The following is a 57,671-nucleotide window of genomic DNA, read 5'->3' on the forward strand; positions in this document are numbered from 1 at the left end:
TATGCAGTCGAATTAATACGGAAGAAATAAATGAAGAGATATGTTTGTTTGATATTGCTCTTCCTGCTGGGAGCAGAGGGGGTATTTTCTCAGAAACGGCCGATGAAACTGGATGACTGTAAGTTGTGGCGTTCGGTAGATCAGATACAATTATCGGAAAATGGAAAATGGGTAGTTTACAACTATCGTGCTTTGTACCGTCAGGATCTTGATACAACTTATATATATAATGTGCAGACAGGAGAAACGATCTGTAAAGCCGGTCTTTCCAATTTTTCGTTTATGGCTAACGGCAAGTTGCTGAAATATGAAAAGAAGGAGGAAGGAGATGATTCGGGACGTCCATCTGTCTATACATTAAATTTGCTTACACAGCAAGAGAAACAATGGGCTAAGAATATCTTTTTAGTTCCTATAAAAGGAACCGACATGGCTTATTATGTACAATATAAGCCAACCGGAAAGGCAGACTTTACTTTTGTAAATTTGCTGACGGGAGAGGAACAGTGCATTGAGGATATAAATACCTTCGGGCAGGTAGAGGCAGGTCGGTTGCTTTATAGTGTGGCGGACAGTTTGAAGTCGACTTTGTATCTGTGGGAGAAAGGAAGAAAAACCCAAGTAGGGGAAGTTCCCGGTTATATTGCAAGTATCGCTAATCCGGATGCCAAAGGATGTGGAACTTTATCATGTGCTTCTACTTATGATACTCGTTTTGATGTAACCTCTATCTATACATATGATTTGAATAAATGTATTTGTTCGAAACTGTTGTCCTATCAAGATATAACTGGTCTGCCTGAGGGGACGAAAGTTTCTTCTATGTCTCGATTGATAAACAGTAAGACTCAGTTGCTGATTGATTTGGAACCGTTAGCTTATCCGCAGGTGGAAAGGGAAACGGATCAGGTAAATCTGGAATTGTGGATATGGGACGAGAACATTTCTCCCCGCCGATCTTTCAAACGCTCAGGTTTTGATGCATCTAAGTATGACAAGTATGTCTATGATATTGCTACAGGGGAGTGTTTTACTTTGCCTACAAAAGGTCTGTCTTCTTTGGCTTTTCCGCAGGGAGAGGATGTAAAAGGATGTATTGCCTTCGACGCTACTCCCTGGTATAAGGAATCTGACTGGACGATGTCTCCCAATGACGATGTTTATTATATCGGAATGAATGGCGAGAAGAAGAAGCTGGCAAGTCATGGAAAGTATGGTTTAAGTTGGAGTCCCGATGGAACCAAAGTTTTATTGTACGATCCTGCCCTGAAAGCATGGCGGCTGATTGATATGGCTACGGGGAGCGACCGGGACTTGACAACAGGGAAATTGCCTTATCCGGTATATGAAGAAGAGCATGACTATTCTTTTGATGCTGCACCTTATGGAGTGGCACATTGGAATCCGGACAATCACACTGTGGTCATATACGACCGATATGACTTGTGGAGTCTGGATGTGAAAGGCGAGAAAGCTCCTGTCTGTCTGACACAAGGGAAGGGCAGAAAAGAGCTGATAACATTCCGCAAGGCTGAGCATCCGGTTTCTTCAAGAGATAAATTGTATCTCGAAGGATTTGATGAAAAAAGTAAAACGAAAGGATTGTACCTGCTGGCGGGTAAGAACCTGCGTGATATGGCTGTTGATTCTCAATCGAATCTGGTCGTAAAAGCTAACACGGACAATGGTAAAGTAGTACTTTGGACGAAGGAAGATTATGGAGAAAGAGATTTTTGGGTTTCTGATCTGACTCTGCGAAATCCGAAGCGGGTGACGGACTCCAATCCTCAGGTGAAAGATATTAACTGGGGAACTACCCGGCTTTATACTTGGACAAATTTGGAAGGCAAGAAAAATGAAGGAATTTTGTTTCTGCCGGAGAATTACCGGGAAGGTCAAAGTTATCCTGTCATCGTACTATTCTATGAGAAGATGTCACAGGAGCTTAATAGTTATCGTTTGCCGGAGTATAGTAGTGCGACGATTGATATTCCCTGGTTTGTAAGTAATGGATATATCATTTTCTGTCCGGATATCAGCTATCGTATCGGTGCTCCTTACGAAAGTTGTTATAATGCGGTGATAAGTGGTGTGGAACAACTTGTTAAAGATGGAATTGCCGATAAGGAACGCATTGGAATCAACGGTCATAGTTGGGGCGGTTCGCAGACTGCCTGGTTGGTGACACGTACTAATATATTCAAATGCGCTTCTCCCTGTTCTGCGGTTACGGATCAGGTGGCAGATTATCTGATGCTTCGCGGAACGGGTCAGCCTAATATGTATTTTGAAGAGGATGCACAAGGCCGTTTGGGTAAAACACTTTGGGAAGATCGGGAACTTTATCTTGAGAACTCTCCGGTTATGCATGCCGATAAGATTCATACTCCTTTGTTGATATTCCATGGTGAGAAAGACACAAGTGTACGCATATATCAAGGCATGGCTCTCTATTTTGCGATGCGTCGGTTGGGACGTCCGGCCTGGTTGCTGAATTATCGGGATGTAGGACATCAGATGGGCGGAGATGCTGAGTGTCGTGATTTTATGCAACGGTTAATCGGCTTTTTTGATTACTATCTGAAAGATGCGCCTATGCCGGAATGGATGAAAGGGGATAATAATAAGTGATAATAAAGTATGAGAGCAATATTGTTTGGGATACTGTTGGGGGTAGTTTACTGTGACCTGAAGGCGCAATCTACTCCGGAGGAGAAATTAATGCAGACGTTGTATGCGATTACCCATCTTTATGTGGATTCTGTTCCAAAAGAGGCGTATATAAACCATACTATTGCGGAAATGGTGGGAAAACTGGATCCCTTTTCTGAGTACTTGCCTCCTGTGGAGCTAAAAAGTAACGACCAGGCATTAGGTGGTATGGCAGCTTTTGCAGGAGTCGGAATGGAAGGGACTTGGAAAGACGGGCATTTTTACGTGTCTTTTGTAGAAAAGACGGGCAGTGCTTGGCTACAAGGTATCCGTGCCGGAGATGAAGTTCTGTCAGTGGATGGGAAAACAGTGGAACAATTGCAGGACGGACAGATTTTCCGCTTATTGAATGGCGAAGAGGGGAGTGTGGTCACTTTGCAAATCAAGCGTGGAAAAAAGACTCCTTTTGAACGGAAGATAGTTCGTACTTATATACTATCCTCCGGTGTGAGGTCTGCTTATATGATAGACAGTGAAACTGGCTATCTTTCAATCTCTGTCTTTTCGAAGAATGTAGCGGAAGATTTTCGTAAACAGCTTCAGAACTTACTTCGGCGAGGAATGAAAAAACTGATTCTGGATATCCGGAAGAACGAAGGGGGGCTGTTTGATGAGGCGATAGCGATAGCAGACGAGTTATTGGACGGTAACAAACCGGTAGTTTATGCGGATGGCATCCACATGGAAAGGATGACGTTTCAGGCATCTGTCAAAGGACTGTTTGAACAAGGTCGTTTGGTGGTATTGGTAAACGGGCAGACAAAGTCGGCTGCGGAGATTTTGGCGGGTGCGTTGCAAGATTGGGACCGCGGTGTGCTGGTAGGAGGCTCTACCTTTGGAAAGGGAATGATTCAGGACACCTTTCCTTTTGAAGACGGCTCGGCGCTTAGGCTGACGGTGGCGCGTTATTTCACACCAAGCGGACGGTCTATTCAAAAGCCTTATGGGGGTGGGCAGTTGTCTGCTCAATCCGGCAAGACCTATGAATCTTTACGTACTCACCGTGTTTTGAGGAGCGAGGGAGGGATTGTGCCGGATGTTTTTGTATCTGCCGATACAGTACATTTTACAAGATGGTATAATATGTTGGTGTATAGTGGTGTTCAAAAGCAGGTAACACGCGACTATGTTGTAGGTTGCCGACCGGAGTTACTGAAAAAGTATAAAACATTCGAAGCTTTTCAGAAAAACTTTGATGGCGGTGCACTATTGCAGGAAATATGCCGGGTAGCGGAAGAAGCGAATATTGTTTTTTCTGAAGAAGAATATGAAAGGTCGGAAAACTTTTTGCGGGTACAAGTGAAAGCGTTGGTTGCGCGCGAATTGTTCAATGAAAATGAATATTACTATCGCATACTGAATTCTGCGGACCCGTTTGTACAAAAAGCATGTGAAATAATGAATACTTCAGAAGAATATCGGAGGATTTTAAAAGAGAATAATTGATATGAAATGTATAGTAATGAATATCCTTATGGTATGTGCTTGTCTGTCCTCGTGCGGACATTCTCCGATTTTTAAATTGGAGGCGGATGTGCATACGGATGAGTATGACGGGTTGTATATTTATCTCACTCATACAGGTGTCGTTTCGAGAGAGGATGATTTGAAAGTGGATAGTGCGTTGATACGAAATGGTCATTTTAGCTTTGAATATCGCGTTACCGGTGAACCATTTGTGGCAACATTGGCACTTCCACCCAAGGATGATCATTTTGTGTATGGTTTGCCGGATTGTTATTGTATTGTGGAGGAAGGGAATGTGACGTTGGACTATACTCCTTTGGGAACACAATTGAAGGGGGGAGTCCTGAATCAGCAATATGATAACCAGATATTGGCCAAGACTCGGGAAATCAAGAAAAGAAGTAATAGCATTGTGGCCGAAAGAGATTCTTTGGGCAAACTACGTACTTTGAGTATAGAGGAAATGGAGGCTTTTAATCAACGTATCGGTGCGTTGTATAAAGAGTTGCAACCGGCTCATATCTGTTTTGTTTCTGATTATATTGGGACTGAAGTGGGAGCTTTCTTTTTCTTTTATTATCCGGAGAGTTATTACCCTGAGGGGATATATGCGAAACTATTAGCATCGGTAGATGAGGAGTATCGTCACAAATCGGAATTGAAGAAAGAAAAGGAAAAAGAGGCTGCCGCACATTGGAATGAATCTGTGAAAATAACAGAGGTCGGTTATCCTTATCGCGACTTTACCTGCATGGACATAGAGGGGAAGGAGGTGAATCTCTCGGATTATATTCATTCTGGTCGTGTCACTTTGGTTGATTTTTGGGCATCCTGGTGTGTGCCATGTGTACAGGAACTTCCTTTCCTGAAATCTCTGTACCAAACTTATCATGAAGAGGGATTGGATATTGTGAGTGTTTCTTTGGATACCAAGAAAAGTGCATGGGAAGCTGCTGTGAAAAAACATCAGATTCCTTGGCCGCAAATCTCCGACTTAAAAGGCTGGAAGGGTACGATTACCAAAGATTATGCTATAAGTGCGATTCCTTTTATCCTTGTTATTGACCGGAAAGGTAAGATTGCAGTCCGTAATTTGCATGATTATAAGTTGGAGGAAGCTATAAAAGAGATATTGTCCACAAAGAATTAGCTTGAATTTATGTATTTATAAATAGAAAACTAGATTTTGTAATCGATTATTCCGGTATGAGTGGAACAGGATTCCATTGATACCGGATTTATTTTAGGACATTGTCTGTTCTTCTTGTACGATTTCTTTTTCTTCTTTTGAGAGCCTGTTTAAATTTTCCTGAGATTATGTTAGATAGGCTTTACCGACCTGTTTTTTATTCGTCACATAGTCTCCGTCATGCTGCTGCTCACAACAACAGAAAATATACTCGAAAGCAACTCTCAAAACTGTGTCGGGCAAAACTCGGAGCAGGCTCTTAATAACCCACTTTTCATTCATTAATAGAAAAGTTCTCTTTCATTAATTATAAACTTCTTATTATCAGTATGTAAACTTATTTTTCATTAACCGTAATCTATAAACGCAAGCTTCGTTTATAAAAACAAAGGCTTTGATTATAAAAACGAAGCTTGCAATTATATAATCAAAGCTTGCGTTTATAGTTTGCATCGAATGAAAAGAAAGTTTCCTTCCTGTCCGAAGGAACTTTATACTTAATGGGCGGGAAGTTTTTTATTAATAGCCAAGAGCGCAACTGTTAATACCTCTTCCGCCAACTACAGACGGACGCGACAAGAAGAGCCGGGGTAAGTTAAAATATCAGCTATAAAATTATGACTGAAGAGAATTTAAACAGGATCTGAGATTTCATGTTCTTCTTCCTCTTCCTCGTCCGCAAAAGGTTCCGGTCGCTGAGGCCCGTGGTTCACGAATGCAAATGCACAGAGCACTCCCATGATTCCACCGCTGAGATGTCCTTCCCATGACATATTGGCGGGGGAGAAATAAGGAAATATATGCCAGATAATCCCCCCATATAGAAAGGTGACAAGTAGGGAAATTGCAATCAGTGGGACGTATTTGCGGAGAATACCGCTGAAAAAGAGAAAGAAGGCAAGTCCGTAGATGAGTCCGCTGGCACCGATGTGCCATCCCGGTTTGCCTATAATAAAGGTAAGCAGTCCCGCACCAAGCCAGATTAGGACAAAAACCTTGCCGGCTATCTCTCGGTAAAAATAAAAAAGACACCAGGAAAGGAAGAATAAAGGAATAGTATTTGCCAATAAATGGCTGAATCCGCTGTGTATCAGCGGATGAGCCAAAATGCCTGTTACACCTCGCTTTTCCATGGGATATATCCCCAAGTGAGAGAAGTCCCAGTCCATCCCGATTTCCAGAAACTTGAGTATATATAAGATGAAAATTAAGAACAAGGGCTTTGCGGCAGCCACCGTGATACGCTGAATATCTTGCTTCATGACATTCTTTTCTTTAGATATTTTACGCAATACTACGAATATTTGCACAAAATCTGAAAATAAAAAGGCTTTTTATTTTTGTTTTTATCTATAATTTGTACATTTGGGCGTTATACCTATTGTATATGTTGCTACAGCTAATATATTATGGTCTGTGACAAAAAAATAGATATACGATATGATGACCAATAATTAACCTTTAATAATGCACAACTATGAGTTATTTACGATTTGACAAGACCCTCATGACGAATCTGGAAGAATCTCTTCAGAGAGAAATTCTCCGGACGAACAAAGCAGGAGCTTATCATTGTACGACGATTGTTGATTGTAACACACGCAAATATCACGGCCTATTGGTAATTCCAGTTCCCAATCTCGACGATGAAAATCATGTGCTGCTATCTTCTCTTGATGAAACGGTAATTCAACATGGTGCGGAGTTTAACTTGGGATTGCACAAATATCAGGGAAACAACTTTAGTCCTAATGGACACAAGTATATCCGTGAGTTTGACTGTGAGCATATCCCAGCAACTACTTACCGTGTCGGAGGTGTAGTCCTCCGCAAAGAAAAAATCTTTGTACATCATGAAAATAGAATCCTGATTCGTTATACTTTACTTGATGCGCATTCGGCTACAACTCTGCGCTTCCGGCCGTTCCTTGCTTTCAGAAGTGTACGTGAGTACACTCACGAAAACCCGCAGGCAAGCCGTGAGTATCAATTGGTGGAAAATGGTATTAAAACCTGTATGTATCCCGGTTATCCGGAACTTTATATGCAGTTGAACAAAAAGTGCGAATTCCATTTCCAGCCCGATTGGTATCGCGGCATTGAATATCCGAAAGAGCAGGAACGCGGGTACGACTTCAATGAGGACCTGTACGTTCCGGGATATTTCGAGGTGGATATCAAGAAAGGAGAGAGTATTGTATTCTCTGCCGGAATTTCAGAAACAACTCCGCGTAAACTGAAACAGACCTTTGAGGCGGAAGTGGCTGATCGTACCCCACGTGATAGCTTTTACCATTGTCTGAAAAATTCTGCCCATCAATTCCATAACAAACAGGAAGGTGAGCATTACATTCTTGCCGGTTATCCGTGGTTTAAATGCCGTGCTCGTGATATGTTTATCGCCTTGCCTGGACTGACGCTTGCACTTGATGAGATCGACCAGTTTGAGGATGTGATGAAAACGGCGGAAAAGGCGATCCGTAACTTTATCAATGAAGAACCTGTAGGATACAAGATTTATGAAATGGAGCATCCTGACGTTTTGCTTTGGGCTGTCTGGGCTATGCAACAATATGCTAAAGAGACTTCCCGCGAACAATGCCGTCAGAAATATGGAGAGCTTCTGAAAGATATTATGGAGTTTATCCGTCAGCGGAAACATGAAAATCTTTTCTTGCATGACAACGGATTACTTTTTGCTAATGGTACGGATAAAGCGATTACATGGATGAATTCTACTGTGAACGGGCATCCGGTGATTTCTCGTACTGGATATATTGTTGAATTTAATGCGTTATGGTATAATGCACTGCGTTTTATCGCTGATTTGGTGCGTGAAGGTGGTGACGTGTACTTGGCAGATGAACTTGATGCGCAGGCAGAAGTGACAGGAAAATCTTTTGTCGAGGTATTCCGTAATGAATATGGTTATTTGCTTGATTACGTAGACGGTAATATGATGGACTGGAGTGTACGTCCTAATATGATATTTACCGTAGCGTTTGATTATTCTCCTTTGGATCGTGCGCAAAAGAAACAGGTGCTCGATATTGTGACCAAAGAGCTGCTCACTCCGAAAGGAATTCGTTCGTTGAGTCCGAAGAGCGGTGGATATAATCCAAACTATGTAGGTCCGCAGATACAACGGGATTATGCTTATCATCAAGGAACCGCTTGGCCTTGGTTGATGGGATTCTATCTGGAAGCTTATCTTCGAATTTATAAGATGAGCGGGTTGTCATTCGTTGAACGTCAGCTGATTGGTTATGATGATGAGATGACAAGTCATTGTATTGGTTCCATTCCCGAATTGTTTGATGGGAACCCGCCTTTCAAGGGACGTGGTGCGGTATCGTTTGCGATGAATGTGGCAGAAATATTGCGTGTTTTAAAGCTACTGTCTAAGTATTATTAAAAAAGGAGGAACGAAGATGAAAGTTTTAATGTTTGGATGGGAATTCCCTCCCAAAATATATGGTGGTCTTGCAGTTGCTTCTTATGGAATAACTAAAGGCTTGAGTCTGCAAGGTGATGTGGAGACGGTTTTCTGTATGCCTAAACCTAGCGGCGAAGAAGAAAAGTTCTTGAAAATAATCGGTATGAATCAAGTGCCCATTGTGTGGCGTGATGTTCACTATGACTACTTGAAATCCCGCTTGTTGGAAATGACACCGGAAGAATATTACTCTTTCCGCGACCATATCTATGCTGATTTTTCTTATATGCATGTGAATGATTTGGGATGTATGGAATTTGCAGGTGGTTATCCCGGGAACTTGCACGAGGAAATTAATAATTTCTCGATCATTGCCGGAGTAGTAGCCCGTCAGCAGGAATTTGACATTATCCATGCACACGATTGGCTGACTTATCCTGCCGGTGTACATGCCAAAATGGTTAGTGGAAAGCCGCTTTGCATTCATGTGCATGCTACTGATTTTGACCGTTCTCGTGGCAAAGTCAATCCTACTGTTTATTCGATTGAGAAGAATGGTATGGATCATGCCGATTGTATCATGTGCGTATCCGAGCTTACTCGCCGCACTGTTATTAACGAGTATCATCAAGATCCCAGAAAGGTATTTGCAATGCATAATGCTGTTTATCCATTGTCGCAGGAACTGCTGGATATTCCGCGTCCCGATCACTCAAAAGAAAAGGTGGTCACCTTCCTCGGACGTATTACTATGCAGAAGGGACCGGAATATTTTGTAGAAGCTGCTGCACTTGTATTGAAGCGTACTCGTAATATTCGTTTTGTAATGGCGGGGTCGGGTGATATGTTGAACGCCATGATTAACTTGGTTGCCGAACGTGGTATTGCCGATCGATTCCACTTCCCGGGCTTCATGAAGGGCAGACAGGTATATGAGGTTTATAAGAACAGTGATGTATTTGTCATGCCGTCTGTCTCTGAACCTTTCGGTATCGCTCCGCTGGAAGCTATGCAGTGTGGAACACCTTCCATCATTTCTAAGCAGTCTGGATGTGGCGAGATTCTTGATAAGGTGATAAAAACGGACTATTGGGATATTCATGCGATGGCTGACGTTATCCATTCTCTGTGTACCAATCCGTCTCTTTTCGAATATCTCAAAGAAGAGGGAAAGAAGGAAGTAGATGGGATTACTTGGGAAAAAGTCGGCTTGAGAATCCGTGCTCTTTATGAGGCTGTGTTAAGAAACTATGGTAAATAACAAAACAATGAATAAAAATGAGAACTATCTGTCTTTATTTTGAAATACATCAAATTATCCATTTGAAACGTTATCGTTTCTTTGATATTGGTAATGACCATTACTATTATGATGATTATGCCAACGAAACAGGGATGAATGAGGTTGCCGAACGTTCATATATTCCTGCTCTCAATACATTGATTGAGATGGCGAAAAACTCGGGTGGTGCTTTTAAAGTAGCGCTTTCTATCTCGGGAGTAGCCTTGGAACAATTGGAAATTCATGCTCCGGCAGTCATTGATTTATTGCACCAGCTGAATGAAACAGGCTGTTGTGAGTTCTTATGTGAACCTTATTCGCATGGTTTGTCTTCACTGGCCAACGAGGATTGTTTCCGTGAAGAAGTGCTTCGTCAACGTGATAAGATGAAGCAGATGTTTGGTAAAGAACCCAAAGTATTCCGTAACTCTAGTCTTATTTATTCTGATGAAATTGGTGGATTGGTAGCTTCTATGGGCTTCAAGGGGATGTTGACGGAAGGTGCTAAACATGCGTTGGGATGGAAGAGCCCGCATTATGTTTATCACTGTAATCAAGCTCCAAGTCTTAAGCTCTTGTTGCGGGATTTCAAACTTTCTGACGATATCAGTTTGCGCTTTTCTAATTCGGAATGGGCGGAATATCCTTTGTTTGCCGATAAGTATATTAATTGGATCGATGCGTTGCCCCAAGAAGAACAAGTCATCAATATCTTTATGGAATTGAGTGCACTTGGTATGGCTCAACCTTTATCTTCTAATATTCTTGAATTCATGAAGGCACTGCCTGAATGTGCAAAAGCTAAAGGAATCACATTCTCTACGCCGACGGAAATCGTGACGAAGTTGAAATCAGTATCACAGCTTGATGTTGCCTATCCGATGTCATGGGTGGATGAAGAAAGAGATACTAGTTGTTGGCTGGGTAATGTTATGCAACGTGAGGCTTTCAATAAACTGTATAGTGTAGCCGAACGTGTTCATTTATGTGATGACCGTCGTATTAAGCAGGATTGGGATTACTTGCAGGCCAGCAATAACTTCCGTTTTATGACAACGAAGAACAATGGGATGTGGTTGAACCGTGGTATCTATGATTCTCCTTATGATGCTTTCACCAACTATATGAATATTTTGGGTGACTTTATCAAACGGGTAGATGCACTGTATCCTGTTGATGTAGACAGTGAAGAACTAAATTCTTTGTTGACTACCATTAAGAATCAGGGGGATGAGATTACTGAATTGGAAAAGGTATTGGCTAAATTACAGGCAAAAGTAGAAGCGGCAAAGAAAACGGCTGCAAAAAAAACTACAACTGCTAAAGAATCGGTAGTGAAAGAGGAACCTGCTGCTAAGTCAAAACCTGCTGCAAAGAAAGCTGAAGTGAAGAAAGCAACAACCGAGCCGAAGAAGAAGGCCACGGGAAAAGCTAAGAAGGTTACAGCTAAATAAGAAGTATAAGAGTTTATTATATGAAACCGTGAGTGAGATAAAATCACACTCGCGGTTTTTTTGATATTTGCGCAAGTATTATAGAGAGTCCTATTTAGGGAGTTGTTTCTCCATATCTAGGAAAAAGGAATATTTATTGAATATCTCAGATTATTATACTACACTGTTTCACAACTTGATTAGTGGATGATTATGATTTCGGACTGACCTATGATTTCGTCTCATTTCTGTTTAATTCGAGCGATGAGGCTGTCTAAAAAGTCGGTTTTATCCTAATTCTCCTCCTTCCTGAAGGAGGGGAGTTAGAGTTACTAACGACTTTTTAGACAGCCTCTTTGAGTTTAGGACTTAACTTTTATATTTAGTCTTTAGTTGCCGCTTTTGGTAAAACTGGTATAAACAACTTCTAAATTCAGTGTTCCGCCAAGTTCTCCTCCTTTTAATTTTACATATCCAGGTCTCAAATCATGTTGAATACCAATGATATTGTTGGAGGTACCATAGTAATTATCGCTGCTAGAAGAGTCGTAAGTTACCAGAACCGGAATTAATACTACCTTATTCCATTCTGTATCGTTTTCCCATATAGTGATATCCTTAGTTGATTTAACCTCATCAATTCCAGTTTCTGTATTATACACTGTATATTCAACCTCCCCTTTTTCCTTTATATCTTTATCGGCAGCTTTTTTGTCATTGATACATGCGTTGATAAGTCTGGTTATATTACTGAAAGTGTATTGGTTGGTGCTGGTAGAATGAGAAGTGCGGAAAGAAGAAACTTCATCAATCAACAGATTTTTTGCAAAGAATCTGTCTTTATCTTTTTTCCGTATCAGCATTACATCAGATGGTGCAGACATTCCAAAATTACTACTACTATTTGATTGATTGTAATTGGAGAATGTCAATTTTACTGCATTGAGTGTATCTCCTGATAATTCTTTATTAATTTGGGTGATAGGAAGAGTTGCTTCTGTGAAAATTCCGGCAGGAGTTTTCAAGTATGTACAAGTCTTATCATTCTTAATTAGTTCCTTAATTTTTTCATCATTATTGAGTTGATTAGCTTGAATAACTTCACGTGTAGAGTTAAAGACACGATAAGCATAATAGGTAGAATCTTTTCCATCGTGTGTCGTAAGTGGCGTTCCTTTTATGCTATCAACAGCATAACACTTATACACAACATTCATTTGAACCTGATTGACATATAATACTGTTCCGTCTCCAAAATCGCTCTTTACATATAATCCCTTGAAGGCTTTAAAAAATTCTTTATTATCAAATTTAGCACCTTTTTCTTGTGCTTCTCTGAATTTTCTTAATATGTTTCCTCCTACTCTTGCTGCGATAGGCTTCTCAAAAGTAAGATGTACACTTGGAACATAGGAGTCTAAGTTACGAATAGAGTCTTTAACAGAAAGATCAACGGCTGTATATGCTTTACTTCCTAAAATGCCGTTCTTTTCATAAAACTCATCGGGTTTTATGTCTGTATAATAATAATCTTTCTTGTCCGCCTTTTCCAATTCTTTGTTTAATTCATAAACACTTAGACGGCAAGCAGTCAATGAATCTCCAAAGTAGTTATCATACCATAAATAAAGTTCGACAGTGTGGATATTGCCTATAACTTCGCTGCTTTCATCATTGGGGTCCTTATGAATTAACGCGATATCATCAGATGCTTTGTCCACCATTGTATTGGTAATCTTCTTATTATTATCGAAAGCAGTATTGTTATACTTTCCAGGAAAAGTCAATCCTTCCGGACAATTCAGCGTAGATAGGAATCCTGCCTGATAAGTACCGAATTGATCATCTGTGAATTTACCGACATATCCGATATTTGTTTTAGCATAAATTCTTCCGGCAGCCACAGAGATTGTTGTTACGGGATATGTTTTTAATTGTCCGTTGATATCCCGGTCGCTTCCCGGAAACATTCCCAATCCCAGTCCGGCAGTGTTGTCATCACAGCCCCAAAAGGCGATTGCCAGTAAAGCTATTAAGGCGTATTTTGCTTTCATGATCGTCGTATCTTGATTTTTTATTCTTCTTTTTCGTTTGCAGTAGCATCCCATACCTGATCGTAGAACTCGTTGCAGGCATCTGCATAGTTTTCCGGGTTCTGGTAGTCAAGTACCAATTTGCCAGATTGGCGGGCGTATTCAATAATAGACTCGTCTACTTTTTCGCTGTTTTGTATGACTCCGTCCGAATAATCAACGGCGAGTTTGCAAAGAGCAGCGTAATCTACGGGTTCTTTCAAATCACCTAAATCTTTTTTGGAGATACCTTTCAGCATCAATTTGGTTGCGAAATCATCGCTAAGTGTACTCTTGAAATCATCTTCATAAACAGAGAATACCACTTTGGCATCGCGGAAAGAAGGTTCGTCTTTATAGGCTTTCTTAATATAAAGAGGAGCTAAAGCTGTCATCCAGCCATGGCAATGAATAACATCAGGACACCAGCGAAGTTTTTTCACTGTTTCCAATACACCACGTGCGTAGAAAATAGCACGACTGTCATTATCCTCATATTCTATACCATTTTCATCCGCTGTCTGCATGCGATTCTGGAAATAATCATCATTGTCGATGAAATACACCTGCATGCGTGCAGATTGGATAGAAGCAACTTTTATAATCAAGGGGTGGTCAGTATCGTCAATGATCAGGTTCATACCGGAGAGGCGGATCACTTCGTGCAGCTGGTTTCTGCGTTCGTTGATGTTTCCCCATTTGGGCATAAAGGTTCTGATTTCACGGCCTTTTTCTTGTATCGCCTGTGGAAGGTTTCTACCTATATTGGCCATTTCGGATTCTGAAACGTAAGGTGTAATCTCTTGAGTAATAAATAAAACTTTATTCGCCTTTGTCATAATAACAATAGTTCACTATAATATTCTGCAAAGATACGAAAAAAAAGACACATTAAATAAGATATTCTTTCTTTATGTGGCAAATATTAGTTTATTTTGCAGAGTTTTTGCAAACGAGTAAAACATAAACCAATTGACGAAAATGAAAGTAGTGCACACTATCAAGGACTTACAGGCAGAATTGACTGTCTTGAGAGCCCAAGGTAAAAAGGTGGGACTGGTTCCTACAATGGGTGCTTTACATGCGGGACATGCATCTCTGGTAAAGCGCAGCGTAAGTGAGAATGGTGTAACTGTTGTGAGTGTTTTTGTGAATCCCACACAGTTTAACGATAAAAATGACTTAGAGAAGTATCCGCGTACATTAGATGCAGATTGCCGTTTGTTGGAAGAATGCGGAGCGGATTTCGCTTTTGCTCCTTCGGTAAGCGAAATGTATCCGGAACCGGACACTCGTCAATTTAGCTATGCACCATTAGATACGGTGATGGAAGGTGCTTTCCGTCCGGGACATTTTAACGGTGTTTGCCAGATTGTCAGCAAACTGTTTGATGCCGTACTGCCGGACCGCGCATATTTCGGGGAGAAGGATTTTCAGCAGTTAGCAATTATTCGTGAGATGGTTCGACAATTGAAATATAACCTTGAAATTGTGGGTTGTTCAATTGTGCGTGAGGAAGATGGGCTGGCATTGAGTAGCCGTAATACACGTTTATCGGCAGAAGAACGTGAAAATGCTTTAAATATTTCTCAGACCTTATTTAAAAGTCGTAACTTTGCAGCCACTCACACAGTGAGCGAGACGCAAAAGATGGTGGAAGATGCAATTGAAGCTGCTCCGGGTTTGCGCATGGAGTATTTTGAGATTGTAGACGGAAACACATTGCAGAAAATTAGTAATTGGGAAGATACTTCCTATGCCGTTGGATGCATCACAGTATTCTGTGGAGAAGTCCGGCTGATTGATAATATTAAATATAAAGAATAATTAAAAAGACGAAACCTTATGATGATTGAAGTGTTGAAGTCGAAAATTCATTGTGCACGTGTCACGGAGGCAAATCTGAACTACATGGGTAGTATCACGATTGATGAAGACCTGCTGGATGCTGCAAACATGATTCCGGGAGAGAAAGTGTATATCGCTGATAATAACAATGGTGAACGCTTTGAAACCTATATTATCAAAGGTGAACGCGGTTCGGGTAAAATTTGCCTGAACGGTGCTGCTGCCCGCAAGGTGCAACCGGATGATATCGTTATAATCATGTCCTATGCATTGATGGATTTTGAGGAAGCCAAGTCGTTTAAACCGACTGTAATCTTCCCCGATCCTGCGACGAACAAAGTGGTAAAGTAGAAAGTATCTTTGATATTTGAAATAAGAAAAGCCCCGTTTACATTTTGTAGACGGGGCTTTTCTTATTTTAGTTGTGGGACGAGCAATATTCCGCCCATATGTGAGTTGGCTTTAGCCCACGTGTCGGTAAACTTCCGCCCACGTGTTAGAACAGGTTATCCCACGTTTTGGGGAAGTTTATCTCAGGGGCTAAAAACCGCAATTAGTTACCAGCGTTTGCCTTCAATTGTTCATTCATGGCGGCAGCGGCTTTACGGCCATCGCCCATTGCCAGAATAACAGTAGCTCCACCGCGAACGATATCGCCTCCTGCATAAATCATAGGGATGGAAGATTCCATGTTGTCATCTACAGTGATGGTTCCTTTTCGTCCTAGTTCCAGTCCTTTGATGGAGCTTGGAACAATTGGGTTAGGAGATACCCCGACGCTGACAATTGCCAGGTCGATATCAATTGTTTCTGTTGCTCCCGGGATGGCTACAGGACTACGACGTCCGGAAGCATCCGGTTCACCTAATTCCATCTTTTGCAAAACAACCTGTTTTACGCAACCTTGTTCATCAGCAATATATTCGATCGGATTATGTAGTGTTAGGAATTCAACTCCTTCTTCTTTAGCATGTTTTACTTCCTCGATACGTGCAGGCATTTCCTCTTCCGAACGGCGATAGATAATGATAGCGCGCTCTGCACCAAGACGTTTGGCGGTACGAACAGAGTCCATCGCTGTATTACCACCACCGATTACTGCTACGTTTTTACCGAAAGCTACTGGAGTGTCCGAATCTTCACTGGCAGCGTCCATCAGATTAACGCGAGTGAGGTATTCGTTGGACGACATGATGTTGATGGAATTCTCTCCCGGGATATTCATAAAGTTAGGCAGTCCGGCACCGGAAGCTACAAATATTCCTTTGAAACCTTCAGTTTTCAAATCCTCTACGCTGATTGTTTTTCCTACGATACAGTCTTTGATGAAGTTAACACCCATCTTGCTAAGGTTATCGATTTCTACGTCTACAATCTTGTTTGGCAAACGGAATTCTGGAATACCATATTTCAACACACCACCAATCTCATGCAATGCTTCGAATACAGTTACATCATACCCATATTTAGCCATATCTCCGGCAAATGCCAACCCGGCAGGTCCCGAACCGATCACAGCTATTTTGATGCCGTTCTTCTCTGCAATGACAGGTACGGAGATTTGCCCGCTTTCACGTTCGTAATCAGCTGCGAAACGTTCCAGATAACCGATAGCGACGGGCTTTTCATTCATTTTTAAATGAATACATTTTGATTCGCACTGTTTTTCCTGTGGACACACACGACCGCAAACCGCCGGAAGCGCACTTGTTTCTTTCAATGTTTTAGCAGCTTCAAGAAATTCTCCACGTTCGATATTCTTAATGAAGCGAGGAATATCAATACCTACCGGACAGCCTTCCGTACATCCCGGATTAGCACAATCGAGGCAGCGCTTAGCTTCTGTAACGGCCTGTTCTGCTGTTAATCCTTGATTTACTTCCTCTTTACGGCTGTGTGAACGATATTCAGCGTCAAGCTCGTTCATTTCTACACGGGGAATGGCTGTACGTTCTTTCGGTTTCATTGATTTGCGCAATTCCTGTCTCCAGGCTGCATTACGGCTTTTTTCGTCGATTTCTTTGGTTGCTTCACATTCCGGTTGCAGTTTATGCATTTCTTCGCGCTCGATATTTTTGAACGCGCCCATACGTTTCAGCATTTCATCAAAATTCACTTGGTGACCGTCGAATTCAGGACCGTCTACACAAACGAATTTAGTCTTTCCTCCTACAGTGATACGGCAAGCACCACACATACCTGTTCCATCCACCATGATGGTGTTCAATGAAACATCAGTCGGAATTTCATATTTCTTAGTCAGCAAGCAAACGAACTTCATCATGATGGCAGGACCGATAGCGAAACATTTGTCTATTTTCTCGCGTTTGATCACTTCTTCTACGCCTTCCGTCACCAAACCTTTACGACCGTAAGAGCCATCATCAGTCATGATAATTACTTCGTCAGAGCTTTCGCGCATTTCTTTTTCTAAAATAATCAGGTCTTTGTTGCGTCCGGCCAATACAGTGATAACACGGTTGCCGGCTGCTTTCAAAGCTTGTACGATAGGAAGCATCGGAGCTACGCCTACACCACCACCAGCGCAGACCACTGTTCCGAATTTCTCAATGTGGGTAGCTTGTCCGAGCGGGCCTACTACATCGGTGATGTAATCGCCTTCATTCAGTTCACAGAGACGGGTAGAAGAAAGCCCGACTTCTTGCACTACCAAAGTAATGGTACCTTTTTTGAGGTCAGAACCTGCGATAGTCAAAGGCATACGTTCTCCTTTTTCACCTACACGCACGATGACAAAGTGTCCTGCCTTACGGGATTTAGCAATTAAAGGAGCTTCAATTTCAAATTTGAATACTTTCTCGGAAAAGCGTTCCTTGCTAATGATTTTGTTCATTATCTAATTGATTTGTTGTTTTTATTACGTAACTGCTATCAGAATGATATAAATTTTGGCAAAGATACAGCTAATTTGCGAAATATAAAAGAAAAGCCACTCTTTTGGTGAGTGGCTTTCTGTATATGGCTACTTTTATTAGTCTGTCATGTCAAGTATTAGTCTATCATGTCAAAGCCGCAATACGGAACCAATGCTTTCGGAATTCTGATACCTTCCGGAGTCTGGTTGTTTTCGAGTAGGGCAGCAACGATGCGTGGTAGTGCTAATGCTGAACCGTTCAGCGTGTGGCAGAGTTCGGTTTTCTTTTCTGCATTACGGTAACGGCATTTTAGGCGGTTGGCTTGGTAAGTGTCAAAATTAGATACAGAACTTACTTCTAACCAACGTTTCTGTGCTTCTGAATATACTTCGAAGTCGAAGCAAAGAGCAGCAGTGAAACTCATATCTCCACCGCAAAGACGGAGAATGCGATAGGGGAGTTCCAGTTTTTGCAACAATCCTTCTACATGGTTCAACATTTCCTGGTGAGATTGTTTGGAATGTTCGGGCTTGTCGATGCGAACCAATTCTACTTTGGAGAACTCGTGCAGGCGATTCAGGCCACGTACATCTTTACCATAAGAACCTGCTTCGCGACGGAAACATTGTGTATACGCACAATTCATTATAGGTAATTGTTTCTCTTCCAGAATTACATCGCGGTAGATGTTAGTCACGGGAACTTCTGCTGTCGGGATCAGGTATAAATCATCTACTTCACAATGATACATCTGTCCTTCTTTGTCCGGAAGCTGTCCTGTGCCATAGCCGGAAGCGGCGTTGACTACTGTCGGCGGCATGATTTCGGTATATCCGGATTTGCGTGCTTCATCCAGGAAGAAGTTGATAAGAGCGCGTTGAAGTTGTGCTCCTTTACCTTTGTATACAGGGAAACCCGCACCTGTGATTTTTACACCCAAGTCGAAGTCTATTAAATCATATTTCTTTGCCAGTTCCCAGTGGGGGAGTGCATCTTTGGGAAGTTCGGTTTCCATACCTCCCATTTTTTCTACAACGTTATCTTCAGCACCTACGCCTTCGGGTACTTCGTCATAAGGAATGTTGGGGATGGTATAAAGTACATTCTGCATGTCCGTTGCAGCTTGTGTCATGGCAGCATCCAGTTCTTTGTTGCCTTCTTTCAGTTCGGCAACGCGGGCACGTGCAGTTTCAGCTTCCTCTTTTTTTCCTTCCTTCATCAGTTGGCCGATAGTGCGCGAAAGTGAGTTAACCTCTGCTAGGTTTTTATCTAATTCATTTTGTGTGCTACGTCTCTTGTTGTTAAGAGCGATCACTTGATCGATCGTTTCCTTTGCATTCTTGAAATGCTTCTTTTCCAGTCCGCGGAGTACCGCCTCTGTGTTCTCTGTAATTTGTTTAATGGTAAGCATATCTATACTTTTTATGAACTTTCGTTTAATGGATGCAAAGATAAAGAAAAAACGAACAACCAAGCAATGAAAACATACATAAAAAAGAAAGGAGATACAATCTTGTGGATTGCATCTCCTTGTCTTAAATATTTTCAGTCCGGATAATTATGCTTCAGTTGCAGGAACTACAGAAACATATCTTCTGTCTTCTCTACCAACTTTGAAACTAACTGTTCCGTCTACTAAAGCGAAAAGAGTGTGGTCTTTACCCATTCCGATGTTTTCACCCGGGTGGAATTCAGTACCTCTTTGACGAACGATGATGTTACCTGCTTTGCAAGCTTCGCCACCAAATATCTTAACGCCTAATCTCTTGCTCTGTGATTCGCGGCCGTTCTTAGAACTACCGACACCTTTCTTATGTGCCATTTCTTCTTACTTTTTAATTGATTAAGCTACTACTTCTGTAATTGTTAATTCAGTGAACTGTTGACGGTGACCGTTTAATTTTCTGTATCCTTTTCTTCTTTTCTTGTGAAAAACAAGAACTTTGTCGCCTTTAACCAAGTTTGAAACAACCTGGCAAACAACTTTAGCACCTTCTACGGTAGGAGCACCTACTGTAACGTTTCCGTCTTTGTCTACCAAAAGAACTTTTTCAAATTCTACTGTTGAACCGTTTTCTGCACCTTCGATGTGGTGAACGAACAACTTTTGACCAGCTTCTGCTTTAAACTGCTGACCGTTAATTTCTACAATTGCGTACATCTTATATATAATGTATAAGTTAGCTCCGGCGGGTGGTCTTTAATCACTTAAAGAGCTCTTCATCGAACCCGTTGCGGAATAATCGGGCACAAAATTACTATTTTATTCGTTCCCGACAAATATTTCTTTTATTTTTTTGCAAGAGATAAAATGATTGCAACAAATAAATGAGCATTTTAACTCTCATAGCAGCCTATTAGACCAACTCTCCCAAATTCTGCATAATGATTTTGTGTGGATAGCTACGGAGCTCTTTGGCTGTTGTCATTCTAATTAATGTATCCTGCCTCCGCTTATCCAGTGTTTGGTATAATAACTCTCGTTCAAGTTGCTGACGATCACTCCTTTACTGGTGCTGGAATGAATAAATTTTCCGTTTTTCAGATAAATACCCACATGAGCTACTTTCTTTTTTGAACGGCTACTGGTGAAGAATACCAAGTCTCCTTCCCGAAGGTTTCGCTTAGCGACCTTATTACTTTCTTTTTTCAAGTCCTCCGTATTGCGTGGCACTTGGGTGCGGTATACTTTTCGATACACTTGATAAACCAGTCCCGAACAATCTGTTCCTCGTTTAGAATCACCTCCACCACGATAAGGAGCCCCTATCCAGTCGGCTGCTTCGAGATAGAGCTTATGGTTATCTTCCAGATTGATATCTACACCTAATAAAATAGAAGCTCGTGCCAATGCTTGATAGTCGAGCCGGGGAGCGGAAGTGCGACAGGAACTAAATATAGCGGCCAGCCCAACTAATAGATAGATAAATCTTAATTTTGCCTTCATCAACTGTATTTCAATCATAAATTATCAACCCCATCAATCATAACTCATAATTCGTAACTCATCAATCATAACTCATAAAATCCCCTCACTCTTCTTCTACATTAAAATAATCTTCCAGCTCTTTTTCAGCGGAATTATCTTCGTTGATAATATCCCGGATGATAACCCCATGTTCCAGTAAAGCGATCCGTGGACATACATCTACGGTATGATTGAGGTTATGGCTGGATATGATAACCGTAGCCTGATGCTCCTCGTTGTATTTCCTAAGCAGATGTTTGATGATTGACTGGGAACTTGGATCGAGGAAATTGAACGGTTCATCCAAGATTAATAATTGCGGATAATGAAGCATAGCGGAGATAATTCCGATCTTTTGCTTGTTACCGGCAGAGTAGTTGCGAATTAATTTTTTATGTCCTATCACTTCTCCGTTCATAAAACGTTCGAAAGGGACAAGACGTTCGTCTACTTCTTCTTTCTTGAGTCCGTACATTTTCCCGATAAAATAGAAATATTCTTCCGGAGTGAGATAATCGATCAGGAAGCCATCATCAATGAAAGCACCGGTAATGCTTTTCCAGTCTTCACTTTGGCTGACATCAATATCATTTACAATCACTTTTCCATCGTCTGCCTTCAGTAGATCCAACATCAATCGGAAAAGAGTTGTTTTACCAGCACCGTTGTTACCCACCAATCCGAGCATGTCGCCTTGATTGATTTCGTAATGTTCTATGTCTACGGCAACCTTTTCACCGAAATTCTTTTTAAGTTTATCAATGGTAATCATGATCTTCCATGTTTATATAGTTAATGATTCATGAACGTCTATTGGCGGCTGTCTCTGAAGCCTTCCATATTTTCGTACCGCCGTTTCATGAAGCGATGATATACATTTTTAATCCATAAAGGAGAGGTCAGGGTAAATCCGATACCAATCACTAACAGGATTGTGTAAGTAATTGTTTCTCCCCAAAGTGCATTTAACAGGCTGTATAAGATAAGCGGTACGCCGAAAGCACCGAAATTGACCAGCATCTGTATGGCGCTATTGTTTTGTCGGCTTGTTACTTTTTCGTTCAGAGGTACTGTCTGTTTGTTGTAAACAGCCAGTTGGAAGAAGCAGAAATAGATAAAGCCAATGGTATAGAAAAACCAGGCAAAAGCACCCAGTAAGGTAAGTTTGTTCATGATGATAGCAGGGATCATCAATATGAAAGGTATAATCTCACCAATACTGTATGTGTAATATTTAGCTTTCAGCAAACTCATAATCGATTCTTTGCGAGACATCAGACCATCAATGTAGTTGCCCTCGAACGACATAATCTGTGAAAGGATAATCATTCCGAATACGGCAAAATTGTATACACAAATAAAAGAGGTCATGAGATTACCGTCATAGATACTGGAAAAGCTAAGTGCAGCAGAGAAAGCTACAATTACGATAGAAATATTGCGTAGTGCACCTTTGCAGCGGCGGTTGCGTAAGAGCATTTTCAGTTCCAGTCTCATGTATTCGCCGACTTCTCCGTAGCGTTCGAAGAATTTGTATTCGGAGACATGTTGTATTTGGGTATCATCTACTTTGGCTAGCTCTGCATAAATAAGCCCGGACATGATCTTGCGGTTAATCAGCCATAAAAGCATAATTACAAGTATGGTGCCGAGAAAATAGAAAATGTTTCCCTGTATATATCCGTCTCCCAGATCCATGAAGAAATAGAAGAGGGGGCTATCTTCGGGGATAAAAAGAAGGCAGCCTATTCCACCGTAGAAAGCGATAGGTAATAGAAGCCACCAAATACGTTCGTTGATAAGAGTGCGGCAAAGCAAATACCAGTAATTGTTGGCAATAATTAATAGTAAGATACCGATAAGATAGGTGATAACACCGGAGATACCGAAAAACTTGGTAATAGTGATGAAGGAAAAAGGGACAAACAGGAACAACCAGAACAGGTTGAACAGACTTAGTCCCGAGCGGATTAGTAAAAAGTCGATGACACGAATTCGTTTAACCGGCAACAGGAGGTAAGGTTTTACCTCCTGTGTCGGTGTTTTTTGTAACGGAACACGCAACAGGAAGTCCAGTGCCAGGATAAAGATCAGAACCACTGCGTTCATTACATGATATGGTTCCCGGTTGGGAACCATATCTGAAAATCCGAACGCGAACGTCGTACCGAAGAATATCAGGTAACCGGCCCAAAATGCGCCCATGACATAACCGAGTATTTTAGCGACTTTGTTCTTTTCATACATCGGATGCCGTTTGGCGGCGAGCCTTCCATGTTTACGTAGTTCGTTGAGTATCATCATTCTGTTGATATGCTAGAGAATATTATTTGCTTTCTTCCGGCATAGTCATAACGACTTGGATTTCGTTGTTCTGTTTCAGCAGCTTGGCAAGGAAATTCTGGACTTCTTTTGCTGTGATGCTGTTGACCAACTTTTCATAGTCTTTTGTATTGTCGATGCCGGTGTAGAAGAATTCGTCCAGATTATTGAGCCAGTAGCCGTTTTCTTTCTGAGCATCCTTGTACTTCTTCAACATATATTCCTTAATCTTCTGCATGTGTTCGGCAGACGGGCCTTCTTTAGCCATCTTGTTCAACTGTTCTACAACAACGGCAGACAGTTTTTCTGTTTTGGCAGGGTCGGTCTGGAATACAATCTGAAGAACTAGTTCCTCTTTCGGATATTTGCTAAGACTTCCGTTACAGTTCACGCCGTATGTACCGCCTTCTTTTTCACGGATTTCTGCTGTGTAAACCATATCCAAAGCCTGGTCGAGGAAGCTGAGCAGGATGTTGTTGCGCAAGTCATATTTGCAAGTGCCGCTGTAAAGGAACATGATGGTAGCCATCGGAGTTTCCTGTTTCTTGGCAAATTCATTCTTGTATTGTCCCTTGCGGATATCCATCTTGTTATCCTTGAAAGTCTCTTTGCGGTTGATAGACGGCAGAGCGCCCAAGTATTTGGCAATCATCGGTTTCATCTGTTCCAGATTTACGTTTCCTACCAGATAGAAGGTAAAGTCGCTTGCATCTTTGAAACGGTCTTTGTACATTTCAATGATACGGTCATAGTCGATTTGGTCTACCATGCTTTCTCTCATCTTGACAGCACGTGGGTGGTTGCCGTATAAAGCACGTGTCACTGTATCGCTGAACGCAGTCATCGGGTTGGCATCTGCATTTTGAAGTTGCGCTTTCAGGCGGTTCTTATAAGATTCGAATGCTTCATTGTCCTTACGCGGAGAAGTGAATGTCAGGTAAGTAAGTTGCATCATTGTCTCGAAATCTTTCGGAGAACAGCTACCGGAAATAGTTTCGGTAGCATTGCTGATGCCTGAACCTACTGACGCACGTTTGCCGGCAAGAGCCTTGCCCAAGTCTACTTTGCTGAAATTGCCGATTCCACCTACCAGGGCTACACCGTTCAACTGGGAGATATTGATGATTTCTTCGTTCGGGAATACGCTTGTACCACCGAAGCTTACACCTTTCATGATAATCTGGTCGGCTTTGAAATCTGTCGGCTTCACATATACCTTCACACCATTGGAAAGTACCAGTTTCGTACTGCCATAGACATCTCCTGCTTTTTCGGATACAATCTTTCCGCCTTTGATGTCTTCGGAGATAAGCGGTTCGTTAGAAACTTTGTCTTCATACGGTTTCAGGTCGGATGACTTCATCTCTCTCAGCAGGGCAGCGATTTCTTCCTTGCTGGGATATTTCACACCTTCTTTTTCGGGACCGGCAAGCAGGACCACTTGGTTGTTGTCGGTGATAAGCCGTTGCATAAACTTGTTGATTGCATCTACCGGAATGTTCGGTGCCATCTGATTGACAAGCATATATTCGAATTCGATGCCCGGAATCGGCTCTTTGTCAAGGAAGTTGTTCACGTATTCGTTAACGTATGCGCCGCTCTTTGTCTTTTCACGTTCGTTGTAAGCGGATTCTACGGCTTGCATATAGTTGGCGCGTGCACGTTCATATTCTGTAGCCGTGAATCCGAAGCGGCGTGCGCGTTCAGCTTCTTCCAGTACAGTCTTCATTGCCAGGTCGATACCGTCTATTTTGCTGCTTGCGCTTAGGCTGAATGCTTCTTTCGTTTTGGCAAGGAAGAATTCGCCGTATCCTGCTCCTGCGCTGGTGAAAGGCGGGTTGGCTGTCTGGGCAAGTTCATTCAAACGGTTGTTCAGCATATTCATAGCCATGCTGACCATGTAGTTCGTAGCGTAATAAGCGATGGTGTTTTTCAAAGAATCCGGGGTGGCATCTTGTTTGAAGAAGATGTTGACAGACGGATTCTTCACTTCCTTGTCGGTACCGATGTAGATAAGCGGTTCCTGATTGTCCGCTACCGGATAGTAGATACGTTCGGCAGGATTTACAGGAGCTTTCACGTCGGCGAAAACCTTTTTCAGTTTCGCTTCTATCTCGTCTACGTTGATGTCGCCGACGATGATAATTCCCTGTAAGTCTGTGCGGTACCATTTCGCGTAGTAGTCGCGGATATCCTGATAAGGGAAGTTGTTGATAACGTCGATGCTTCCGATAGGCATACAGTCAGCGTATTTGGAATCGGGGTACAGGGTGGGCTGCGCATCTGTCATGATACGGAGCATACCGCTGTTGCGGCTTCTCCATTCTTCACGGATGACGCCACGTTCTTTGTCGATTTCTTTGTCGGCAAGGTTGATGGCATTTGACCAGTCGTGAAGGATAAGCAGGCAGGAGTCTATGACATTGATGTTCTCTGTCGGCACGTTGCTGATATTATAGACAGTTTGTTCGACACCGGTATACGCATTCAGGTTCGTACCGAACTTGATACCTTTGGTTTCGCACCAGGGCACGATGCCCAGTCCGGTTTCATCACCTGGGAAGTGTTTGGTCCCGTTGAAAGCCATGTGCTCCAGGAAGTGAGCCAGACCGCGTTGCTGCGGTTCTTCGAGAATAGAACCTACTTTCTGGGCAATGTAGAATTCTGCACGCTTCTCAGGGAGTGCGTTGTGCCGAATGTAATAAGTAAGTCCGTTGTCCAACTTGCCGATACGGACATTCTTGTCCACAGGCAGTTGTTGCATGGGTTGTGCAAGTACGGGCTGAAAATTGCAGCATATGATAAGAACTGCAATGGATAATCCACGTAATAAATGTTTCATGTTCTATTTAATTTAAATAAATGTTTCTGAGTAATTTGTCGTTGTATTTAGCCGCAAATCACAAATAGACAGGGAAAAAACGTCATTTTATAGCTTCGCGTATGCGGACTAACTTAGTTAACAGCCCTTCCAACAGGTCTAATTTGAGCATATTGGCACCGTCACTTTTGGCTACAGCAGGATTTTCGTGCGTTTCGATAAAGATGCCGTCAACGCCTACGGAAATGCCTGCTTTGGCTATGGTTTCTATCAGTTGCGGCATTCCACCGGTCACTCCGCTGGTTTGGTTGGGCTGTTGCAATGAATGGGTGACATCCAGGATGACAGGATAACCGAATGTCTGCATTTCGGGGATACCGCGATAGTCAACGACCAAATCCTGATAACCGAAAGTTGTTCCGCGTTCGGTCAGCATCACATTCTTGTTTCCGGTTTCCACTACTTTGTCGGCAGCAAACTGCATAGCCAAAGGTGAGAGGAACTGTCCTTTCTTGATGTTAATCGTCTTTCCGGTCTTGGCGGCTGCTACCAACAGGTCTGTCTGGCGACAAAGGAAAGCAGGAATCTGAAGAATATCCACATATTCGGCTGCCATTTCTGCTTCTTCGGCACTATGGATATCTGTTACGGTAGGAACTCCGAACGTATCGCGTACCTTTTGCAGCACTTTCAGCGCTTTCTCATCGCCGATACCTGTAAACGAATCCAGGCGTGAGCGGTTTGCCTTGCGGTAAGACCCTTTGAATACATAAGGAATCTGCAATGCTTCGGTGATTTTAACCACTCGTTCGGCAATACGCATTGCCATCTCTTCGCCTTCTATCACACAAGGACCGGCAAGTAGGAAGAAATTGCCGGCAGGATTGTTTTTAAGTTCTATCATTTTTATACTATTGTTAGTTGATTTCTTAAGCACGGATTACGCGGGATGATTACACAGTTTGTGCAGATTATGATTTACTGGAAACCGTGTAATCTGTGCCTGATTTTATTAGTTCGGAATAATAAGTGTTGTCTTTTCAGGAAGTATGCCCACTTCCAAAGGAAAATGCTTAGGCAATAAACGTCCGTCCAAATCCACAGACGCGTTTTGTGCCCGGAGTACTTTCACTTTCTTTGTCCGGTAGCTTTTCACTACTTTGTGATTCAGTATTCTTCCCTGAATAAGCATCCATAAGCCGGAGATGATTTGCAGGAATTCCGGGCGGTAGATGACGGATACGTCCAGCCATCCGTTGTAAGGAACGGCACTCGGAGTCTGTCCCCATCCCCATGCGCTGCCTACGCATACCGTCATGATGCGTCCGCGGATGTGCTCGTCATTGATGCGTAGATGCATTCTGTATAGTTTCCGTTCGAATATCAACGAGAACAGGGCGGCAACATACGAAAGGAATTTCACTCCCCAGAAACGTTTGGTCTGGTCGGTGATTTTTACGATTCGTGCACCCAGTCCGATATTGACGGCATTGAGGAAGTAGCGGCGATGATGTTCTTTGCCGTCATAGAAGTTGCAGTATCCTACGTCTATCTTTTTCAGGCGGTGGTTGATGATACAGTCTACGGCAGGTTTATACTCGGTGCTGAGGCCCCAATATCTGGCGAAGTCGTTTCCGATACCGTTCGGTATAAAACCGAGGGCTATATTCTCTTTGTCTTCGGCATCGGATAGCATAATGCCGTTAATGGCATCGTTCAAAGCGCCATCACCACCCACAACGACAATCGTGCGATAACCGTTGTTTGCTAAAATCTTAGCGAGACGTTCTACTGAGCCGAAACCTTCGGATTGCACATAGTCATAGTCGACACCTTTGCTGTCCATGTATTCCTTGATTTCTTTCCAGCGTTTTTTTACCTTTCGGGTGCCGGCTTTCGGGTTATAAATCACTCCCCATTTCTTCGGTTCTACACTCATATCCGTATTTCTATCCTACTGTATTTAAAATCTCACTATAAATAACTGCCAAATATACTAAATCCCTTCCAGTTTTTCTTTGACAAAGGCTATCTTTTCTTCCATCGGCAGCTTCGCGCTCATCCAATGGATGGTAAATCCTCTTCTTTCCATGCCCCGGAACCAGGTCATCTGCCGTTTGGCAAATTGGTGAATGGCTATTTCCAGACCATTGAACATTTCTTCATAAGTCAATTCGCCTATGACGTACAAGGTCAGGTACTTGTATTCCAGTCCGTAGTATATCAAATCATCCGGTGCGATACCTTGTTCAATTAAATGTCGCACTTCGTCGACCATGCCTTCGTCCAACCGTTGTTTCAGTCTCCGGCTAATCTTTTCGCGACGCAGTTCCCGATCGATATCCACACCAATGATAAGGCTGTTCAATTTCGGAAATTCCCGTTCGGGGACGGGATTGGCAGCATAATACTCTTCAATCTCTATTGCACGGATAGCACGTTTCACGGTATCTACGTCGGTGGAGTTGTGTAATGTTTTGTACCGACCTAATATTTCCGTCAGTTCTTCCAGAGAATGATTAGCCAGGCGGGCACGTAATTCAGGGTTTTCCGGCACGGGCATCAGTTTATATCCTTTCAATACGGATTCCAGATACATGCCTGTCCCTCCACATAAAACGGGGAGACAACCTTTTTGTTTGATGGCTTCGTAAGAAATCAGGAAATCGCGTTGATATTCGAATACATTATATTTATATCCAGGGTCGGCAATGTCAATCAAGTGATAGGGGATAGCACGTCCGTTTACCGTATAGTCGGCAAGGTCTTTTCCCGTACCGAGATCCATCCCACGATATATCTGTCGGGAATCGGCACTGATAATTTCTGTGTTAAGTTCATAGGCCAAGGCAGCGGCAAAGGGAGTTTTACCCGAGGCTGTAGGTCCGAGTATGGCGATTAAATCATAGTCCGGCATAGCTTCATTCTTTTATATCTGCAAAATTACGAAATAATTTTAACCTGTTTGATATTCAATCACTTTTTTATTTCGTTTTCCTTTTCTATCTGATATCTATTGTATAGATAGATGTATATCTTTGTGTTATTCTGCCGGAGTCTTTATGCTTTTTAATCAAACGTGTGGATTCTTTATGTTTTTAGATAAAATAGTGGCTTTTTGCTTGAAGATGCCCATTAGTTCCAATTGTCCCATATATTGTGGGAAAACTTTCCCTCATATTAAGGGAAAACTTTCCCGAGCAGTTGGGAATCTTTTCCCGAGCAGTTGGGAATCTTTTCCCAAGCAGTTGGGAATCTTTTCCCACAATATGTGGGACTAAAACACTGTATATGGAAACATACAAAAGGAATACATAGTTTTGTTTATTGCAACACTAGTTTCCGGCACACGACACTATGAGAAATACCTTGAAACACTATGAGAATATGGTCTGTTTTAAGCTAAAATACGGGTAAACTTATGAGAAATACCGTTTTTTAAAAGTATTTCTCATAAGATATCTGTTTGATTATCTTTTGTTTATCTGAAAATTATGAGAATATGAGAAACGAAAATGAAAAATCGTTCGCAGGGAGTACGGAATAGACTCAGTTTCATTTATGATTTATGCATCCAGATAGAAAGTACCTTTCTCTTTACTGCCAGTATGTTGATTACTGATACGACTATGAATAGAAGAATGCCCATGCCGATAGCCGCCCACAGTGATCCGGTTTCCAATTGTGGAAACAACAATCGGATGCTATCTATGTAATAACTGCGTAGCCAGGAAACTAATCCGATGGATAATACAAGTACGATAACATTCAGTCCTACCGTGAGTAACTGATAAGGCAAGGCTACTTTGTTGGGACTGTATCCGATTAATAACAGACTTTCCAGCTTAGTCGTATTTTTCTGCAAGAGCAAGAAAATGCTCAACATCAGGATATAGAATGAAAGAATACTGATAAATAAACCTACTCCCAATACAATGCCTACGATAAGACGGAGGAAATAAGTCGTTTTTCCGGCGTCCAGTTTGCCGTCTTCCGTTTCATATCCTTTCTTTTGAAAATAGCTGGCGATGGCGGAATCTGCTGGGTTGTTCACTTCAATAATCAATCGCGCCGGCTGAGCTTCTGCATTCGGTGCGAAATTCTCATTCGCCCATTTCATAAAAGACTGGGGAACAAGAATCGTATTCAGACGATTGGAGAAGCCGACAATGTTTCCTTTGTACTGTTCCACCCGTCCGTTTCCACGCATCATGATATCCATTTGAATCAGCCCCATCAATCCTTCCGAGAGTTTGGGAAGACTGCGGCTTTGTGCAAAACCGAAGTTATAAAGGTTCAGATAGTTGCGGGGAATGATAATAGGTATAGTATGCGTGCTTTCATCGAAGTGCCACTTGTCGAGTTTGATGTCGACAAACTCATCAGGAACAGACTCAAAAAACATATCCGTGGAAAGATGAATACCAGCTTCCTGCATGCCCAATCCTGCCGATACTTTGAATTGAGAAGGAGTGAAAGCCCCTATTGTTTTGGTAAACGGTTGTTTCTTCAAATCCGCAATATCTTCGGCAGAGAACGTATTACTCTTTCCGGCAAAAGAACCAAGTGTGCTGATTTTCTTGGTAGCTATGATGAAATCCTTTTTCATAAAGCTGTCTCCCTCGGTAAATACCGGAATGACGTCTTTATAAAACTGCACACTAAGCAATACAATCATCATGCCGAATAGATTGGCTAAAAAGAAACCGGCCAATTGACCGATACTGATATGTTGGCGGAGGAGCTTCCAGACAAGAGTTGGCATTTTATTTATGATTTTACGATTTACGATTTGAAATGTTGCAGTGGAGGGAGACGGCTGATTTTCTCACTTACTATTTTTCACTCATTTTTTGTTATTTATTACTCGTTACAGTTGAAGTATATGGTTGTAAGGCAACTCGATATGCTTACCGATGGAGGTTGCGATTACACCGGCTCCTTGTGTCTTTGCCTCGGCAATGATAAGTTCACCCATGATGCGGCTGTTATCATCATCCAGATGGCTGATCGGTTCATCCAGAAATAAAAAGTCGAACGGCTGGCAGAGTGCCCGGATAAAGGCGACACGTTGCTGCTGTCCGAAAGATAGTTTGCCGGCTTTCACATTTATTTTATCTGCGATACCCAGTTGCTCGAAGAATGATAGGATTTCTTTTTTCTTTTTGTATCCGGTAAGGTTATTCTTCAATTGCACATTTTCAAGAGCGGTCAGTTCGGTGAAGATGCGTAAATCTTGAAAAAGCATACTTAGTGAATGCTTTCTTAGGTCGACCCATTGCTTCACGGAGTATGCTTTGATATTGGTTTCATCGAAATTAATAATCCCCTGATAGTCGTTGCGATAACCATAGATATAGCTACACAACGAAGATTTTCCGGTGCCGGAAGCTGCTTCAATCAGATACATTTCTTCTTTCCGGAAGATAAGATCCTGGTGCCATACATCCGAAGTCACCGAATTACGGTCAGCAAACACTTGGGGAAGTGTTTGCTGCAGGTGAATACTATTCATACCGTTTGTTTACAAATTAATTACATGCCGGCAAATTGCTTGGCAAAGTCTACGATTTGTTTGAGAGCGTTGACGTCTTTGTCTTTCAGGCAAAGGTCGATCTCGCTGATTTCTCCTTCTGAACTCATTGACAGATAAGAAACCTTATTGGCTAACTCAATATATGTTTTAACTTCCTGTCCTCCGAAACCTGCTACCATTTTAACAACAGGCAAGTCCAGTATTGCGTCAGCGTTGATTGCTACAAAGATGTTTTTTCCCTTCATATCCGATGCGTATGGAGCATCTTTTATTGATTTGTCGGCAGCTTTGCCCACGTTCTTGTAGAGTAATTCATCATTGGTAGCATACATTTGTTTATCCTTCATACCGAAAAATATATTCATGCCTTTTGTTTTGTAGACATATTCATCCTTGCCAAGTTGAATGATATCTTCCCCTCTTTTCATTCCCAATGATTGCTTGTTCTTATAAATTGTTTCGAGGGCATTACCGTTTTTAACATCCGCATACATCATGAAAGTAGGAGCACTGTTCATCGTTACGTTGATTAATCCCGCAGAAATATCACCATTGAACGAGCCGAACAACTCTTTTACTTCGTCTGCTTTAGCAATAGATACTGTATGGCGGAATTCCTTATTCTCGCTCAACAGATTGTAAAGCCCTTCTCCTTTCACACCTACATTGAAGAACATCAGTGTGGAAGACGGGAAGTATTTAACGAAAGTGTTGTTTGCTTTTCCAAATGACTCCATTTGTTTTTTGATAAGCGCTTTCACGGCTTCGTTTTCAGTATAATTTTCTGTTTTGAGGGCAATCTTGCCTTTCTCAAAATTCAGTCCTCCTACAAGAGTGATATCCTCTGTTTTCACCTCGGTTGGTAAACCCATGCTTATCTGGTTGCGATAGGTTGCAGGGATAGCTTCCATAGAAGCAAGGAAGTTAATATCGCTTTTCTGCTTTTCCATTTTTTGGAAAGCTCCTGATTTTACGATACTGTTATCTGCTGTTTGTTTCAACAAATTAGTGATGGCTTCTTTGGCTTTTTCGGTTTGAGTGGTTCCGCTTACATTGACTATCAATACAGTAGAACTGTTGAAAGCGAGCAGGCTGCCAGTCATTGTTGTAAAACTGTAGCCGTCAGCTTCGCTTATCGGCTGGCAGATTTGTTCTTTAGCCATCACGTCGAGTGAAGCATGAAGGTTGTCCTCATTGCTTACTTTACCTACAACAGTAGGGTAAGGGAAAGAAGAGGAAGAGAATACATAGAATGGAGATGCTACATCGATTCCCGATTCACCCGGATTCTTCATCACCTTTTCCAATTGTTGGAAGGTGGCGGCATTCATTCCGCTTTTCAGTGCTTCCAGTACTTTTTGTTTCGCAGCTTCATTCTCTTTATCATCCAATCCCGCTTTACTTGCAAGGGATTTGAGGTTGATAGAGGCAACTACCGAAGCGTCAGCCGGTATCACATGGGTATATTCCGATGTTTTGGAACATGCTGCCAGAAAAACAATCAGTACTGCCAGTACCGAGAGTCGTGAAATCGTTTTCTTTGCCATACTTATGTTATTTAAAAGTTGTATAATTATTGATTCAGGCGTTTCTTTTCATTATTGATTTTGTAGATTCAGCGTATGGCAGGCCACTAGTGCTGCTGTTTCTGTACGAAGCCGTGATTTGCCCAAACTAATAGGTTTAAATCCCTGTTCGATGGCTTTCTTCACTTCTTCTTCACTGAAATCTCCTTCGGGACCTATCAGGACAAGGGCGTCTTCTCCAGGTTTCAGGACATTCTTTAATAAAGGTTTTTCACCTTCATAACAGTGGGCGATGAACTTCTGTCCTTTGAACTCCTGTCTGATGAACAGATTGAATTCGATCATCTCATTCAATTTAGGCAACCGCGCCTTGAGAGATTGTTTGATTGCTGATACAAGAATCTTTTCAATCCGTTCGGTCTTGATGACTTTACGTTCCGAGAAACGGCAGTTGAGGAAAGTCAGTTCGTCAAATCCGATTTCGGTAGCTTTCTCTGCAAACCATTCGTTACGGTCCATGTTCTTTGTCGGTGCCATGGCAATGTGTAAATGGCACGGCCATAACGGTTCCTGAAAAATCGTTTCTTTGATCGTTACAAAACAACGTTTGTTGGTCGCAACAGTAATTTCAGCTTTGTAGAAGTTCCCCTTACCGTCCGTAAGAGTGATTTCATCTCCGATACCTAATCGTAGAACGCGGGTACAATGTTGTGCTTCCTCTTCGGGAAGTTCGTTGCTTTTCTGTATATCGGGAGTATAAAAAACGTGCATAATGTTACTTACTGGTTTTTATTTCTTGAGTTGATTTGGTCACGTATCCGGGCGGCTAATTCATAATTCTCATCTTTGATAGCTTGTTCCAGTGCTTCCTCAAGCGTTCTGGAAGTAGCACCTGGCAAATCATGTTCTTCTTCTTCGTTGTCCGTCTCTTCGGAGCGGATTCTTTTTTTCGATGACATGTGAAGACATTCTTGTTCAAGAATAGAATCATAAATAAGAATTGGGCAGTCGGCACGCACTGCCAAGGCAATTGCGTCTGAAGTCCGTGCGTCGATACGTATAATCTCTTCGTCTTTCTTAAGGTAAATATAGGAGTAGAAAATGCCCTCCTTTGCTTTGTAAATTAGCACACGTATCAGGTTGGTCCCCAGTGCGTTGAGGCTTGTTGTAAACAGATCGTGTGTCAATGGACGGGGTGTTTTTACTCCTTTTAGATATAAAGCAGTAGCTTGGGCTTCCGCGGGACCGATGATGATAGGCAGTTGCCGTTCACCGCCCACTTCGCCTAATAGCATAGCAAATGCGCCTACCTGCGCCTGGCTGTTCGTGATATTTACAACTTGTAATTCTACCTTTTTGTCCATCGTTCTCTTTTACTTAATTTGTTTTACTCTCCTGCTGGTGTTTGTACTTGAATACTAAAGCAAACAGGATGCCGATCACCAGCGCGTATGCTGCGAATATCAGCCATATATCCATCCATTCGCGACTCACCAGTCTGCCGTCAGCATACACTGAGAATGCATCAACTACCGCACCGCTGGCATATCCGCCAATGATAGCTCCCAGTCCGTTGGTCATCATAAAGAACAACCCCTGTGCACTGGCACGGATGGAGGAATTGGCTTCTTGTTCAACAAACAATGAACCGGAAATGTTGAAGAAGTCAAAGGCCATACCATAAACGATCATGGAAAGGATCAGCATCCATAGTCCTGATCCCGGATCTCCGAAACCGAACAACCCAAACCGGAACACCCAGGCAAACATACTGATTAGCATGACTTGCTTGATTCCGAAATGGCGCAGGAAGAAAGGTATGGCAAGAATAAACAGTGTTTCCGACATCTGCGAGATGGACAGCAGGATTACCGAATGTTTCACTCCGAAAGATTCTGCATATTCGGGGATGCTGGCAAAGCTACCTAGGAAAAGGTCACCGTAAGTATTTGTAATCTGTAATGCCGCACCTAAAAGCATGGAGAAAAGAAAGAAAATAGCCATCTTCTTTTTCTTGAATAACACCAGTGCATCCAGACCGAAAGCGGAGAGCCATGATTTGTTTTCTGATTTAGCCGGTCGGCAAGCCGGGAGGGTGAAAGAATAAAGCCCGAGCAGTAACGCGGAAGCACCGCCTACATAAAGCTGTGCACTTGAATTCTTAAATCCGGTAAGGTCGACTGCCCACATGGCACAGATGAAACCGATTGTCCCCCATACACGGATAGGAGGGAAGTCTTTAATCAGGTCACATTTATATTGTTCCAGTGCATTGTATGATACAGTGTTAGCGAGGGATAGCGTGGGCATGTATACCAACAGGTTGAGTAGCATGGCCCAATACATCTGGTCATATCCTGTTGCGGTAGAAGCATAGAAGAGGCATCCGGCTCCTACGATATGGCAAAGCCCGTATAAACGTTCTGCATTAAACCATTTATCAGCAATAATACCGATAATACCTGGCATTACCAAAGAAGCAATCCCCATAGTGGCGAAAATGGCTCCGATCTGCCCTCCTTCGAAATGGAGTTCTCTTCCCATATAACCACCTAATGATATTAACCAAGACCCCCATACAAAGAATTGTAGGAAATTCATAATAATCAAACGAACTTTTATACTCATGACTTTTTAAAATTTGTGTTTCTCTTCATGTTCATAAACCTTGCAAATATAATATTTTCGTTGAATAGGTGGACTAGTAATTTGATAAAAAGGGGATAAAAAGGCATAAATGCGAAGAAAAGAGGAATTTTGGGCGTGGAAAAACGAATGAGGGGGATATAAAAAAAAGAAGGCTATCTATCCCAGACAGCCAATCTTTGTTAACCTTAAATCTAATACCATGAAAAACACAGTGCAAAGATATAAGGTTTATGTTATACAACATAATGTTTTCTCGAAAATCTTCTATTTGTTAACTCTAATTAACTTTGAATCCTCCGTTTTTCTGTTACGGCTCTTTTGTATCACCGCAGATTACACGGATTAACACAGATTTTTATCAACCAATCATCATATCCGGATTCTCTGTTCTCACCTTAGAAAAGGAAAGGGACTCCCCGTGGCACCCTGTGGCACCCTGTGGAATCCCTACATGACTTTGTGATAAAAATCTGTGTTAATCCGTGTAATCCGTGGTGAATCCGGTTATTCTACGTAAAGTACCAGACCTTTCAGGTATTCTCCTTCGGGATGGTAGATGTTTACCGGATGGTCGGCGGGTTGAGTCAGTTGATGTAGGATGCGTACGCTACGTCCTGACATGGCTGCTGCAGTAAACACGGCAGTACGGAAATTGTCCTTACTTACTACTTGCGAACAAGAGAAGGTAAACAAGATGCCGCCCGGTTTGATTTTCTCAAATGCTTTGGCATTCAGTTTGCGATAACCTTGCAAAGCATTCCGCAGGGCATCTTTGTGTTTGGCAAATGCGGGCGGGTCGAGAATGATTAAATCATACTGGTCGCCCATGCGGTCGAGATATTTGAAAGCGTCCTCGGCAAAAGCCTCGTGGCGGGAATCGCCGGGGAAGTTCAGTTCTACATTTTTATTCGTCAGATCAATTGCTTTGGCAGAGCTGTCGACAGAGTGGACGAGCTTTGCACCTCCGCGCATGGCATAGAATGAGAATCCGCCGGTATAGCAGAACATATTCAGTACCGAACGGTCTTTGGCATAACGTTCCAGTAAAGAACGGTTTTCGCGCTGGTCTACAAAGAATCCGGTTTTTTGACCTTTCAACCAGTCTACGTGAAACTGCAAACCATATTCTTGCGCGATATTATCACTGCTTCCTCCTTTCAGAAAACCGTTTTCGGGGAAAAGATCTGCTTTAAAAGGAAGAGTTGTTTCTGATTTATAATAGATATTCTCGATCTTGTCGCCCATTACTTCGGATAAAGCTTCGGCAATTGTCATGCGGTCTACGTGCATTCCTGCAGAGTGTGCCTGCATGACTGCAGTCTTGGCATAAACGTCAATAACCAGTCCGGGGAGATTGTCTCCTTCACCATGAACAAGCCGGTAAGTGTTGTTGGTCGGATTGGTGGCGATGCCGATACTGCGACGCATATCGTATGCTATTTCCAGTTTGCGTTTCCAAAAATCGTGATCGATAGGTTCCTGATGGAAAGACAGTACGCGCACAGCAATACTTCCGATCTGGAAATGTCCTTTGGCAATAAATTCTTTTTTGGAGGTGTATACTTCTACAACTTCACCTTCATCGGGCTCTCCGTCAAAACGGGCGATAGCACCGGAAAAAATCCAGGGGTGGAATCTCTTGAGAGAATCTTCTTTACCGGGTTTGAGATATACTTTATGCATAATATAGCCTTTCCCTAACCCTCTCCCAGGGAGAGGAGAATTGAGATAGTTTTGTTATTGGTTATTAATTACTTATTTTATTATTTATCACTTGTTATTTATCGTTTATGACTGCTGGTTGATTATAGGGTCGGTAGTGGCTTCTTCCCTTTCCTTGGGAGCGGGTGGGAGAGCGGCCATTTCCCAATCTCCTGTCTGTTTCAGCTCTTGCAACAGATTATAGATGTTGAGGCAAGCCCATGCATCCGTGGCGGCATATTGTTTCTGCCCGTCGCTCAATACATCAGCTTCCCAATTGGACAAGCGCTGTGATTTGGATATTTTTTCTTTGAATAAGATAGCATAAATCTTTTGCAGACTTTTGTCCTGTATACCGAATTGGTGCACATAGTCCTGCAACTCGATACAGCTTTGTTGGGCAAAAGGTGCGCGTTTGTGCAACATCATAAAGTCATCTTTCAGTGAAAGACCCACTTTGATTACAGCCGGGTTTTCTAATAAGTCAACCAATGGCTGGGTCAATCCCGTCATGTTGAGCCGGAATAGGAAACAACATTCTTCAGAAGAAATCTGGAGGAGTGCTACTTTGTGCGATTGTCCTTTGGTAAAGGAAGGGCGCGTTTCGCTGTCAATGCCTATCACAGATCTGGATTGGAGGTAAGCTACTGCTCTTTCCGTTTCAGCTTCCGATTGGATAACGTAAATGCGTCCCGGAAAAACAGTTTTCGGGAGTTCTTTTAGTTCCTCTTTATCTATGGTTCTTCTTACAAACATTTCTATTTTAATTCATCATCGTGGCAATGGCAACCGTCTTCGTGGCAGTGGCAATCATCGTCGTGGCAATGACAGCCTTCTTCTTCACAATAATCGTTGTCGTCGCTTGGTTCGTAAAATCCTTCTTCATTACCGTTCTCTTCCTCCTCTTCTTCCTGTTGGTTGTATTTCACGTCATGAAGGGCGCGTAGTGTGTTTACCAGTTTCTGTCCCCACAGTGTGCCGAAATTCTCCTGGCAGATAGCCAATGAATCATTCATTGTTTCATTCAGTCCCAGTTGAAAGACAAATATGAAATCTTTAATATCCTGATAAATATCAGCCAGATCTTCCGATATTGATTTCTTGATAGGCTGGTCGCTATAAACCATGTCTTGCACGAATACGTCCAGATAATCATCCTTGTCACCCATCAATCCTGAAAGATTAATGCGCAGAATTTCGTAAATCTCTTCTGTGACATACGTTTCGGGTGCTTCGTCCCCAATCGTCTCACATTTGGGCAACATAGATGCTTTGAGATAGAGCAGGGGGAGTATTTTTAATGATGTATCAACGAAAGTACTACGCTTCATGCGTTCGGCACGTTCGAGAAATGCACAAAATTCGGCGGCTACTGTAACGAACTCAATTACGTTCTTATCAAATATCGTTTGGCTTTCTTTTTCCATGATCTATATTGATTTGAAACGCAAAGGTAAGAAAAAGGATTGAATGAGCGTAGTGCTCGTTATTTTTTTTATTATTTTTGCGGCTTAGAATCTCATTCCAGTTTTATAAAAATAGAATAAAAGACTCATGGCAAAGAAGAAATTAGATAAGGAGGCAGAAAGCACTCCCTCTTCCCCTAGTAAAATTGTGGCTGTATGTAAGAATGAAACAGTTCATTTTGTGATTGGATTGATGCTGGTCATCTTTTCCGTTTACCTGTTGTTGGCTTTTTCCTCCTTCTTCTTTACGGGGGCTGCCGATCAAAGTATTATTGATAGCGGTAGTTCGGCGGATTTGGCGGCTGTTAATAATCAGGTGAAGAATTATGCTGGTTCACGTGGAGCGCAGTTGGCAAGCTATCTGATAAACGACTGTTTCGGTATTTCCTCTTTCTTCATACTTGTTTTTTTGGCAGTGGCAGGATTGAAGTTGATGCGTGTACGTGTGGTCCGCTTGTGGAAGTGGTTTATTGGCTGCACGCTTTTATTAGTCTGGTTCTCCATATTCTTCGGATTTGCTTTTATGGATCATTATCAGGATTCTTTCATTTATCTGGGCGGTATGCATGGATACAATGTCAGTCGTTGGTTAATCTCGCAAGTAGGAGTACCTGGTGTATGGATGATCCTGTTGATAACTGCTATCTGTTTCTTTATATATATAAGTACGCGTACTATTGTTTGGCTGCGTAAACTCTTTGCGTTGAGTTTCTTAAAACGCGAAAAGAAAGAGAAGGAAGAAATCATCCCGGAAGGAGAAGGCGATCAGGAATTCACGACTTCCCAACCGCAGGAAGTGGGGGGCAATTTGGAACGGACGTATAAACAGACACCTCCTCCGGCACCAGTGATGGATATACTGGCTGAAGAACCCGAAGATGAATTCCCTGTCAACCAGCCGGGGTTGGAAGATTCTCCTTTGTCTGATGACAGTGAAGAAGTGACGATGGTGTTTGAACCAACTATTTCCGATCCTGTTCCCGTTGTGCATGACGAACCTTTGGAAGAGACGGAACCCGGGTTTGAAGTAGAACCTGCGACTTCTGAAGAGGAATATGAGGGACCGGAACTCGAACCTTACAATCCTACTAAGGATTTGGAAAACTACCGCTTCCCGACTATTGACCTGATGAAGCATTTCGAAAATGATGATCCGACGATTGACATGGACGAACAAAATGCAAATAAGGATCGTATCATCACTACATTGCGCAGTTTTGGAATCGAAATCAGTACGATTAAAGCAACGGTAGGACCTACGGTAACTCTATACGAAATCACTCCGGAGCAAGGAGTACGTATTTCTAAAATCCGTGGTTTGGAAGATGATATTGCATTAAGTCTTTCTGCTGACGGTATCCGTATCATCGCTCCGATACCGGGTAAAGGAACAATCGGTATTGAAGTGCCGAACAAGAATCCGAAGATCGTTTCCGGACAAAGTGTGATCGGAAGTAAGAAATTCCAGGAATCCAAATATGATCTGCCTATTGTATTGGGTAAGACCATCACGAATGAAGTCTTTATGTTCGACCTTTGCAAGATGCCGCACGTATTGGTGGCAGGTGCAACTGGTCAGGGTAAGTCAGTAGGTTTGAATGCTATTATTACTTCCTTATTATATAAGAAGCATCCGGCAGAATTGAAATTTGTACTGGTCGACCCGAAGAAAGTAGAATTCAGCATCTATTCGGTGATTGAAAATCATTTTCTTGCCAAACTTCCTGATGGAGGCGAACCTATTATTACAGACGTAACAAAGGTTGTGCAAACCCTGAACTCTGTTTGTGTGGAGATGGATACTCGTTATGATCTGTTGAAGATGGCGCATGTACGTAATGTCAGAGAATATAATGAGAAGTTTATCAACCGTCGTCTGAATCCGGAAAAGGGGCATAAGTTTATGCCGTATATCGTAGTGGTTATTGACGAGTTCGGAGATTTGATTATGACTGCCGGTAAGGAAGTGGAACTTCCGATTGCCCGTATTGCGCAGTTGGCACGTGCTGTCGGTATTCACATGATTATTGCTACACAGCGTCCGACTACCAATATCATTACGGGTACGATTAAAGCCAACTTCCCGGCGCGTATCGCTTTCCGTGTATCTGCCATGATGGACTCTCGTACTATTCTTGACCGTCCGGGTGCTAACCGTTTGATTGGTAAGGGGGATATGCTCTTCTTGCAGGGAGCTGATCCGGTGCGTGTACAGTGTGCCTTTATCGATACACCGGAAGTAGAAGAAATTACAAAATTCATTGCCCGTCAGCAGAGTTATCCTACCCCGTTCTTCTTGCCCGAATATGTGAGTGAAGATAGTAATAGTGAAGTAGGGGATATTGATATGGGACGTCTCGACCCGTTGTTTGAAGATGCGGCCCGGTTGGTTGTTATTCATCAGCAAGGTTCCACTTCATTGATTCAGCGTAAATTTGCGATTGGCTATAATCGTGCCGGGCGTATAATGGATCAATTGGAGAAAGCCGGAATTGTAGGTCCTACACAAGGAAGTAAGGCGCGTGACGTGCTGTGCATTGATGATAATGATCTTGAAATGCGATTGAACAATTTACAGTAACAGTTCGTTTATTAATCAAATGAGAAAGTACATTTTTAGTGTTTTAATAGCTTTACTGTCTTTGCCTGTGATTGCTCAACAACAGCAGTCCCAGGCTAAAGTCATTCTTGACAAAACGGCAGAGGCGTTTCGCAAAGCAGGTGGCGTGAAGGCTGATTTTACTGTAAAGGCTGTGGCAAACGGCTTGGTAGAAGGTGCCGAAAATGGAACAATTCAGTTGAAAGGAGAGAAATTCGTGCTGAAAACATCTGATATCATCACTTGGTTTGACGGAAAAACGCAATGGAGTTATGTGACCAAGAATGATGAAGTGAATGTCAGTAATCCGACGCAGGAAGAGTTGCAGCAGATAAATCCGTATACCTTTCTGTATATGTATCAGAAAGGGTTCTCTTATAAGTTTGGGGTGACTAAGACGTTTCGTGGAAAAGCCGTTTGGGAAGTCGTTCTGACTGCCAGGGATAAGAAACAGGAGTTGGAACGTATCACTCTTTTTGTGACGAAGGACACTTATGAACCTCTATATATTTTGCTTCAGCAGCGTGGGCAGCAGACACGTAATGAGATAACCGTTACAAGTTATCAGAAGGGGCAAAATTATACGGATCGTGTTTTTACTTTTGATAAAAAACAATATCCCAATGCGGAGGTGATAGATTTGAGATAACATGTTTTTATAACAAAAAAATAAAGATAAATTAAGATGGCAGAAATAGAAAAAGTGAAATGCCTGATTATAGGTTCAGGACCTGCCGGATATACGGCAGCGATTTACGCAGGACGTGCAAATTTATGTCCGGTACTATATGAAGGATTGCAGCCGGGTGGTCAGTTGACTACTACCACAGACGTAGAGAACTTTCCCGGTTATCCGGAAGGTATCAGTGGTCCGCAGTTGATGGAAGATTTGCGTGCACAGGCAAGCCGTTTCGGAACAGATATTCGTTTCGGTATCGCTACGGCAGCAGATTTAAACAAAGCTCCTTATAAAATAACAATTGACGGTGATAAAGTGATTGAAACGGAATCATTGATTATTGCTACCGGGGCAACTGCTAAATATCTGGGGCTGGAGGATGAAAAGAAATATGCCGGAATGGGTGTAAGCGCTTGTGCTACTTGTGACGGATTTTTCTATCGTAAGAAAGTGGTTGCTGTAGTTGGTGGAGGTGATACTGCTTGTGAAGAAGCGGTTTATCTTGCCGGTCTTGCATCTAAAGTATATCTGATTGTCCGTAAACCTTTCTTGCGTGCATCGAAGATCATGCAAGAACGTGTCATGAACCACGATAAGATTGAAGTTCTTTTTGAACACAATGCAGTTGGTTTGTTTGGTGATAATGGCGTAGAGGGTGTAAATCTGGTGAAACGTTGGGGTGAACCGGATGAAGAACGTTATAGTTTGCCTATCGACGGTTTCTTCCTGGCTATCGGACATCAACCGAATACTGAAATATTTAAGGAGTATATCGATACGGACGAAGTAGGTTATATCATCACAGAAGGTGATAGCCCTCGTACGAAAGTACCCGGAGTTTTTGCGGCGGGAGATGTGGCAGATCCGCATTACCGCCAGGCTATTACAGCTGCGGGAAGTGGATGTAAGGCTGCTTTGGAGGCAGAACGCTATCTCTCTTCTAAAGGACTTGTATGATAAATAGGTCTGTGATATGAACAAATAAATGACAATCACTTTATTCTAGTGTGATTGATTATAAAATAAAACGAGGGTGTCCATTGTGGAAACCCTCGTTTAGTTAAAGTTTTAGATTAGTATAGTTATATAATTAAAAAGAGAGATTTTTATTTCAGGAGTTGTTCTTCAATGATTTGCACATACTTTTCCGGCGTGGCACCAACCTCGATTATTGGCTTGCCGCCTACCGGGATGAAGAATAACGTAGGCAATGCCTGTACACTAAAATGGCTGCATAAATCTTTTTCTTTATCAGCATTTACCTTATAGAATATAACTTTTCCTTTATATTTTTCAGCTAGTTTCTCCATTTCCGGAAGTAGACGCATACATGGACCGCACCACGTAGCCCAAAAATCGATAACTATCGGTTTGTCTCCATTATAGATGAAATCATTTCCTTTCCGGTAGTCGAAAATGTGTTCGAGGAAGAACTGGCGGGTAATTGGATTCAATTTACCATCTTCAACTTTTGTTTCCGTCACTTTAGCTTCCGCTTCCGGTATAGGAACCATATCGAATGGTTGGAAGTAAATTTTCTGATGAATATAGTCAATAGATATAATTCCGTAGTCCAGTATCTTTTTGCCTAATACGGAACGTTTCAAGAATGGGTTTTTCACTGCTATGGCATCTTCAATCTTTGTTTTTACAAACATCGTTTCAGGTAGGATGAGGCTTTCCTCTTCTTGACTTATTTCTTTATATTCATTGGAGACTTTCTGGTTACTTCCTTTGGTATATTGTGTGTTCCATGTATTGAAATCAGCTTCAGTAAGATTCACTAATCCTTCACTCCATGTATCCAGGACAAGAGATATCGGCTTTCCTTGAATGTTTATCGGGCATACTACTCCTAATCCCGTTATCAGGTTAAAATTTTCCCGATAGTTAAGTTTCATATAAGAAGGACGGTAGGGCTGTGTAATCGTAATTTTCTTCCGTTGCATGTCAATGGTTAATACAGAAGTGCGGAAAACAGCACCACTTAATACACCCATAACCCCTAGCTTGCGTAGATAAGGTTCGTCTTCTAATGTGAAAGCCGGAAGATCGTTTGCAAATGTATTTTTACCAATAGCTACTGTCCCCATTTCATATACCTTTCCAACAGGTACCTGTTTAAATACAAAATCTTGGTAAGAACTAAAAGTTCCTCTCTTTTCTGTATTGATGTTTAACTTTTTGAGAGCTTCAGGAAGTAGAGCGTTATGTCCCGATAAATCAAGGACAAAGTCAGCCACTTCACCATTTATAGTGGCTTCCACGATAATTTTCCCATCAATAGTTTCGAATGGAATGACCTCTGTCATACTGTTTTGTGTTTGTGCACTGATGCCTCCTGTGATACAAAATGCAAGCAAACAGAGATACATCTTGGTTATTATTCGTTTCATATATTCTTTCTGTTTAAAGTTTATTTCTCTTTCCTGATTTCAATTCTTTTCTCTTGATTATCTTTTTTGATGATAATATAGCCAGTATCACCAGGTATAGCATTCATAATTTCTTCTACGGCCATCTGGCTCATGGGGCAATCTTTAAGAGAAGTTCCGTTGATATTAATCACTTCGTCGCCGAAAGCAACTGTATCTTTCATGCTATCCCATATAGTTGTAATTTCGAATCTTTCGTTGCGTGGTAATATACTTACGTTCCAAAGAGCGGGAACACCTCCCATGTCGGTTTTTCCTTCTTCAAAGGGGAGGAAGTAAAAACGTCTCCGCATATAATCAATAATCACTTTACCATATTTCAGTAAATCCACCCCGATGATCGTTCCATTCATGACAGTTGTTGTACTACCTACATTTGTGAATTCTTTTCCCATGATATTGATGGAAGGTACAGATACCTTTTTAATATCTACCGGTTTGCCCAACCCTGTTATTCCGGCAGCTACGATACCATATCCATGATTGGTAACTTGCGAAATGTCAGCCAACCTATTGTAATCTTCCGTACAATAAAGCAGAAAGCCTCCGGCACCTGTGTCGAACAGAACTTTTAAATCATTGTTTCCTAAGCGAACGTTGACAATGGAATGATGTTCCGTTTCATCCAACAGCGGAATTCCATCTGTAACTTTTAACTTTTCGGGACGATAAGGATAGTTGATTACCATTATTTTAGAACGGGAATCGAAGGTTATTACCGACTGTGCAAAGGCATCTCCTCCAAGAATTCCGACAACTCCCAGCCCTGTGAAGAAGGGATCTTTAGGTAGTACCATCGTTTTCAACTGTTTGATTTTGTAGTTCTTTCCGATGGAAATATTTTGTACGTGAGCTTCCTGATAGTTGGAGCCTTGTGCATTCACATCGGAAATGCGCGTATATCCTGCGGCAGTAGCTTTCATTTCAGTTGCGGCGTCGTACATAGTCCCGGTTCTTCCTCCTGTATCAACGATGTATTTTACATTTACGCCATTAACAGTAACGGGTATAATGATTTTCTCCTGAATGAATTCATAAGGAATGGTATCGCAAACTTTATTCTGGATTTGCGCTACCGTTGCTTGTCCGCAGTTTAGAAATAATAGCAGCCATAAGCCGTTCAGTATTCCTATTCTTTTCATGTCATTCTTTTTTATAGATAATATTCTTTATTCCGGAAGCAGTTTCAATCGTTAACTTCGTCTGTTTTTTCTCTTTCAATTCCGGTATTCCGTTCAGAATACTTTCGCAGAAGTCATATTTTTTAGTAGGTTTGCCATTAATCTTAATCACTTTGTCTCCTACTTCTATCTTACCTTTCGTGCTGCTCCAAACGGTAGATACATATAAGTCTCCGTCTTTGACCGTCAAATCGAAGTTGTTGCATTGATTGTTGATTTCATTATCCGGTTGGAAAGCTTCAAAATAGAATCTTCCACGTGGATAGTCGATAGTCACTTTTCCGTATTGCAATAACTTTACACCTAGTAATGTGTAGGGGTGTTTATCTGTGTGGGTCGTTAAGTTGCGGAATTTGGTGGCTCCTACTGACAATAAGGGGATATGTACTCTATATGAAGATGCTTTCTCTGCTTGTCCGGCTACTCCGATGCTTCCTTCCCCATATCCTTCAGAAACGACTTCCATAGATGCCTCCGGTTTAATTCTCTCAAAATCACTTTCAATAAGAGATAACAGGCTGGGACTGCCTGTATCAAATAATACGGTGATGTTGCTGACCGGAGCGATCTGTACATTGACAATTGGCATTCCCCCTTCTTTCGTAAAATTCAGCATTTTTCGTAAAGATGCTGTAGAAGGCTTTTCGGCAGATGTGACGATGATATTTTTAGTCTGCGAATCAATGCTGACAATGGTACTTGCAAATAAATCGCTGCCGATGATACCATCTACTCCAAAACATTCCCAGCCTTTTACTTCATTGATGATTAGCGATGGGGTATTTTTAAAGTTAATAACATCATCGGGAGTAGTCAGATTTTCTATTCGCGTAGTTTTGTAATAGCTTTCCACGTTGTTCACATCTGTCACCTTCATAGAGTCTGTTGCTGTTATTTGTAGTGCTTGACAGGCTTTTGTGGTAAGTGCGGTGCGCCCTCCGGTATCAAAGATAAAAGGGCGTGCATTGCCGTTCACTTTCATTTCGATAACCATTTTTTCGCCTACTATCCGATAAGGTATAGTTGCTTTATATTGTTGAGCGAATAAAGGGACCGCCATGCAAAGGGCAATGACGGTTCCTGTTAGACAAGTATATTTCATAGATTAATCTTTACTTGCTGACTTTTTCTGCTTCCAAGATTGCTTGGTAAGCATTAACGATACCTCCGGAAATACATAGGTCATCAAAAAGGAATAAATCTTGTGAAGGGCTATCGTTCACGCGGATTCCTTTTTCTACTTCTACACCTTTGCGTGAAGTGACGCTTTTTAATAATATGTCACGGATTTGAGAGCCGGTCAGTTTAGGGAAATAAGACTTCACAAGAGCAGCTACGCCAGCTACAGTAGCCGAAGCCATTCCTTCTCCAGTTCCTTTTTGATAAGTGTCACCCATATAAGAAGAATAAATGTCTGTTCCCGGAGCATAAATATCGAGAGCAGTTGCACCGTAATTGGTGTTCAATACCGGATTTCCATTTTTGTCTGAAGCAGCAACTACCATAAAATTAGTAAGTTCTTCCTCTTTATTCATCTTACGATTGGGAAAGAATTCGTCTTTATCCATATCCATTGATAGATCCCAAACCGGAACTATAACTAATGCCCCTTTCTTCTCTGCCTCTTTCAATGCATTTGTTATCCATTGTTTTTGTTCTTCCGGATATATGGAGTTTTGTTCCGGTAATACGATTACATCTGCTCCATGGTCTACTGCATAACGAATTGCCAATGCCATATCTTTCAGGTATGGTTCTCCTTCTCCCGGGTGGATGCGTAAAGTCATGATTTCTGCATTGTCTGCAATACCGTTACTTCCGATGCCGTTGTCACGTTTAGCTGCGATAACGCCTGCCTTCATTACGCCTGTTGCCGCATCAGATGTCAACAGTACATTATTACCATAATGCGTATCGTTAATATCCAAAGGATTGTCACCTACAATTTCTTTTCGATTATCACTCCCGTATTTCTTTAAAGCCTCTTCATAAGACGCTTTAGCTGTTTCTACACTTTTCTTTCCCATATTCTGATAAACAGGTTCCCATTTATCCGTATTATAGATGCTGAAATAGTAGGCAGTAAGCATAAAGGCAACTTCAGAAAGACTGTCTCTTTCAGCTTTGGGATCATAACAACTTTGGAAGTCCTCAACAGTCAACTCTTTTCCGGGAAAACGCTTTTTCATGTCCTTGTCGAACTTTTCAACATATTCTTCTATAACATAAGATAGTTGAAGACCACCGTAAGCTCCACCGATTCTAGATTCCGGCATGACTTTATAACGATAGTAATTATACTCTTCCATGTTTTCCGGTGCGGGGACTTCTTGGCGTTTTCCATTGACTATTTTATAATACTTCTTTCCGTCAAAGATATAATCAGCGTATTTATCTTTGAGACGGAAGAATTCACGTTCTCCTTCGCGTGTCAAAGTTTCCATGACTTGACCGTCTTTACCACCGATGAAGTTCCAGCCATTGATGTCGTCAACAAGCCCGTTTTTATCATCATCTTTTTGGTTTGACTTTTCTTTTGGGTTGATCCAGATTGCGTGTTTCAGGTCTTCGTGTTCTACGTCCATTCCGGTTCCGATCAGTGCGACAACCGGTTTTTTCTTTGCTTTCTTTTTGTTGGCTTTCAGGTAATCATACGCTTTGTTTACTTCGGCTCCGTACACACTGTCCTGATCGAAAGAACAGTTAAACCAGTCCAGTTCGGATTGTTTTTTTTGTGTTTCTGTCTTTGGCTTGATTAACTGGGCTGATACAGTAACGCTGATAAAACAGCATACGATAGGAAATATAAGTTTCTTCATTGTCGAAAGAGTTATAATTTATACGGTTTGTTTATTGTCTTATTTTTAAAATGGCTTCGCGTACTTGTTCACCCCGAACGTTGCGTGCAGCGAGTTTGCCTTCTTTGTCAATGACTACAAGGAAAGGGATGGAGTAGAAGCCGTAAGCAGTCTGAATAGCACTTGGGGTCTTGCTGCTTTTAGGGAATCCTGTCTTATCCCACAGCATCACCCACGGCAATTTTTCTTCATCCAGCATTTTTCTCCATTTTGCTTCGCTGTCATCCAGCGAGACACTGATGAATTCCAGATCGTCAGCCTTCAATTCATTGTATATGGTTAGCATACTACGCATCTCTTTACGACAAGGACCACACCAGGAGGCACAGAAGTCAAGTACGACAATTTTCCCACGGAAGTCTTTCAGGCTTACGTTTTTTCCGTTGGCATCTGTGAAAGTAAAGTCGGGACATTCTGCACCAATGATTTGGTGGGAGAGGACCTCTACTCTGTTTACCAACCATTTGGCAGATAAAGACTTTCTGTCTCGTTCTGGTATCATGTCCAATAGCATTTTGTTGGATTGGTAATCATTTACATTTGCCAGATAGGCCAATGCAGATGCCATGGCAGGAGTCAGTTTTCCTTTGACAGAAGTAGAAATCGTTGCTATATCCGGGTCTCTTTCTGTTGGCATATAGGTTTGCAAAGTCAGAAACGGATCGATGCCGGTGAATGAAAGCGAACTTTGTTCAGGGTTCTTTTCATCGAAAAAACCAGTAATACTTACAGGCGTGTTTTCGAGGTATATGTTTTGCTCTGTATTTCCGATATATAGTGTATATACATCAGGTAAAATGTTTTTCTTCTCAGTTTCGAATACTCCGTTCTGGTTAATGGGACAACTTAAAATGAGTTTCCCATTCAAATCCTTCACTTGTAAAGTGGTTGGTTTGAGTAGTCTCAACTTTCCTTTGAATAGTAACCCGTCGTCGCTCCATAGAGGAGTAGTGCTCCATAAGAATAATAATATAAATGAAAGTCTTTTTATGAATTTCATGATTTTGAGTTTATAAGATATCGTAAAATACTAGGTAACCTTGTTGTTACTCTGTTTATTCTTTAATAAGATGATTCTCTTAATAGTTGGATTCTTTTTTTACCAATCATCTCACCAATCCCAGCCTGGCCAAGAATCATCATCATCGTCATCATCTCCTTCGTCTGTTTCCGGTAGTTCTGGTAGTTCCGGGTAGGGTTTGATATCCCAATCTTCTGGTCCTTGAGCAATAGCTTCCAAATCAATATTATATTTTTTTAGATAGTTTGTTACAAAATCGAACTTACTACTTAGAAATGGATAGGTTGCTGAAGGCCACTTTGCTTCTCGTTCTTCCTTAGTAAGCCGCATGGCTATTTGCAGATAGCCTATAAATGTTTCTTTGGCTGTTGAAGGATTGGTTGCAGGCTTAATATAGTCTGCTGAATATGAATTTATATTACCGGGATATCCTCTTTTAAGATAGTAATTAGCATCAGCTTTGCTCTCAATATCTTCCTCTATGATAAGTGGAGTTGAGTGGTCGAAACCGGCATCAAACTCTTCTTCCGGTATGATAATATTCCCCCTTGTGATAGCTGTACGTATGATTTCATCGATAATTTTAAAACGGCGTATTGCATAACTATCTTTATTTCCGGCAATAGGGGATTTCCATTCTTTAAGTGGGTCATTGGGTGTCATCGTACCAAACATAATGTTGCTACAATGAGCTGCATCTCCCCAAAAGCAAGTTAACCAACAGTCGGTTTGGCTTTCATCATGTTCGAGTAATGCGACGTTAAATTCCATTGTTCCAGGTAGTATGACTGAATGCGAAGAATAATTGTATATAAAATACCAATACATAGGAAATACTCTATCAGTCACCTCCCGGTTGAGATAAGGGAATACATGGTCTTTCATAAAGGTAATGTAAAATGCACCCATCTCGTCATTAAGACAATTATCGAATATTTTTGATGAACTACCGAGTCCACCATTGGTCCAGTTTTTATTGAGGTCTTTTTCTGTTATATTTTTATATATCAGTTTTACTCCGAAATTTTTATAAATTTCCAAAGCGTCATTGTCCCATGGGTTATCTCCTTGAGGAAATTCGATCCCTCCGGCAAGTGCTAGCGGATCTGGTGTCGGATCGATTATATCTTCATCATAACAGGAAGAGAATGTGAGACAGAATAGTAATATCCATACATTATATATTGGTTTCATAATTCTCTGTTGTTTAAAATTGGTGATCATTGTTTTTGTTATTTGTATTTTAGTCAATAACGGGAACTCCAGTTCGTTGCGGTCCGAATGAGTTTTGTTCTAGTAATAAGTTTCTTTGCAAAACTTCTTTAGGTATAGGTAACACATACGAAAGGTCATTCTTCGTGAGTGTATATACTTTTCCTTCCCATTTATGCTGTATGGGAAGCATGCCATAGCGACGTAAGTCGAACCAGCGTTGCCCTTCATAGCAAAGTTCTTTTCTGCGTTCTTCACGTATTTTAGTGATGAGAGCTTCTCCGGTTAGTCCGGAAAAGGAAGGTGCGTTTCCTGCAATGTATCGTTTTTCCAGTAATGTATGCATTGCAGTTATAGCATCTCCTTCAGCTTTATTCATGGCAGCAGCTTCCGCATAGTTCAGATAAGCTTCTGCTATTCGGAAAGAGAGGGCAAAATAATCACTACTTTTTGAGGCAGGGACAGAACTGAGTGTTTTGTATTTGCCGTAAGGGAGGTAGATATCATAAAAGGTACTGTTTTCCGGTTCCCATTCGTTGTACTGCATCTCTCTGGTGATGTAACGGTCTTTACGTAAATCACCTTCTTGGAAGCTCTTAATCAGTTCGTCTGCTGCCTTAAACATTTTTCTAGTTTCTTCTCCATCTGCATATTCGTCTTCTTTGTCGATATAACCTTCGTATTCACCTGTTAGGTCTCTTATAGTTCCATAACTCCAGATAACTTCCGGTGAGTCATACGTATTGAATGTATAATAAGGTTCTTTTATACCCGCTTCCGGTGCAGGGATCGTATTCAGGTCACGTAATGAGAAGTTCCAATCTTTGATCACTTTCTCCGCATACGTTTTCGCTTCTGCCCAATTTTCCATATATAGAGCTACGCGTGACTTTAATAATTGCACCATAGGTAGGCTGACAAGGTAGTTCGGTTCATATTGCAGAGAAGTGGAGAGACCTTGAAATAAGCGTTCCGCTTCGTTTAGGTCGGTAACAATCTGTCGGTATACTTCTTCTACCGTATTCCGTTTCATTAATATATTGCCTTCTTCTCTCATCTTACTATCCAGTTTGAGAGGAACTCCCAGCGATTCTTTGTTATAATTATAAGGAAGTCCGTACTGATTGACTAGCATGTAATAGTAAAAAGCTCTTAACGCATAGGATTGTGCTTTAATATGGTTCTTTTCAACTTCTGTACCAGACACTTCGTCAATATAGTCAAGGGCGGCATTAGCTCCTAAAATATATTCATAGAGATTTTCCCATGTATTGACCACGGGGGATCCTCCTAATTTCTCTTGTATTTCGAACATGTTAGGTTGCCAGCTATACAGAACTTCAAAAATTTCCATTGTTACTTTGTCATTATCTGTGAATCCGTAACCTTCTACCTGATTCTGTTCAACATCATCTGCGAGTATTTCCAGATAGTTGAGAAACTGGGTATTTTGTTGTCGGGGATAAGCTTCTCCGATAAGCATCTCTTGTAATGCATTAGCGTCTTTGGGGATGTATTGGCTCTGTGACTTGGGTTCTAAAAAATCTCCACAAGCGGTGAGGCTGGTAAGTGTAATTGTATAGATTAAATATTTAAGTTTCATATCTCTCTTTGTTTATTGTTTAAAATCCGATATTAAATCCCAGTGAGAAAGAACGTGGCATGATGCTGTTTTCTAATTCCGGGTCGAAGCCGTTGAAACGTTTGCTGGCTATTACAAATATGTTGTCCATATTGAAATTGACAGACAGATTTTTGGCATGTATCTTGTCGCACCATTCTTGTTTCATTTGCCAGGATAATCCGATGTTCCGACAGCGTAAGAATGAGGCATTGACTACCATAGCATCTGATTTTTCCCACATTGGAATGGGAGATTCACCAGGATCTGTATTAGGCAAAGTCCAACCTATTCCTCTCTGCCATGTAGGTAGTCCGGGGATATTTGTATGGGCTTCGTCTCCTGGCTTTTGCCAACGATTTAGTAAATCACGGTTTATGTTGCTGATTGGACTAGGCATCATGTCACTGAGTCCTTTAAAATCGCGGTAAGGTGACGGTAAACGTTTATGGCTACCTAGCAAAAGGGAGAAACTGGTGTTCAATGACAAAGACTTGTAGCGGAAGCTTAAGCCAAGTCCTCCAGTGAAGTATGGTTCTTTTTCACCGGAATATACAAGGTAAGAAGTCGGGTCGATGTCTTTACTTTTTTCTTCTTCCGGGACTTCAACATAGTTGAATGTCGGCTTACCGTTAGTTCCATCAAGACCAGCAAATGAATATGACCAGAATGCACTTAACGGATAACCCTCTTTTAAGATTTGGGCGCCGTCTCCATTCAGATACATTGCTGTGTTTCTATCAATTTTGGTTTCCCCGCCTTTATTCCAGTTTTTAGAGGCATTCAGGTTAACATTCAGAGCGAAATCACGCTTTTGGATAGGTGTGAATGATAATGTGTATTCAATTCCTCGATTGTAAATGATTCCACCGTTCCGTTTCATCTGGTCAAGTCCGTATTCGTATGGCAAATCAACATTGATTACTGCATTGGAACGTCGGGTGTAATATTCCAGGTTCATATAAAACATGCGGAATAGTTCCAGATCCACCCCAAAGTTCCAGTTCTTGGTACGTTCCCACGAGAGATACGGGTTGGGGATCTGGCTGATAGTAGAGTAGTAACGGTTATATCCGGCTTGTACCCCGTTTTGATTTAAGATTAATTCGGGACTTTCGCGTGTTAAGGCATTCCCCTGAATACCGAACGTTCCTCTGAAATTAAGTGTGGAGATCCATGACAGATGCTTTTGGAAGAAAGCTTCTTCCGATGCTCTCCAAGAGAAACCGAATGAATAAGTCGGGTCGATGCGATGATTAATATCCTGTCCGAAAACATTGGAAGCATCATTTCGCACATTGGCATTCATTACGTAGCGGTTTTTGAATGAATATGCGAAAGTGGCAAAAAACGAAAGGAAGTTGTTGGTGTTGTTTGTTCTATTCCAACCTCCATTATAGATTTTTTGTAATATTCCCCAGCCTGTCGGACTTCCTCCTGGTGATACTACTTCGCTAGGTATGGTAGGTGCTACGATACGTTCACCTCTGTCCGGGACATATCCCCAAATGGTATTGGCAGTGCCTTTGGCTGTAGATGAACGGAGCTCCATACCCAATAATGCATTTAAGCGGTTGTCAGCATTGAATGCTTTACTGAATTGTAATTTGTTTTGGATATTGTAGGAATGCTGATTATTATCGTTTGTATACAATCTACCTCCGAATGGAAGTTGTGCGGCCTTAAATTCGGAACTGGTGGGAGTTACGGAGTTAAAATCGTATCCTCGATACTCGTTGGCTATGTAATATGTACGTTCGGTAGCCCAGCTTTCATTGGTACTGTTGTTATTAGAATAACCTCCGGTAAATTGGTAGGTCAACCAGTCGAGGATATGCCAATTAACATTTAAAGAGGCTGACATAAAGTTTGAACGCGCTTTTGAACCGCTATTATCTCGTTCATTGATGAAATTGTATGAAAGTGTTTCTTTACTACCTGTTTTATATGTGTATTCGTTCTCTTGCATATAGTAAGCATCCGGATCAATGGCACGGCTCGTATTAGTGGCATAACTCATAGGGTTGACATCATCAAAGAAGCCGTTGGTGGTAGAAACACTACCATTTAATGTCATGCTGATAGTTAGTTTCTCTATTGGGCGTAACATAAGGGCAATACGTCCGGTCATACGTTCGTTATCATTCCCTATTTCTTGACCTTCGCTGTTGTTATAACCCATGGATGCTGAATAACTGAACTTGTTCGTTCCACCGGAAACACTAATATTGTGCGTATGACTGAACGAACGGCGTGTCAGAGACTTGAACCAGTCTGTATTGCGGGTTTCCATAGCGTTATAAAGTTCTCTGTATTCGATGTCTGAAATATCGTGCTCTTGTAGCATGCGTAACAAACCCTCATAAGTGTTAGGATCTTTGTAAGGTACTGTTATGTAAGAGATTCCGGCGTCGAATGCCTCTTGTGAAAAACGGATACGTTCTTGAGAGTTCATAAAGTTGAACATTCCATAATTAGGACGTTGTCCGATGTTGAAGTTGGCAGAATAGTTCACAGTCAACCTGTCGGTGGTATTTTTTTTAGTTGTGATTTCGATTACACCGTTAGATGCTTTCGAACCATAGATAGCAGTGGCGGAAGCATCTTTCAAGATTGTGATGTTTTCGATGTCGGCAGGGTTCAGCCATGAAATTTGATTACCGATGATGTCTTTTAAGTTTTTAGTCATCAATTCGCCGTTATCTAGTGTTACCTGGAAATCTTCTTGGATAATACCGTCTACTACCCATAATGGGTCACGGTTTCCTTGCAATGTACTGGTTCCTCGAATTTGAATTTTAGGAGCAGTACCTACACGGCTGCTTGAATTAGTGACCACCATACCTGCTACACGCCCTTGCAACATTTGGTCAATAGTAGTGTAAGAAGGCATTATAATATCTTTCGCTTTGATTGTAGTGATAGAGCCTACGAGATCACGGCGTTGAATGTTTTGATAACCGGTGACTACAACTTCATCAATTTCTGTACTGGAACCGCTCAGGGTAACATTGATTGTTTTCTTACCCGTATATTTGACCGTTTTCTTTTCCATTCCGATAAAAGAAAAAGTAAGGATCAATCCTTCCTGTGCCGGAATATTGAAAGAGTAATGTCCGTCCAGTCCGGCGATGGCTCCTTGTTTAGATCCTCGGATTGTAACAGTGGCACCAGGTAATGCCTCACCACTGGTGTCGCGAATCCAACCGCTGATGGTTACTTTGGGTTTTTTCCTTTTCTTAATTACGATTGCACTACCGGAGATTTCGTAAGTCAGATTAGTACCTTCCAGACATTCATCCAGAATTTGAAGAATAGTTTTATCCTTAGCCTTAACAGTGATATCAGTTACATTAGCAATATCTTCTGTGGCATACATAAAGATAAATTTTGTGCGATTCTGTAGATACCAAAGTGCCGCTTCCAAAGTTTCTCCTTTTAAGTCGACAGAGATTCTTTGATTGTCTTGCGCTTGAATCATGAGTGAAGAAAGGGAGAATATCCATAAAAGGCAGAATTTCACAACGTTTCTGCTTACATAAGATACCACCCATGGCAGGGATTGCGTTCGTTTTTTCATAATGCGTTAGTTATATTATGTATTATTATTGTTTGTAGGAAATATGCAAGATACCTTCTCGTTGCTTGATATTTACCAGGTTTAATTCTGTTATCATGTCGATAATCGGGTTCATATTTTTATAACGATTAAGGGATGCCCCGATTCGTACTTGTTTGGCGGTTTCGTCCTCGAAAGTGTATTTGAACCCATACCATTTGGAAAGATATGACATTACATTCTCAAGAGGTACATTTAAAAAGATGAATGATCCGGATTCCCAAGATGTATACAGTTCTGTGTTTACGTTAGTGACAGTATTTGTATTAGTCTTTTTATTATAGGTATAGTGTTGGTTGGGGATTAATTCAAATACTTCATTTCCACTGCTGATTTTTACACCTCCACTGATTAATGTTGTACTTTCTATTTCTTCATCTGCGTATGCTCTTACATTGAAAGAAGTTCCTGTCACCCGAATAGAAGTGTGCGGTGTTTGCACGATAAAAGGATGTTCTTTGTCTGGAGCAACATCGAAATAGGCTTCACCTTCAACCTGTACGATGCGTTCCTTATCGCTGAAACAAATCGGATAAGTCAGTTGAGATTCTGCATTCAGATGTACTTTTGTTCCATCCGAAAGGACAATGTGACATTCCATACCATGCAGTGTACGAAGCGTATTTTTGATTTCTTTCACTTTGGGCTTGTTGGCAGGAGTTTGATAATTAATCCCTTTGGAGTCAATGATGAACACTTCAGTTGCACCCTCCGGAAGGACATTCTCAAAAAGATTGAAGGTGTTGCCATTACTTAAAGTCAGTTCTCCGCCATGGGTTCCTGGAGTGATTTCACCGATTTGCTCTCCGATTGCCCAATTATAAATAAGGAATGAAGCCGGTATTATCAACAGCAAAATAAGAGCCGCATATTTCAGGCTCCTTTTCCACGAGAAGACCATACGAGATTGATTGTTTCCCAGTAGCGGGTAGACTTTCTCCCATGCCTTTTGTGAAGAGAAGCTTTTTATTAACCGGCTGTTTTCTTCATACGTTTCCTTATTTAATATCCGGTCGGCTATTTTTTGATGCTCCAGATTCTCATCCAACCACGCATGATAGTTTTTTTCCTCTTCGGGGGTAGACGAATGGGTAAATAAAGAAGCTAAGATTTTTGCAATTTTAAATTTTTCTTTGAATGAA

The 57,671-nt window shown here is 41.7% G+C and carries 44 protein-coding genes and 1 pseudogene (2 of these 45 only partly in view); 12 read left to right on the forward strand and 33 right to left on the reverse strand.

Annotated elements, in window-relative coordinates:
* The 4 genes in view from A4V03_RS02830 to A4V03_RS02845 are tightly spaced (at most 9 nt apart) and all read left to right on the forward strand, a layout consistent with a single transcriptional unit that may run on beyond the window.
* Nucleotides 1-30 carry the end of a TlpA family protein disulfide reductase gene (locus tag A4V03_RS02830; RefSeq protein WP_065537876.1) on the forward strand. The gene continues 1,956 nt to the left of window position 1, outside the view, so only the last 30 of its 1,986 coding nucleotides appear in the window; its start codon lies beyond the left edge, outside the window; its stop codon occupies nucleotides 28-30.
* Nucleotides 31-2,631, forward strand: a complete 2,601-nt coding sequence (locus tag A4V03_RS02835) for a S9 family peptidase (protein WP_065537877.1) — start codon at nucleotides 31-33, stop codon at nucleotides 2,629-2,631.
* A gap of 9 nt (nucleotides 2,632-2,640) precedes the next feature.
* Nucleotides 2,641-4,158: a S41 family peptidase gene (locus tag A4V03_RS02840; RefSeq protein ID WP_084081104.1), complete on the forward strand. Its 1,518-nt coding sequence runs from the start codon at nucleotides 2,641-2,643 to the stop codon at nucleotides 4,156-4,158.
* A gap of 1 nt (nucleotide 4,159) precedes the next feature.
* Nucleotides 4,160-5,329: a TlpA disulfide reductase family protein gene (locus A4V03_RS02845; protein ID WP_065537879.1), complete on the forward strand. Its 1,170-nt coding sequence runs from the start codon at nucleotides 4,160-4,162 to the stop codon at nucleotides 5,327-5,329.
* A gap of 671 nt (nucleotides 5,330-6,000) precedes the next feature.
* On the opposite strand, the gene A4V03_RS02850 is transcribed toward A4V03_RS02845, so the two are convergent.
* On the reverse strand, nucleotides 6,001-6,630 hold the full coding sequence (locus A4V03_RS02850) for a rhomboid family intramembrane serine protease (protein WP_065540259.1): 630 nt from the start codon (nucleotides 6,628-6,630) through the stop codon (nucleotides 6,001-6,003).
* Between the two features lie 215 nt (nucleotides 6,631-6,845).
* On the opposite strand from A4V03_RS02850, the gene A4V03_RS02855 reads away from it, so the two are divergent.
* The 3 genes from A4V03_RS02855 to A4V03_RS02865 are packed head-to-tail and all read left to right on the forward strand — an operon-like array spanning nucleotide 6,846 to nucleotide 11,540.
* Nucleotides 6,846-8,783 carry a glycogen debranching enzyme N-terminal domain-containing protein gene (locus A4V03_RS02855; RefSeq protein WP_065537880.1) on the forward strand — a complete coding sequence of 646 codons (1,938 nt, stop codon included), beginning with the start codon at nucleotides 6,846-6,848 and terminating at the stop codon, nucleotides 8,781-8,783.
* Between the two features lie 16 nt (nucleotides 8,784-8,799).
* Nucleotides 8,800-10,065 carry a glycosyltransferase family 4 protein gene (locus A4V03_RS02860; protein ID WP_065537881.1) on the forward strand — a complete coding sequence of 422 codons (1,266 nt, stop codon included), beginning with the start codon at nucleotides 8,800-8,802 and terminating at the stop codon, nucleotides 10,063-10,065.
* A 17-nt stretch (nucleotides 10,066-10,082) separates the two neighbouring features.
* The gene (locus A4V03_RS02865; RefSeq protein ID WP_065537882.1) at nucleotides 10,083-11,540 is read left to right on the forward strand and encodes a glycoside hydrolase family 57 protein; all 1,458 of its coding nucleotides are present in this window, start codon (nucleotides 10,083-10,085) and stop codon (nucleotides 11,538-11,540) included.
* A 368-nt stretch (nucleotides 11,541-11,908) separates the two neighbouring features.
* Here A4V03_RS02865 and A4V03_RS02870 read toward each other — a convergent pair whose 3' ends face one another.
* On the reverse strand, nucleotides 11,909-13,573 hold the full coding sequence (locus A4V03_RS02870; protein ID WP_065540260.1) for a DUF4270 domain-containing protein: 1,665 nt from the start codon (nucleotides 13,571-13,573) through the stop codon (nucleotides 11,909-11,911).
* Between the two features lie 20 nt (nucleotides 13,574-13,593).
* Entirely contained in the window at nucleotides 13,594-14,430 is an 837-nt protein-coding gene (locus tag A4V03_RS02875; RefSeq protein WP_065537883.1) for a glycogen/starch synthase, read from the reverse strand.
* A gap of 142 nt (nucleotides 14,431-14,572) precedes the next feature.
* Here A4V03_RS02875 and panC point away from each other — a divergent pair, with 142 nt between their 5' ends.
* A complete protein-coding gene (gene panC, locus A4V03_RS02880) occupies nucleotides 14,573-15,418 on the forward strand; it encodes a pantoate--beta-alanine ligase (protein WP_065537884.1) in 846 nt (281 codons plus the stop codon).
* 18 nt (nucleotides 15,419-15,436) lie between these two features.
* Nucleotides 15,437-15,790: an aspartate 1-decarboxylase gene (gene panD, locus A4V03_RS02885; protein ID WP_025074321.1), complete on the forward strand. Its 354-nt coding sequence runs from the start codon at nucleotides 15,437-15,439 to the stop codon at nucleotides 15,788-15,790.
* 202 nt (nucleotides 15,791-15,992) lie between these two features.
* On the opposite strand, the gene A4V03_RS02890 is transcribed toward panD, so the two are convergent.
* The 21 genes and pseudogenes from A4V03_RS02890 to A4V03_RS02995 form a co-directional block, all read right to left on the reverse strand.
* The gene (locus A4V03_RS02890) at nucleotides 15,993-18,293 is read right to left on the reverse strand and encodes a bifunctional dihydroorotate dehydrogenase B NAD binding subunit/NADPH-dependent glutamate synthase (protein WP_065537885.1); all 2,301 of its coding nucleotides are present in this window, start codon (nucleotides 18,291-18,293) and stop codon (nucleotides 15,993-15,995) included.
* A 158-nt stretch (nucleotides 18,294-18,451) separates the two neighbouring features.
* Nucleotides 18,452-19,726, reverse strand: a complete 1,275-nt coding sequence (gene serS, locus A4V03_RS02895; protein WP_065537886.1) for a serine--tRNA ligase — start codon at nucleotides 19,724-19,726, stop codon at nucleotides 18,452-18,454.
* A gap of 147 nt (nucleotides 19,727-19,873) precedes the next feature.
* Nucleotides 19,874-20,137, reverse strand: coding sequence for a 50S ribosomal protein L27 (rpmA, locus tag A4V03_RS02900; RefSeq protein ID WP_065537887.1), 264 nt, complete (start codon nucleotides 20,135-20,137; stop codon nucleotides 19,874-19,876).
* Nucleotides 20,138-20,158: 21 nt separating this feature from the next.
* Entirely contained in the window at nucleotides 20,159-20,476 is a 318-nt protein-coding gene (rplU, locus tag A4V03_RS02905) for a 50S ribosomal protein L21 (RefSeq protein WP_044657262.1), read from the reverse strand.
* A gap of 196 nt (nucleotides 20,477-20,672) precedes the next feature.
* Nucleotides 20,673-20,744, reverse strand: a pseudogene (locus tag A4V03_RS21245) (HAD family hydrolase); the annotation flags it as partial.
* A 5-nt stretch (nucleotides 20,745-20,749) separates the two neighbouring features.
* The gene (locus tag A4V03_RS02910; RefSeq protein WP_065537888.1) at nucleotides 20,750-21,280 is read right to left on the reverse strand and encodes a C40 family peptidase; all 531 of its coding nucleotides are present in this window, start codon (nucleotides 21,278-21,280) and stop codon (nucleotides 20,750-20,752) included.
* A 67-nt stretch (nucleotides 21,281-21,347) separates the two neighbouring features.
* On the reverse strand, nucleotides 21,348-22,055 hold the full coding sequence (locus A4V03_RS02915) for an ABC transporter ATP-binding protein (RefSeq protein ID WP_065537889.1): 708 nt from the start codon (nucleotides 22,053-22,055) through the stop codon (nucleotides 21,348-21,350).
* A gap of 38 nt (nucleotides 22,056-22,093) precedes the next feature.
* Nucleotides 22,094-23,587, reverse strand: a complete 1,494-nt coding sequence (locus A4V03_RS02920; protein WP_065537890.1) for a DUF5687 family protein — start codon at nucleotides 23,585-23,587, stop codon at nucleotides 22,094-22,096.
* Between the two features lie 22 nt (nucleotides 23,588-23,609).
* The gene (locus A4V03_RS02925) at nucleotides 23,610-26,447 is read right to left on the reverse strand and encodes a M16 family metallopeptidase (protein WP_065537891.1); all 2,838 of its coding nucleotides are present in this window, start codon (nucleotides 26,445-26,447) and stop codon (nucleotides 23,610-23,612) included.
* Between the two features lie 82 nt (nucleotides 26,448-26,529).
* Nucleotides 26,530-27,330, reverse strand: a complete 801-nt coding sequence (kdsA, locus tag A4V03_RS02930; RefSeq protein ID WP_024986322.1) for a 3-deoxy-8-phosphooctulonate synthase — start codon at nucleotides 27,328-27,330, stop codon at nucleotides 26,530-26,532.
* Between the two features lie 108 nt (nucleotides 27,331-27,438).
* Nucleotides 27,439-28,365, reverse strand: a complete 927-nt coding sequence (locus tag A4V03_RS02935; RefSeq protein ID WP_065537892.1) for a diacylglycerol/lipid kinase family protein — start codon at nucleotides 28,363-28,365, stop codon at nucleotides 27,439-27,441.
* A 57-nt stretch (nucleotides 28,366-28,422) separates the two neighbouring features.
* Nucleotides 28,423-29,343, reverse strand: a complete 921-nt coding sequence (gene miaA, locus A4V03_RS02940; RefSeq protein ID WP_065537893.1) for a tRNA (adenosine(37)-N6)-dimethylallyltransferase MiaA — start codon at nucleotides 29,341-29,343, stop codon at nucleotides 28,423-28,425.
* A 642-nt stretch (nucleotides 29,344-29,985) separates the two neighbouring features.
* Nucleotides 29,986-31,191 (reverse strand): hypothetical protein, encoded by a 1,206-nt coding sequence (locus tag A4V03_RS02950; protein WP_065537895.1) that lies wholly within the window; start codon nucleotides 31,189-31,191, stop codon nucleotides 29,986-29,988.
* 105 nt (nucleotides 31,192-31,296) lie between these two features.
* Nucleotides 31,297-31,941, reverse strand: coding sequence for an ATP-binding cassette domain-containing protein (locus A4V03_RS02955; RefSeq protein ID WP_065537896.1), 645 nt, complete (start codon nucleotides 31,939-31,941; stop codon nucleotides 31,297-31,299).
* Nucleotides 31,942-31,961: 20 nt separating this feature from the next.
* Nucleotides 31,962-33,509 carry a DUF4836 family protein gene (locus A4V03_RS02960; protein ID WP_065537897.1) on the reverse strand — a complete coding sequence of 516 codons (1,548 nt, stop codon included), beginning with the start codon at nucleotides 33,507-33,509 and terminating at the stop codon, nucleotides 31,962-31,964.
* 51 nt (nucleotides 33,510-33,560) lie between these two features.
* Nucleotides 33,561-34,259, reverse strand: coding sequence for a 16S rRNA (uracil(1498)-N(3))-methyltransferase (locus tag A4V03_RS02965; RefSeq protein ID WP_065537898.1), 699 nt, complete (start codon nucleotides 34,257-34,259; stop codon nucleotides 33,561-33,563).
* An 8-nt stretch (nucleotides 34,260-34,267) separates the two neighbouring features.
* Entirely contained in the window at nucleotides 34,268-34,852 is a 585-nt protein-coding gene (locus A4V03_RS02970) for a bifunctional nuclease family protein (RefSeq protein ID WP_065537899.1), read from the reverse strand.
* Nucleotides 34,853-34,865: 13 nt separating this feature from the next.
* Nucleotides 34,866-36,116: a nucleoside permease gene (locus tag A4V03_RS02975; RefSeq protein ID WP_065537900.1), complete on the reverse strand. Its 1,251-nt coding sequence runs from the start codon at nucleotides 36,114-36,116 to the stop codon at nucleotides 34,866-34,868.
* Nucleotides 36,117-36,641: 525 nt separating this feature from the next.
* Nucleotides 36,642-37,820, reverse strand: a complete 1,179-nt coding sequence (locus A4V03_RS02985; protein WP_065537901.1) for a class I SAM-dependent rRNA methyltransferase — start codon at nucleotides 37,818-37,820, stop codon at nucleotides 36,642-36,644.
* Nucleotides 37,821-37,925: 105 nt separating this feature from the next.
* Entirely contained in the window at nucleotides 37,926-38,594 is a 669-nt protein-coding gene (locus A4V03_RS02990; RefSeq protein WP_065537902.1) for a 3'-5' exonuclease, read from the reverse strand.
* Between the two features lie 2 nt (nucleotides 38,595-38,596).
* Nucleotides 38,597-39,265 (reverse strand): DUF5063 domain-containing protein, encoded by a 669-nt coding sequence (locus A4V03_RS02995; protein ID WP_065537903.1) that lies wholly within the window; start codon nucleotides 39,263-39,265, stop codon nucleotides 38,597-38,599.
* A gap of 127 nt (nucleotides 39,266-39,392) precedes the next feature.
* Here A4V03_RS02995 and A4V03_RS03000 point away from each other — a divergent pair, with 127 nt between their 5' ends.
* The 3 genes from A4V03_RS03000 to trxB are packed head-to-tail and all read left to right on the forward strand — an operon-like array spanning nucleotide 39,393 to nucleotide 43,539.
* A complete protein-coding gene (locus A4V03_RS03000; protein WP_065537904.1) occupies nucleotides 39,393-41,885 on the forward strand; it encodes a DNA translocase FtsK in 2,493 nt (830 codons plus the stop codon).
* A gap of 19 nt (nucleotides 41,886-41,904) precedes the next feature.
* A complete protein-coding gene (locus A4V03_RS03005; RefSeq protein WP_065537905.1) occupies nucleotides 41,905-42,552 on the forward strand; it encodes a LolA-like putative outer membrane lipoprotein chaperone in 648 nt (215 codons plus the stop codon).
* A 36-nt stretch (nucleotides 42,553-42,588) separates the two neighbouring features.
* Nucleotides 42,589-43,539, forward strand: coding sequence for a thioredoxin-disulfide reductase (trxB, locus tag A4V03_RS03010; RefSeq protein ID WP_065537906.1), 951 nt, complete (start codon nucleotides 42,589-42,591; stop codon nucleotides 43,537-43,539).
* A gap of 149 nt (nucleotides 43,540-43,688) precedes the next feature.
* Here the strand turns inward: trxB and A4V03_RS03015 are convergent, their stop codons facing one another.
* The 9 genes from A4V03_RS03015 to A4V03_RS03055 form a co-directional block, all read right to left on the reverse strand.
* The gene (locus A4V03_RS03015) at nucleotides 43,689-44,978 is read right to left on the reverse strand and encodes a thioredoxin domain-containing protein (protein WP_065537907.1); all 1,290 of its coding nucleotides are present in this window, start codon (nucleotides 44,976-44,978) and stop codon (nucleotides 43,689-43,691) included.
* Nucleotides 44,979-44,998: 20 nt separating this feature from the next.
* Nucleotides 44,999-46,159, reverse strand: coding sequence for an aspartyl protease family protein (locus A4V03_RS03020; protein WP_065537908.1), 1,161 nt, complete (start codon nucleotides 46,157-46,159; stop codon nucleotides 44,999-45,001).
* 1 nt (nucleotide 46,160) lies between these two features.
* Nucleotides 46,161-47,300: an aspartyl protease family protein gene (locus A4V03_RS03025; protein ID WP_065537909.1), complete on the reverse strand. Its 1,140-nt coding sequence runs from the start codon at nucleotides 47,298-47,300 to the stop codon at nucleotides 46,161-46,163.
* A 10-nt stretch (nucleotides 47,301-47,310) separates the two neighbouring features.
* Nucleotides 47,311-49,017 carry a S8 family serine peptidase gene (locus A4V03_RS03030; RefSeq protein ID WP_065537910.1) on the reverse strand — a complete coding sequence of 569 codons (1,707 nt, stop codon included), beginning with the start codon at nucleotides 49,015-49,017 and terminating at the stop codon, nucleotides 47,311-47,313.
* 31 nt (nucleotides 49,018-49,048) lie between these two features.
* Nucleotides 49,049-50,056 (reverse strand): TlpA family protein disulfide reductase, encoded by a 1,008-nt coding sequence (locus A4V03_RS03035; protein ID WP_065537911.1) that lies wholly within the window; start codon nucleotides 50,054-50,056, stop codon nucleotides 49,049-49,051.
* A gap of 111 nt (nucleotides 50,057-50,167) precedes the next feature.
* On the reverse strand, nucleotides 50,168-51,271 hold the full coding sequence (locus tag A4V03_RS03040; RefSeq protein ID WP_065540261.1) for a hypothetical protein: 1,104 nt from the start codon (nucleotides 51,269-51,271) through the stop codon (nucleotides 50,168-50,170).
* A 49-nt stretch (nucleotides 51,272-51,320) separates the two neighbouring features.
* Complete coding sequence (locus A4V03_RS03045; protein ID WP_065537912.1) at nucleotides 51,321-52,892, reverse strand: RagB/SusD family nutrient uptake outer membrane protein; 1,572 nt, start codon at nucleotides 52,890-52,892, stop codon at nucleotides 51,321-51,323.
* Between the two features lie 19 nt (nucleotides 52,893-52,911).
* Nucleotides 52,912-56,490: a SusC/RagA family TonB-linked outer membrane protein gene (locus A4V03_RS03050; protein ID WP_065537913.1), complete on the reverse strand. Its 3,579-nt coding sequence runs from the start codon at nucleotides 56,488-56,490 to the stop codon at nucleotides 52,912-52,914.
* A 25-nt stretch (nucleotides 56,491-56,515) separates the two neighbouring features.
* Nucleotides 56,516-57,671 carry the 3' portion of a FecR family protein gene (locus A4V03_RS03055; protein ID WP_065537914.1) on the reverse strand. 5 nt of this gene lie beyond the right edge of the window, so only the last 1,156 of its 1,161 coding nucleotides appear in the window; its start codon lies beyond the right edge, outside the window; the stop codon is at nucleotides 56,516-56,518.

The sequence above is a fragment of the Bacteroides caecimuris genome (assembly GCF_001688725.2).
In the GTDB taxonomy this organism is placed as follows: Bacteria; Bacteroidota; Bacteroidia; order Bacteroidales; family Bacteroidaceae; genus Bacteroides; species Bacteroides caecimuris.

What these genes read in the sequence shown, in the direction of transcription:
- A4V03_RS02835 (WP_065537877.1), top strand. Translation starts at nt 31, where the DNA reads ATGAAGAGATATGTTTGTTTGATATTGCTCTTCCTGCTGGGAGCAGAG.
- A4V03_RS02840 (WP_084081104.1), top strand. Translation starts at nt 2,641, where the DNA reads ATGAGAGCAATATTGTTTGGGATACTGTTGGGGGTAGTTTACTGTGAC.
- rplU (WP_044657262.1), bottom strand. Translation starts at nt 20,476, where the DNA reads ATGTACGCAATTGTAGAAATTAACGGTCAGCAGTTTAAAGCAGAAGCT.
- A4V03_RS02845 (WP_065537879.1), top strand. Translation starts at nt 4,160, where the DNA reads ATGAAATGTATAGTAATGAATATCCTTATGGTATGTGCTTGTCTGTCC.
- A4V03_RS03015 (WP_065537907.1), bottom strand. Translation starts at nt 44,978, where the DNA reads ATGAAACGAATAATAACCAAGATGTATCTCTGTTTGCTTGCATTTTGT.
- A4V03_RS03030 (WP_065537910.1), bottom strand. Translation starts at nt 49,017, where the DNA reads ATGAAGAAACTTATATTTCCTATCGTATGCTGTTTTATCAGCGTTACT.
- A4V03_RS02995 (WP_065537903.1), bottom strand. Translation starts at nt 39,265, where the DNA reads ATGGAAAAAGAAAGCCAAACGATATTTGATAAGAACGTAATTGAGTTC.
- A4V03_RS02850 (WP_065540259.1), bottom strand. Translation starts at nt 6,630, where the DNA reads ATGAAGCAAGATATTCAGCGTATCACGGTGGCTGCCGCAAAGCCCTTG.
- kdsA (WP_024986322.1), bottom strand. Translation starts at nt 27,330, where the DNA reads ATGATAGAACTTAAAAACAATCCTGCCGGCAATTTCTTCCTACTTGCC.
- rpmA (WP_065537887.1), bottom strand. Translation starts at nt 20,137, where the DNA reads ATGGCACATAAGAAAGGTGTCGGTAGTTCTAAGAACGGCCGCGAATCA.
- panD (WP_025074321.1), top strand. Translation starts at nt 15,437, where the DNA reads ATGATGATTGAAGTGTTGAAGTCGAAAATTCATTGTGCACGTGTCACG.
- A4V03_RS02990 (WP_065537902.1), bottom strand. Translation starts at nt 38,594, where the DNA reads ATGTTTGTAAGAAGAACCATAGATAAAGAGGAACTAAAAGAACTCCCG.
- A4V03_RS02960 (WP_065537897.1), bottom strand. Translation starts at nt 33,509, where the DNA reads ATGGCAAAGAAAACGATTTCACGACTCTCGGTACTGGCAGTACTGATT.
- A4V03_RS03045 (WP_065537912.1), bottom strand. Translation starts at nt 52,892, where the DNA reads ATGAAACTTAAATATTTAATCTATACAATTACACTTACCAGCCTCACC.
- A4V03_RS02970 (WP_065537899.1), bottom strand. Translation starts at nt 34,852, where the DNA reads ATGGACAAAAAGGTAGAATTACAAGTTGTAAATATCACGAACAGCCAG.
- A4V03_RS02955 (WP_065537896.1), bottom strand. Translation starts at nt 31,941, where the DNA reads ATGAATAGTATTCACCTGCAGCAAACACTTCCCCAAGTGTTTGCTGAC.
- A4V03_RS02965 (WP_065537898.1), bottom strand. Translation starts at nt 34,259, where the DNA reads ATGCACGTTTTTTATACTCCCGATATACAGAAAAGCAACGAACTTCCC.
- serS (WP_065537886.1), bottom strand. Translation starts at nt 19,726, where the DNA reads ATGCTTACCATTAAACAAATTACAGAGAACACAGAGGCGGTACTCCGC.
- A4V03_RS02910 (WP_065537888.1), bottom strand. Translation starts at nt 21,280, where the DNA reads ATGATTGAAATACAGTTGATGAAGGCAAAATTAAGATTTATCTATCTA.
- A4V03_RS03040 (WP_065540261.1), bottom strand. Translation starts at nt 51,271, where the DNA reads ATGAAACCAATATATAATGTATGGATATTACTATTCTGTCTCACATTC.
- A4V03_RS02985 (WP_065537901.1), bottom strand. Translation starts at nt 37,820, where the DNA reads ATGCATAAAGTATATCTCAAACCCGGTAAAGAAGATTCTCTCAAGAGA.
- A4V03_RS02915 (WP_065537889.1), bottom strand. Translation starts at nt 22,055, where the DNA reads ATGATTACCATTGATAAACTTAAAAAGAATTTCGGTGAAAAGGTTGCC.
- A4V03_RS03050 (WP_065537913.1), bottom strand. Translation starts at nt 56,490, where the DNA reads ATGAAAAAACGAACGCAATCCCTGCCATGGGTGGTATCTTATGTAAGC.
- A4V03_RS02975 (WP_065537900.1), bottom strand. Translation starts at nt 36,116, where the DNA reads ATGAGTATAAAAGTTCGTTTGATTATTATGAATTTCCTACAATTCTTT.
- A4V03_RS02890 (WP_065537885.1), bottom strand. Translation starts at nt 18,293, where the DNA reads ATGAACAAAATCATTAGCAAGGAACGCTTTTCCGAGAAAGTATTCAAA.
- A4V03_RS02870 (WP_065540260.1), bottom strand. Translation starts at nt 13,573, where the DNA reads ATGAAAGCAAAATACGCCTTAATAGCTTTACTGGCAATCGCCTTTTGG.
- A4V03_RS02860 (WP_065537881.1), top strand. Translation starts at nt 8,800, where the DNA reads ATGAAAGTTTTAATGTTTGGATGGGAATTCCCTCCCAAAATATATGGT.
- A4V03_RS02950 (WP_065537895.1), bottom strand. Translation starts at nt 31,191, where the DNA reads ATGCCAACTCTTGTCTGGAAGCTCCTCCGCCAACATATCAGTATCGGT.
- miaA (WP_065537893.1), bottom strand. Translation starts at nt 29,343, where the DNA reads ATGCCGGACTATGATTTAATCGCCATACTCGGACCTACAGCCTCGGGT.
- A4V03_RS02935 (WP_065537892.1), bottom strand. Translation starts at nt 28,365, where the DNA reads ATGAGTGTAGAACCGAAGAAATGGGGAGTGATTTATAACCCGAAAGCC.
- A4V03_RS03020 (WP_065537908.1), bottom strand. Translation starts at nt 46,159, where the DNA reads ATGAAAAGAATAGGAATACTGAACGGCTTATGGCTGCTATTATTTCTA.
- panC (WP_065537884.1), top strand. Translation starts at nt 14,573, where the DNA reads ATGAAAGTAGTGCACACTATCAAGGACTTACAGGCAGAATTGACTGTC.
- A4V03_RS02865 (WP_065537882.1), top strand. Translation starts at nt 10,083, where the DNA reads ATGAGAACTATCTGTCTTTATTTTGAAATACATCAAATTATCCATTTG.
- A4V03_RS02920 (WP_065537890.1), bottom strand. Translation starts at nt 23,587, where the DNA reads ATGATGATACTCAACGAACTACGTAAACATGGAAGGCTCGCCGCCAAA.
- A4V03_RS03000 (WP_065537904.1), top strand. Translation starts at nt 39,393, where the DNA reads ATGGCAAAGAAGAAATTAGATAAGGAGGCAGAAAGCACTCCCTCTTCC.
- A4V03_RS02855 (WP_065537880.1), top strand. Translation starts at nt 6,846, where the DNA reads ATGAGTTATTTACGATTTGACAAGACCCTCATGACGAATCTGGAAGAA.
- A4V03_RS02925 (WP_065537891.1), bottom strand. Translation starts at nt 26,447, where the DNA reads ATGAAACATTTATTACGTGGATTATCCATTGCAGTTCTTATCATATGC.
- A4V03_RS02875 (WP_065537883.1), bottom strand. Translation starts at nt 14,430, where the DNA reads ATGACAAAGGCGAATAAAGTTTTATTTATTACTCAAGAGATTACACCT.
- trxB (WP_065537906.1), top strand. Translation starts at nt 42,589, where the DNA reads ATGGCAGAAATAGAAAAAGTGAAATGCCTGATTATAGGTTCAGGACCT.
- A4V03_RS03005 (WP_065537905.1), top strand. Translation starts at nt 41,905, where the DNA reads ATGAGAAAGTACATTTTTAGTGTTTTAATAGCTTTACTGTCTTTGCCT.
- A4V03_RS03025 (WP_065537909.1), bottom strand. Translation starts at nt 47,300, where the DNA reads ATGAAATATACTTGTCTAACAGGAACCGTCATTGCCCTTTGCATGGCG.
- A4V03_RS03035 (WP_065537911.1), bottom strand. Translation starts at nt 50,056, where the DNA reads ATGAAATTCATAAAAAGACTTTCATTTATATTATTATTCTTATGGAGC.